Source organism: Imperialibacter sp. EC-SDR9, assembly GCF_902498805.1.
In the GTDB taxonomy this organism is placed as follows: domain Bacteria; phylum Bacteroidota; class Bacteroidia; order Cytophagales; family Cyclobacteriaceae; genus Imperialibacter.
In genome coordinates, this window is sequence record NZ_LR701588.1 from 57,672 (window position 1) to 115,342 (window position 57,671).

Here is a 57,671-nt window from a genome sequence, read left to right on the forward strand (position 1 = left end):
TTTGTCTCTCGTCCTCAGCAGGTATTGCGCACCATGGTAAAACGTGCCCGGTTCATGCTTCGACCAAATAATGGGTGCGTTCCAGTCGTAAAGGTATTTCATGTCCCTGGCTGCCATACTCAAATACTGTATCGGTGCGGCCATCACGCCAGTTCCCGCTTTGGACTTCATATCGAGAATCTCAATGGTGCCGAGGTAGCTGCCTCCCATTACGTAGCGTGGGTCGTCAGGGTCAAAGGCCAGGAAGGCACTTTCGCCGCCAGCCGATCTTGTCCAGTCTCTTTCGCCAATGCTGTAAGAACCTAAAGACATGCTGGCAATTTTCACAGAGCTGTTATCCTGCTGGCCAGCGTAAATATTGTAAGGAAACTCGTTGTCAACATTGATGCGGTAAAACTGGGCCGTTGGCATATTATCAAGTGTCGTCCAGCTTTCCGCCCGGTTGAATGTAATGGCAGCTCCTCCATCGTCCGCCAACACCATGTTTTTCGAATTGGTCGGATTGATCCACAAATCATGGTGGTCACCGTGCGATGAAGGAAGTGTTTCCCAGGTTTTACCACCATCAATGGAGCGCAAAGCGGGGGCACTCAGCACATATACCGTGTTCTCATCCTGCGGGTCTGTAAACACTTCGATGTAATACCATGCTCTTTGTATCAGCCGGTGGTCACCGCTTACCTTGTTCCAATTTTTGCCCGCATCGTCAGAAACAAACAAACCTCCCAAATCCTTATCAGAATCGCTTTCCATCAGCAGAAATACCTTATCGGGATTAGCCCGGCTCACCGAGATCGCCATCTTGCCCATTTCTTTGGGCAAGCCTTTATGAATTTTTTCCCAGGTCACACCCCCGTCGTTGGATTTATAGACGCCACTACCCGGGCCCCCGCTCACCACCTGCCACGGCATGCGCTGATGGTGCCACATGGTAGCGTAAAGCACCTGCGGATTGCTCATATCCATTGAAAGCTCGGAGCAGCCCGTGAGGTCATTCACGTACAATACCTTTGTCCATGTCACTCCGCCGTCCGTGGTTTTGTAAATTCCCCTGTCTTGTGTTGGCCCGTGCAGGGCGCCCTGAGCGGCCACATAAACGATATCGGGATTCTTTGGGTGAATGACAACCCTGGCAATGTGCTGCGTTTTTTCCAGCCCTATTTTCTTCCAGGTCTTGCCTGCGTCGGTCGACTTATACATGCCGTCGCCGTAAGACGTCATCACCCCTCTTGGCGCATGCTCACCCATGCCAACATAAACAACATTGGGATCACTTTCCGAAACAGAGACAGCTCCTACTGAACCCATTTCAAAAAAACCGTCAGATATATTTTTCCAGTAGGCACCGGCATCTTCGGTTTTCCAAACCCCTCCACCAGTGGTACCCATGTAATAGGTGAGCGGGTCGCCAACTACGCCACTGGCGGTTACTGAACGACCTCCACGGAAAGGCCCAATATTTCGGAATTTTAAAGTTTGAAAGACGCTGTCAAGGTTTTGTCCGTACGACATAGATGCCGAAACCAACAGCAGCACGAGTAGCCTGAGATGCTTCATTTTTAGATTGATTGTTGTTAAGCGCTCAATATAGCAACAATTCGTCATGTTGGATAAGTCTATTTTATTAACCGCATGAAGGGATAAAACTGATTTTTGTCAGTTTTTTTTCAACAATATTCTGTCCTCAAAATCAGCACCCGGAGTGTCTGCAATCAGCTGAAAATGAATTTGGTAAGTCTCTAAAACCCGATACTACAATTGGCTACCTAAAGCAGCACCCTGCTCCAATGTGACATTTGTTACTGAAGGCGCTCCAAGCCGCCGGTAGTTTTGTCCCTGTGTGAAACGGCCAAGTGTTAAGAAACCCGTCGATGTGGGTGCGGTAAGCATTTGGCTCTTCACGAACATAAAAAACATCATTTAAAACAGGGAGCATATGGAATTAATTGGATTTTCGGCCTCAGTCATCATGGGACTATCGCTGGGGCTTATTGGCGGGGGAGGCTCCATTCTAACAGTGCCAATCCTTGTTTATCTCTTTGGAGTAGATCCGGTGGCTTCAACAGCCTACTCGCTCTTCGTCGTGGGACTAACAAGTTTGGTTGGATCAGTCAGTCACTTCAAAAAAGGTAATGTGGATTTAAAAACCGCATTCATCTTTGGGCTGCCGGCCATCATTTCTGTTTACAGCGTACGCAAGTTTCTGGTACCGGCCATTCCGGATACCATCATGACGATTGGGTCAGTTACCGTGACAAAATCACTATTTGTGATGGTGTTATTCGCAACCCTCATGCTGTTGGCGTCCATCTCAATGATCAGAAAGCCAAAAAAGAAGGAAGAAGGGGAAGAAACGGAAATGAAATACAAGTACCTCATCATTCTTGCCGAAGGGCTATTGGTGGGAGGTATAACGGGACTCGTAGGAGCCGGAGGTGGCTTCCTGATCATTCCTGCGTTGGTTTTGATGGCAGGGCTTCCGATGAAAAAAGCAGTAGGAACATCACTGCTGATCATAGCCATGAAGTCGTTGATCGGATTCACAGGCGACCTAAGTGGAGCACTTATCATCGACTACAAATTCATGCTGATATTCTCGGCTTTTGCTATCGTGGGAATATTTACAGGTAGTTACCTGACCAAGTTTATCCCCAATGAAAAACTAAAACCGGTCTTCGGATACTTCGTGTTGGTCATGGGTTTCTACATCCTCGGAAAGGAACTTCTCTTCTAATTCGAGAAGCACCCAAACCAGGCAGCTAGCTAGCCGGGAGGTTGCCTCATAGAACAGCAATATCGTCAGGGGCTCAGGAAGCTTTTCCTTGCCCACACATTTCTAAAACTATCATCTAAAGCATATTCTATCAATGAGTTTATTTGAAACCATTCTTCAACCATGGCCATGGTATATAGCGGGCGCCTTAATTGGCCTTACCGTGCCAACACTATTACTGCTTGGGAACAAGCACTTTGGCGTGTCTTCTTCTCTTCGTCACATTTGCGCAGCCTGTGCTCCTGCCAGCATTCCCTTTTTCCAATACAATTGGAAAAAAGAAAGCTGGAACCTCTTTTTTGTTGGCGGCGTGCTGCTCGGTGGTTTAGTGGCATCGGTCTGGCTTAGCAACCCTCAACCGATACAAGTAGCCCCAGCCACCATTGCCGATCTCCAGGCCCTCAACATCACAGTCGACAACAATTTGATGCCAGCCTCCATTTTCACCATCGATAACCTATTAACACTCAAAGGACTGTTCTTCTTTGTCATCGGCGGATTCATGGTAGGCTTCGGCACACGCTACGGTGGCGGCTGCACATCCGGACATGCCATCATGGGCCTTTCTAACCTGCAATGGCCATCGTTGGTAGCCACTTGCTGTTTCATGGTTGGTGGCTTTGCAATGGTTCACCTCGTCTTTCCATGGCTCTTTCAACTTATTGCTTAAACTCTCATTCCCATAAAACTCATGAAAAACTCAACTCAGGTCTCAGACACTCAAACCGTAACCATAGAGCATCCCATTGAATGCGAAGCACCCAATGACCAAATCGCAGACGACAACCACTTTACATCAAATATCAAGTACCTTATTGTCGGTCTGGCATTTGGCATCGTCTTCGTAAAGGCCGAAATCATCTCCTGGTATAGAATTCAGGAAATGTTCCGGTTGCACTCATTCCACATGTATGGCGTGATAGTAACTGCTGTAGTCGTAGGTATTCTCTCTGTTTGGGCTATAAAAAAATTCAAGATCAATACCCTACAGGGGGAAAAAGTAGTTTTTCACGACAAGAAATTTCACTGGGGCAACGTCATCGGTGCGTTGATATTTGGTCTTGGATGGGCCATTACCGGTGCCTGTCCTGGTCCGCTTTATGCCCAAATAGGAAGCGGTTTTTCTGTTGTGACAGTTACGCTTATTAGTGCAATAGCCGGCACATGGGTATATGGGCTGCTGCGTGACAAACTACCTCATTAATGGTAAATTACACTCCATGAACCAGCCATCATTTCACCCAAAACAAATAATCAGTTTACTCAATTTACTGATTGTCGCCGTGCTTTTGTTGCTGGTGGTATCAGGTGGCCTCATTGCCTCCCTGATGATCAAGCCAGGCAAGTTGCAGGCAGTAGCAGGCACTGCCACCACGCCTAACAAGACTATCCAACCCGCTAGCCCCAGGGCAAGCACTCTTTGGGAGGCGCCGCTTGAAAGTAGCCTTCCGGCAGGAAGCCAGGGGGAGATGATTCGCTATGGCAAAGAGCTGATTGCTCATACTTCTCTTTACCTGGGCCCGAAAGGAACAGTGGCACAAATCAGTAACGGTTTGAACTGTCAAAACTGTCATCTTCAGGCAGGCACCAAGCCTTTTGGCAATAACTATGGCGGTGTAGCCAGCACCTACCCTCAAGTGAGACCCCGCTCTGGCAGGGAAACAAGTATCGCCAGCAGGGTCAACGGTTGCTTTGAGCGAAGTCTCAACGGACGGCCTTTGAAAGAGGATAGCAAAGAGATGCAGGCCATTGTTGCCTATATCAAGTGGCTGGGACAGGATGTGGAAAAAGGCAAAAAGCCAGAGGGTGCGGGTTTGGTGACACTTGCGTACCTCGATGAGCCCGCCAATCCAGCCGCTGGCAAGCTCCTGTATGAGCAAAAGTGCGTCGTGTGTCATATGGAAAACGGTGCCGGGCTGGCCAATGGCGATGGCACGGAATACGTTTACCCTCCTCTTTGGGGTGCTCACAGTTACAATCAGGGAGCAGGCCTTTATCGGCTTTCAAAATTTGCTGGCTATATAAAAGCTAATATGCCTTTTGGAGCTACCTACGATAGCCCACAACTCTCTGATGAGGAAGCCTGGCACATTGCAGCCTATGTAAACAGCCTGCCCCGCCCTTCCAAAGATCTCAGCAAAGACTGGCCCGACATATCTAAAAAACCAATCGACCATCCATTTGGGCCCTACGCCGACGGCTTTGGAGAAGAGCATCATAAATATGGCCCATTTAAACCTATTGAAGAAAAAAGGCGAGCTCAGGCGGTCTCAAACTAGCAATCATGCATCGTATATTTTTACTTACCACATTTTTACTAACAACGCTATGGCCATCGTCAGCCCGTGCCCGGCAGGCCGATCCGGCCTGGCTTTCAAAAGAGCTCAGTTTCGAGAAAAAGCCAGCAGCCGATACCCTTAACACAAAGCTCCACTCCTATGGAACCTTTGAAGGGCACTTGAGAAGCTTTTCAATGGCCACAGTCAACCACGACGACTTCCCAGACTACTACGCCCAGGGCGCTGGCGCTGGCTTGGGCTACTATTCGCCAATTATTAAAAATTTTCAGGTAGCCGTGAGTGGCTTCTTTACCTACAACCTGGCATCCAGCACTTTGAGTAATCAGCCCCCGTTCAACAACCGTTACGAGGTAGGTTTATTTGATGTGTTAAAACCCGACAATCGGAGTGATCTTGGCCGGGTGGAGAACCTGTACCTGCGATACGTTCTGTCGGCAAAAAGCAAGTCTTACATTCAGGTTGGCAAGTTCGGACTAAAAACGCCAATGATGAATCCTCAGGATGGCAGAATGATGCCCAACCTTCAGGAGGGTGTTTGGACTGATATAAATGAGTGGAAGAAAATTAAGCTGAAGGGTGGCTGGCTGTGGGGCACCTCACCCCGAAGCACGGTTACTTGGCTCAGTATTGGTGAGTCGATAGGTGTTTACCCAGTGGGCAGGGCTGTTAACGGCGCTAAGGCTGAGTATGCCGGACGCCTCAGCTTGCCTGGAATAGCCATCGCAGGCATCACCTACCTGCCCGTTAAAACTTTCCAGGTCAATGCCTGGAACTATACAATTCCAAAACTATTCACGACCAGCTTGCTTAACGGAGAATGGGCAAAGGAGACAAATGCTTCGAAATGGTCCCTTGGAGGACAGTACCTTTTCCAGCAGTCACTTTACCAGGGCGATCTACCCGTTGAACAACAGTATATCAGCGAGGGTGAGCAGGCACATGCCTTCGGATTAAAAATAGGTTGGGCCAACCTTTCAACCAAAACGGGATGGAGCTTAAACTATACCCGAATTGCGGCTACAGGGCGCTTTCTGTTCCCCAGAGAATGGGGCATTGAACCCTTTTTCACGTTTATGAACAGGGAGAGGATGGAAGGCGCTGGAGACGTTCATACTGTTACGATCAAAAACACGCAATTTTTGGATGCAAACAAAAGGCTCTCCGTTCAAAGCATGGGTGGAATATTCAGAATGCCAGCTTTGGATGCCCCAGCCTTGAATAAGTACAATATGCCCAGTTTTTATCAATTAAATGTGAGGGCCAAATACAACTTCGGCGGGTTTCTTCGTGGCTTGCAAGCCGACCTTATGTATGTCTACAAAGGCGCTCTCGAAAAAGATTTACCGGAAACGCCCGTCAATTTTCACAACAAAGTAGACATGCACCACATTTCGCTGGTGTTTGACTACCATTTCTAAACGGCACAAAAAAAAACAGGAAAAAGGCCCTGTGTGACAAGAATCACTGAGAAAGACACTCTTCAATCCGACCTTTACAATAAATTAAAACTAAATAAACATGTATTTCCAGCACGTATACGACAAATCACTCGCCCAGGCCAGCTATTTCATTGGCTGCCAGAAAGAAGGGGTAGCTATTGTTATTGACCCCAAGAGGGACGTTGACACCTACATTGAGATTGCCCGGCAAAATAAGATGAAGATAACCCACGTAGCGGAAACGCACATACATGCCGACTTCCTTTCGGGATCAAGAGAGTTAGCCGCTCTTACTGGTGCCGAAATGTATCTTTCCGACGAAGGAGGAGAAGGCTGGCTGTATGAGTTTCCCCATGTCGGGTTAAAAGATGGTACTATTTTCAAAGTTGGCAACCTGAAGTTTGAAGTATTGCATACACCAGGCCATACACCAGAGAGCATCACCTTCCTGCTAACCGATGTGCCTGCCAGTAATAAGCCCGTAATGATGTTCACCGGCGACTTTGTATTTGTTGGCGATGTGGGAAGACCCGATTTGCTTGAAGAAGCTGCCGGTATCAAAGGAACCAAGGAGGTTGGTGCAAAGCAGATGTTCAAATCTGTTGAGCGTTTCCGTCAACTGGCGGAGTACATTCAGGTGTGGCCAGGACATGGCGCAGGTTCTGCATGTGGCAAAGCCCTCGGTGCCGTTCCTAGTACCACAGTAGGCTATGAAAAAGTAAGGAACTGGGCGCTTCAGCATGAAAATGATGAGCCTGGTTTTGTGAAATACCTGCTGGAAGATCAGCCGGAGCCCCCCAAGTACTTTGCGATGATGAAAAAGCTGAACAAGGTCGACAGAAAGCTGATGACTGAGGTGCCAGCACTGAAAAAGTTATCCAAAGCCGATTTCAAGGCGGCGATGGACAAAGGCATTAAGGTAATTGATACCCGAATGAAAACTGATTTTGCGAAGGGCTTCATCCCTGGCACTATCAATATTCAAGGCAACAATGCTTTTGCCACCTGGATGGGTTGGTTCCTTTCCTACGACGAGCCGTTTATTCTGATAGCCGATGAGGCTACCCACGATGACCTTACCCGTAAACTAATGCGCATTGGTCTCGATAATATTTATGGCTACGTTCCCGGTGTTGAAGTTTGGGAACAACTAGGCAACAAACTTGAAAAAGCCAGTGTGATCTCACTCGATGAGTTCAAAGACATCCTGAAAACAAACCACACCCAGGTGGTGGATTTGCGTGGAGCCGCTGAGTATAAAACAGGGCATATTAAAGGAACAGACAATGTGTTCATTGGGACCCTTGAAAAGAACCTTGACAAGATCAAAAAAGACCAGCAGGTAATTATTCATTGCCAGTCGGGTGATCGGTCTTCTATTGGTTACTCAATCCTGGCTAAAAACGGCTTCAAAAATGTGAAGAACTATTCAGGCGGCATGGGTGAATGGGCAAATGCCGGCGAGCCTGTTGTAACCGACAATTAAACAACAATAACTCAAATTTGCAGCTGCTTCGCAAAGGGTGATTCATCATCCCTTGCGAAGCAGCTTTTTGTTTAGATCAAGCAATATTTCCGGGGGATTGATTTTTGGCATGGGTATTTTGTGCTTGCATAAAAAAGCAAAAGGTCCAAGCCTGTCCGACTGGAGAAGCCCGGCCGGGCGAGACGCATTGCACCAGCTTTGCTTTTTTATCTAACCACAAACGAAACATTCAATCCCCAGAAATACAGATTGATCCCAGATTTTCCGCTTGATCCTGGAAAGTTCGAAAATAGCTGACAGCCCTTAGAACAAAAAAAAGCCCGCCGTCGCTGAAAAAGCTATGGTGGGCGGAATATTCGATTAACTAAATCAATCTCTTGTTCAGAAAAGCTCTGCCTGATCCCGTCTTAAGATACTTTTCAAATGCAAAAGCTTTGTGTTGTTCAGCGAAGGCAATATAGGTTAAAAGTGTAACAGGCAGCCGGGATTTCGTGGCGGGGACATAACCAGCATTGTGCCGGGCCAGACGCTCTTCTACATTGGCAGTGCATCCAGTATACAAATCTCCATCAGCACACCTCAAAATGTAAACGTATTGCATAAATACAAAATTGGATTGGTAACTAAGTCGGGCCTGCCCGACGGAGCCCGCTTGACTAAAGTTCGAACAAACTGGTAACCTTTAAAGCAAAAAAAAGCCCGCCGTCGCTGAAAAAGCTATGGCGGGCAGAATATTCGATTAACTAAATCAATCTCTTGTTCAGAAAAGCTCTGCCTGATCCCGTCTTGAGGTACTTCTCAAAAGCAAAGGCTTTGTGCTGTTCTGTGAAAGCGACATAGGTTAACAATGCGACTGGTAACCGTAATTTTGTCGCAGGCACGTAACCAGCATTGTGCCGGGTCAGACGCTCTTCTACATTGGTCGTGCATCCAGTATACAAATCTCCATCAGCACACCTCAGAATGTAAACGTATTGCATAAATACAAAATTGGATTGGCAACTAAGTCGGGCCTGCCCGACGAAGCCCGCTTGACTAAAGTTCGAACAAACTGGTAACCCTTAAAACAAAAAAAGCCCGCCGTCGCTGAAAAAGCTATGGCGGGCGGAGTCGGGATACCAGGATTCGAACCTGGGACCCTCTGGTCCCAAACCAGATGCGCTACCGGACTGCGCTACATCCCGTACTTCAATTAATCAGGTTCCGTGTGCCCTGATTCTCAAACGAGGCTGCAAAGATGCGGAATCTTACTTTTCCACACAATACTTTTTTCACTTTAATTCATCAATCATTATAACATCCTCAACCTGATTGACTTAATCTCCAGGCTGCTTCCCGAAAAACCGTTAACACTGACACTTAGTTCGCCACTTCCCTGGTTTACTTTCAGGTTGCCGGCAAATACCAATGGCCATTTTCTTTCATATACCTCGCCCCTGTCTTCACGATCGGGGCTTTCTAGTTGCGGAGCCGAAAGGCTTGCGGAAACTTCTTTTTGAACCACCTCACTTCCAAGCGAAATGCGAACATTAAAAGGGGTTGCTGCTTCACATGCCATTTCCACATACACTGCATAGGTGGCTGTGTCCACCGCCAGCAGATCCCAGCTAGCTTTTGACTCGTCGCTCACGCCGGTGAACCAGTCGTTGGCCCAACCAATGCCTCCCTTAAATGCTATCGCTTCTTTAGCAAACACATCTGGCGCAGGCAGCTCTATTTCGGGCACTTGGGTATGACCTACCTGAATGGGTTCTGGCGTTGTTCCGTTTTTGGTTACTTCAGCAAACCATTTTCGATAGTCGGCCTGCATACTTGCCGCCAGCTCTGGTAGCGAATCGATAATGTTCTTCTTTTGGTAAGGGTCGGCCAACAGGTTATACAGTGCAGTTTCGTTAGGTTTCATCGTCAATAAATATCGATCAGTGCGCACTGCCGACGGAATGGTATCCATTTCTCTAGCCACCTGATGGGTGTAAAACTTTCGATCAGGCCAGACCGATGCCGAATCAATCATTGGCAGCAAGCTCCTTCCATGAATACCCAGGCTATCAGGCAGCGCAATTCCAGTCAACTCAGCCAACGTGGGTAGCATATCAATATGCGCCGCCATCTTTTCAATTTTCTTCCCCTTGTCCCAGCCTAGTCTTGGGTACCGTATTAGAAACGGTACTCTTACTCCTCCTTCGTCCACATGGGCCTTGATGCCTTTGTAGCCGCCATTATAGCGCACACCATTCGGCCCATTGTCGGTCATAAAAATGACGATAGTTTCCTCTTCTTTTTGAATTGCATTTATGTGATCGAGCAGGCGCCCAATGATATCATCAATGTTCTCGACCATCCCGTAAACAGCTGCGTCTTTATTGTTAAAACCCATAGCCGCATACTTATCAAAATACTCGTCCGGCACCTGAAAAGGTCCGTGAGGGGTATTGAGCGTCAGCATACACAAAAATGGGCCTTCTTTCGCCATAAACTCCATGGCTTTGTCTGCCAGCACATTAGCCATGTATCCTTGTGTTTTTACCTCCTCAAAGTTATGGGTGAGCGTAGCATCGAAGTAGTTATTGAAGTGCCCTTCTTTGAAACCAAAGAACTCCTGAAAGCCCTGTCCTACCGGGTCGTGCGGGTACTGTTTGCCATTGTGCCACTTACCAAACAGCCCAGTTCGGTAGCCAGCAGCTTTCATCACCTCAGCTATTGTCACTTCTTCCTCACGCATAACTTCCATTCGGTGCGTTACCCATGAGGTTCCGGTGGCCAAATGGTAGCGTCCGGTGAGGATACTCGCCCTGGTGGGAGCGCAAACTGGAGAAACGTAGAACCTTGTAAACTCCGTGGCATGCTGTGCCAGCCAATCAAGGTGCGGTGTATCGATGCTGTCGTTACCGTGAAAAGCCAGATCGCCCCAGCCCTGATCGTCTGTAAGAACAAGAAGAATATTGGGGCGCTTCGGTGCCGGTTCCTCGCAACCTGAAAGACACCCAATAAAAGACGCGGCAATAAAAGACAATAGTAGATTTCTCATGAGCTAGAATTAAAAAAACCGGAAGAGGTTCAGGTTCTTCCGGTCGTAACTGTTAGTGTTTTCTCAGATCAAAACTTCAAAGTGTCGGGCAGGTATTTCGAAGCAAGGTCCTCGTAGAAAGGTCTCAGCTCCTTCACATTCGGAGGGGTGGCTGCCTTTGAGTATAAGTCGTACGGATTGAATTTATTCACCCATTCAAACAGCTTATGGTCATCCTTGTTCATCAGGTGCTCATAGGCATTCTCCCTATGCTGTGAGTAGAAACTATGATAGCGCAACATGGCTAACCCTTCTTGCGGAAGGTAGTCTTTCATAATTTGGTAGATGTATTCATCGTGGCCCCAGGAAAGATGAACATTATCCAGGCCGCAGTTTGGTTCGTAGACGCCGTATTTAGTATTGAAACGCTCGTCGTAGGTGTCGGCATTGTCTTTGAAAAACTCAGGATACACGATCTTGTCTGAGTGCTTGCAACCAACAGGGAAAGTATCGCCAACCACACACCACTGAGGCTCACCAAAAAGACAAAGCACTTTTCCCAGATCGTGAAGGAAACCCGTTAGCACAAACCAGTCAGGATGACCATCAGCACGAATGGCTTCAGAAGTTTGAAGGAGGTGTTGCGTTTGATCCAGATCAGTATCAGGGTCGGAATCGTCCACCAGGGTGTTTAGAAATTCCACCGCATCCCAGAGCTTCATTTCCCGCTTATCAAACTTGAGAAACTCCTTTTCCTTTGCCATCACAAAATCATAGGTCTGATGGATGTGGTTGACCCGGTAAAATTCCCTTACCGTGTCTCTGGCGGGGTCATCGTAGTTTCTGAATTCGTCTTTTGCTTTGGTAGGTTTTCCTTCTTCGGGATATCTTTCTAAAAGATCTTCTTCCCAAAGCTCTTCCATCTGATGCGGCGTAACGTCCTTCATGGGTGCATAAATTTTTACTAAGATAATAATTCAAACTGAGATTCTAAACCAATTCATTGTCCCAGCCAAATGTAAATAGCCACGGTAAGCACTACCAGAAGCAGCCCGAGATGTTTGGCATACTTCCACGGATGCATTTGTATCGACTCAATATCGGCGGGTTTAAACGTATTGGTATTAGGGTAAAAGTAGGACACGCCGAACATCACTACCATATTTAAAACGAACTCTATGCCCCACAAGTGTACGAAGTGAATGTCGACCTTAAACACGAAACTTGTGAGTATATAGAATGCAAGACCAATAAAAAGAGCGGCCTTTGCTCCCACAGCAGATATTCTGGGTATAAAAAGGCCTGCGATAAGAATGGAAGCGATGGGAATAAAGAAGATACCATTGAGCTGCTGCAGAAGCTGATACAATCCTTCTGGAGCTCCTGCCACCATAGGAGCGGCTATAATGGCGCAAACGGCAAGGATGATAGAAGTCAATTTCCCTATCCAAACCAACTGTTTCTCAGAAGCGTCTTTGTTCAGGTGCCGCTTGTAAATACCCAAACTAAAAATGGTCGCCGTACTATTGAGCACACTGTTAAACGTGCTTAATACCGCACCAAGCACCACTGCAGCGAAAAAGCCGGTGAGGCCTACCGGCAACACTTTTTTAATGAGCTCGGGATAGATCAAGTCCTGGTTATTGTAAAGAGAGTCGCCGAAATAGTAGAAGCCGATCACGCCTGGCAAAATGATGACCAACGGCACCAGCAGCTTCAGCACGCCTGTATACAAAAGACCCTTCTGCGCCTCCGCTAAACTCACCGCACCAAAAGCCCGTTGAATAATGGTCTGATTCATGCACCAGAAGTATAGCTGATTAATCATCAACCCGGTAAAGAGCGTTTCGAATGGCAGCACCGAATCCTTTGTCCCAATTACATTGAACTTCTCAGGAGCGGCCTTGTACACTTTGCTCAGACCTTCGATCATATTGCCATCACCGATGTCCCAAAGAGCAAACCCAAGCACCAGTAGCCCTCCTATAAACAACCCAAACCCATTGATGGTATCAGAAAAGGCTACAGCCTTCAAACCGCCGAAAATGGCATAAATGGAGCCTATCACTCCTATAATGATAACTGTCACCCACAGCCCCTGTCCCTGAGTGACACCTAGTGTTTCAGACACATTAAAGATGCTTTCGAGGTTAATAGCACCGGTATAAAGCACAATTGGCAACAGCGTTACAACGAAGGACACAATCAGGAAAAGAGCCACCAGCGTTCTGGTGATTCGATCAAAGCGGTACTCAAGGTATTGCGGGATTGTTGTCAATCCCATTTTGAGGAACGTCGGAATGAAGTAGAGAGCGCCAATGACCAGTGCTACCGCCGACGTCACCTCCCACGCAATGATGATGAAGCCATTTTTGTAAGCCGAGCCATTCATCCCTATCAGGTGCTCTGTAGAAATATTGGTCAACAACATGGAGCCCGCAATGACGACACCCGTCAAACTCCGGCCACCGAGAAAATAACCATCCTGTGTGTCCAGCTTGTCTTTGCGGAGTTTGTACCACGAAAAGAGGGCAACGAAACTGGTAAAAGCAAGAAAAGATAAAAAGGTAAGTAGCATGTAAGTAGGTGTAGTTATTAAGCGAAAGGGTAATATACACCAGAATGATATTTCTTCCTCATTCAATTATTCAAAGTGGCTTTCCCGTAATTTCGCTTGACTCGGTAGACACGAAATCCCCGCTTGGTACAAATCTTGAGGGTGTATCCGCAACAGCATTCAATAACTATGAAAAACACACCACTCTGGCTATTAATCATCTGCCTTTCCGCTTGCACGGGGCCTCGCATTATTCCGGTTGACTCAGCATCACGGGTCCTTCCAGAGCCGTTAGTCATTCGCCCTGCTTTCGACAGGTACAGCTTGCGGGCCGACTTAATCAGACAAAAAACTTATTCCTATATAAATGATCAATACCATGAGCAGCCTGTGGGCTACCACCCCCTTGGCTTCGATCTGGGCAATGGTCTTTTTTTCGACCTTAACAGCAATTTGTGCCTCGATCTGGGTTATCTCCTGAGGTTGGATAAAAGCAGAGACTTTACCCTGAAGACTACAAACTACAGCATAGATGGCCAACCCAAAAAAAGACAGCATTTTGTAGTGCAAGCAGGGAACCAGTTGTGCACGGGTAGCGGAAGAGACGTCGATGAAGCTGCAACCATCTGCCGCACCCTGGAACAGGAAGGTGAGCAAACTAAAGTAACCAAAAACAACAAGGAAGACTTCACTTTTTCATTGGGCGAAAGCGGGGCAACGTTTGCCAGAAAGGGCAAAGTGAGGGCAGAAATTGTGAAAACATCGAACTCGACTTTCAGAGCAGAAACCAATCGGCCTTTTGAAGTTTCTATGATTGAGGATCAGCTAACATTAGGAAAGGAGTACTACGTTCAGGCAGACGACGAGAAAAAAGAGGTCAGTATTTTCCAGAGAAGAAAAAGGCACCACAAACTCCTTTATACAATCACCGAGACACCTACCACCCGGATTGTTAACAGTCTGAATAGCAACCGGTATGTGGTTGCTCTAGACAAAAATGCACTTACACTTTCCTGCGGCGCACGACCAATACTTCAAATTCAAGTGGATTATGTGAATCAGGCAAGGTAAAAACCAGAGCTCATCATATTGAATCGCCGCTTTCCCGCTTCACTCTTCGATCGAAATTTGGAGTCGCTAGCCTGATGTTTGCGCACACATCTCCTATTTATCAAACAATAAGAGTTTTAACTCTCGCTTTTTTTTCTCAAATTGAGGCTGTCCGTCATATTACTCTTGTACTCAATCATACAACGCTAAACTGACTCTTATCATGGAAAAACTAGAACGCAGATCAACCTTGAAAAAACTCTTTGCCGGTATAGCTGGCTTCGCAGGTTTTGGAGCCGTTTCATCAGCCAACGCATCACCCGCAGCACTTGAAAAGAAAGCCAATAACATCACCACCTTTCAGGACATGCCGCTGTTTTCAGGCTCCACAAAAATGGGCAATCTGGTGTTTATCGCCGGAAAAGGGGCACATTTCGAAGGCGATATCAAAGCACACACCGATCATGTGCTAAAGGAACTGGAAAAAGAACTGATCAATGCCGGTTCTTCTATGGAAAAAGTATTGAAGGTGAGCGTATTCCTGGCCGATTTGAACGACTACAAAGCCATGAACGAAGTCTACAAAGGCAGGTTCGGTGCCAAACCTCCTGTAAGAACTACAGTAGCTACCTATGGCGGCGTACCCGGTGATTCGTTGGTAGAAATTGACTGTATCGCTTACGTTTAAAATACTATTAACGATCCTGCTTTCTAATGAAGCAGGGTCAATTTCCCCTTTCACACCCTTAACTCAATACAATGAGACGCTTTTTATTGATTGCCTGCCTATCGCTTCTTGTGAGCTCCGTTATAGCACAACCCTACCAAATCGTTATCAAAGGCGGTCATGTCATTGACCCTAAAAACAACATCAATGAGCTGATGGATGTTGCCATCCACGATGGAAAGATTGCCAGGGTAGCCAAGACCATCGATGCTACCAGTGCCAGGCAGGTGGTAGATGCGAAAGGCATGTACATTACTCCGGGGCTGATCGACATACATGGACATGTATTCTTCGGCACGCAACCTGATCATTACCTGAGCGACGGGTTGACGGCTATTATGCCGGACGGATTCACCTTTCGTGTAGGTGTGACTACCATTGTGGACGCAGGGGGAGCCGGTTGGAAGTCGTTCCCTACATTCAAAGAGAACATCATTGATAACTCTCAAACCAGGGTACTGTCGTTTCTCAACATTGTAGGTGAAGGCATGAGGGGCGGCGTGTACGAGCAGAACCTGAATGACATGGATCCCCGCATGGCTGCTGCTGTGGCACGGTCAAACAGGGAACATATTGTAGGCTTCAAAGTGGCTCATTTCAACGGCCCGGAATGGACGCCGGTAGACAATGCCGTAGAAGCAGGTAACCTTGCAAAAATGCCTGTGATAGTTGATTTTGGTGGAAACACCCCTCCTTTGTCGATCGAGGAGCTATTTATGAAGCACCTCAGGCCAGGCGACATTTTCACCCATGCCTTCGGGGAACTGGATACGAGAGAACCCATTGTCGATCCGGCCACCAAAAAATTGAAGCCCTTTGTTTGGGATGCGCAAAAAAGAGGAATCGTGTTTGATGTAGGCTATGGTGGGATCAGCTTTTCTTATTCACAGGCCATCCCTGCCATCAAAGCGGGTTTCTATCCTACCACCATCAGCACCGACATCCACGCTGGCAGCTTCAACAACGCCATGAAAGATCAGCTCAGCGTGATGTCGAAATTCCTTCAGATGGGAATGGATTTGGAGCTGGTCATCAATGCCTCCACCTGGAAGCCTGCGCAGGTTATCCAGCGAACGGAGCTCGGGCACCTTACCGAGGGGGCTATTGCCGACGTGGCTATTCTAAATATGCGGAAAGGCAACTTTGGCTTCTTCGACTACCGGGGGCATAAAGAAACCGGCACACAAAAATTTGAATGCGAAATGACGATCAAGGGAGGAAGAATCGTCTACGACTTGAATGGCATTGCTAATCCGGTGGTGCTGCCAAGGTAACTACATGTAAGGCGGGTGTGGACATACCATGTCGTATGGTGTGTCTTCACACCCGCCCCTTAACCCGCTGCTGCCTTTTCGAGGCCCTCACGGATTCGGTCCGCAACAATTCTTTCCTGTCCGGGGCGCATCATCCAGGTGGTGATGCTGACGGAGTTTTCGCCACCACCAGCAACCTCTATCGACGGGTGGCCGCTTCGAAGCACATCTTTAAGGCCGTTGCCTGATATCTTTACCTTTTTGGTATCCCACGAGAGATCCAGGGTAGGAATATGATTGGCAATGGGAGGCACATGAATTTTGATGGTCAGTCCATCGATACCCTTTACGGCGTCGGCAATGAGGTTGATCTGGCCTTCCCACAATTTCCATTCTTTTTCATGGTCTCCATTTACAAAGGCCTCCAACGCCGCCCACATGCCGAGCACCTCTTCCTTGTTCACTTTCATTCCCCTGCCGACAGTATTCCCTCTTGGTGGAGCGCTTAACCGGGCTGCAGCTATCAGTTCTTTTTTACCGAGCAGTAAGCCTGCGCTCTGGGGGCCTCGCAGGCCTTTGCCTCCTGAAAAACATACCAGGTCATAGCCCATTTGGGTGAACTTCCACAGATTCTCCACTGGTGGCACATCAGCCGCACAGTCGTTCATGCAGGGGATATTATTCTCCTTGCCCGTCTTCAGCCATTCTTCTGCATTGATCTGTCCATTAGGCTCATAGGCATTGATAAAAAGCATCAAAGCCGTGTTTTTGTTGATGGCCTTTTTCAACTGTTCTTTTGTCTCCACCTCAATCACTTTCACTCCGCAATTGCGCACAGCATGAGCATAACCAATATTGTGAGACTTCTGAATGATCGCCTCTGTTTTCATCCCTGTGCCTTCCAGGTGTGGAATTTGCTCTGCTTTTTTGGGATCCATGCCGGTGAGCACGCCTGCCATCCCGAAAGTCATTGCTGAAAAGGCTCCGGAAGTGACCGTGGCTGCCTCACATTTAAGCAACTTTGCAATTCTCTCGCCTACTTTATCCTGCAACTCGTCGAGCATTACATAATGCTCCGAGGCGTAGTTGTAAGCGTCTTTCATTTCATCTCTTAGCAAAGAGCCAGTCATAGCGGTGTAAGTGCCCGCCGCATTAATGAAGGTGCGCACGCCCAACTCGGCAAAGTAATCACGGTAAGGGGCTGCAGGTGCAGCGGCAATGGCTGCAAGAGGCACTCCACCACCGATGATCCCTCCAATGAAGGGCACAGCTGATAAGCGTTTAATGAGTTTTCTTCTACTTAGCATAGCTTTGTCGTTTAAATAGGTCTTAACTAAAAACAGGTCGGCTCCGGCATTATTACACTGCGGCCTGAAGCACTTCTTTGATTCGCCTGGCAACAATTGGCACCTGGTCGGGTAACAAAGTAACCACGGTGATGCGAAGAGCATCGTCTCCGGCAGACGTCTCAATCCTGGGCTCACCAGCTCGCAGCTCTTCTACCACGTCCTTTGGCTTAATCTTTACCTTGCTCTGGTCCCACTTCACCAGCAGACCAGGGAATACATTGGCCCGGCCTTTTGGCATGTGCATCTCTCCTTTCACGCCTGGCACGGTTTCTACTGTTTTGGTGATATCGGCTACACGTCCCTCCCACTCCTTCCATTCTTTTTCATGATCCTTTTCAAGATAGAGTTTCAAAGCGGCGTACATACCAAAAATTTCTTCCTTGTTAACTTTCATCGAACGACCGATAGGGCTCTCATGTGGTGAGAAGTTCAGCTTGGCTGCCTCAATCAAGTCTTTGCGGCCAAATAGCAGTCCCGCACTTTGTGGCCCACGGATCATTTTGCCTCCGGAAAAAGTGACAAGGTCAAATCCCATCTTTTGGTACTTAAAAAGGTTCTCAACCGGCGGCACATCAGCTGCCGCATCTATAAAAGAAGGTATATTATTGCGTTTGGAGATAGCCACAAAATCCTCGTGGTTGATACTGTCTTCAATGCCATACCAATCGACAGCCCCATTGAAGAAAAGTGTCATGACTGTCCGTTCATTGAAGGCGGCTTCCATTTCCTTCGCATTCTCCACCTCTATCAGCTTCACCCCTGCACTGCGCACCGCCTGATCAAACACATAGCGATGCTTCTTTTGAATGATCACCTCAGGCTGCGGGCCGGGCAGGTTGGGGATTTGTTTGATCTTGTCCATATCCATGCCGGTGATGGCAGCAGCTGTTCCTATCGTTAGGGCACAAGCAGCGCCGGAAGTAACCATAGCCGCTTCACATTCCAGCATCTCTGCAATTCGGTCACCCACTTTATCGGTCAGTTCATGCATGTTGGCGAAGTCGTGTGCAGTTGCGTTAATCGCCGCCATCACCTCAGGCTCCATCAAAGAACCTGACAGGAAGGTCATGGTGCCACGGGCATTGATCAATGGGCGTATCCCCAGCTCTTTGAATAAGTTTTGCGCAGGTTTCGCTACTGGCGCTACAGCTGCAACAGATTGAATAGGAATACCACTGCCCACAAACCCTCCTATCAAAGGAAGACTGGCTAAGCGTTTTACAAGTTTTCTTCTGCTTAACATGTTCTGATAGTTTATAATGTCCGTCGTATTTTTTCTACATCTTCCGTGGAAACCGCACTGGCCTCATTTCCAAAGCTTTGCCGGATATAGGTAAGCACCCCGGCCACCTCATCATCACTCAAAAAGCTGTGCTGAGGCATCACGTTGTTATACTCTTCCCCATTTACCGTAATGCTTCCTTCCATGCCATTGAGCACAATACTAATAAGCAAGCCTTTGTCGCCTACTACCCAGGGCGCTCCAGCCAATGGCGGAAACCGGCCCGAAGCACCCTTGCCATTATTCTGATGGCAAGAGCCGCAGTAGGTCAGGTAGGTCTTCTCCCCTGCCACTTTCACTCCTTTTTCCAGGTTGTCTTCTATCTTATCAGGTGTGCGGATATTGGAGGCGTTCTTGCGCTCCTCCATTTTAGCCAGTTGTTCGGTGCCAAAGCTGCCCTTATCTCCCTTGTACATTACCCGCCAGATTTTCCCTTTTTCGGTATCAGAAAAATAAAGTGAGCCATCGGGGCCCATGGCTATGCCCATAGGTCTATAAATGGCATCGCTTACATTAACAACGGGGTCTACGCCAGCAAAGCCATCCGCAAACACTTCCCAATCGCCTGAGGGCTGCCCGTTCCTGAAGGGCACAAAGCCAATGAAATAGCCCGCCTGCGGATAGGGTGCCCGGTTGGTGGAGCCATGAAAAGCGATAAAGGCACCGTTTTTATAATGCTCGGGAAATTGATCGCCCGTGTAGAAGAAAAGATCGTTGGGCGCCCAATGTCCTGGGAAACCCATCAAAGGATCTACAAAATCAGCACAGCGTCCGATGCTGTCGCCATCGCCACCATATTCGGGAGCGAGTATCTTCTGGCCTTTTATCTGATCGTAGTAGCAGTAGGGCCAACCTGCGTTGGTGCCTTCGGTCACCCGCAGGAATTCCTCAGCTGGCAGCATGGCACTTTCCCAGGGACTGTACTTCTGCGCCCAAAGCCTGAGCAGGTCGTCCCGACCGTGCATGACTACGTACAGATTATTGTCTTCAGTATTCCAATCCATGGCCACAATGCTGCGCAATCCCGTTGCGAACTTGGTGCCATCTTTCTGCGTTTGGTTTTGCTTATTAGCATCAAACTTCCAGACTCCCCCATGATCTTCCAGTTGGGGACATGGATCCATTCCTGGCATATTGGGTGTCCGTTTTACAGGCATGCAGGCATTCGAAGGCGTGCCAAACGGGACATACATATTTCCCTTATCATCAAAAGAGACCACTTTTGCGATATGCTCATGGCTGCCATGCTCGTGGTCATCTGTTAAAATCGTTTCTATTTCAGTATCCGGAACCAGTTTGCCAGGCACCAGCTTCTGCCGATACACCGCCAGCTGGGAGCCGTAGTATAAATAGCCATTATAGATTCTCATGGCTGCCCCGTAGCTACCGTCGTTTTTGTAGTTACCAAATACCTGCAGCTCGTCGGCCTTGCCATCGCCGTCGTTATCCCGAAGCCCCATATTGCCCCCTTCCTCTTGTGGAAATCGGAGCTTTACGTAGATGTCGCCATTGTCGTTCACCGCCATGTGGCGGGTTTTGCCCTTCAGGCTGTCGACCACCACCAATGCCTCAAAGCCACCGGGAAGAAAAAGGCCGCCATCGTCAGGATCGCCGGGTGGGAACTGCGGGCCGCTGCTGCACGACACCATGACAACAAACCCTGCAGCCAACGCCGACCGGCAGATAAAAGTGATCAATGGATGAAACCATACCTGTTTAGGTAAGAAGCGCCGTCTTGCCATGTTAATTCATATAGAGTGTTTGTTCAATATATAAAAAAACATTCTAAAATGATCTTGTGTGCGGACACAATTACTGGAACGGCTCTGAAAGTGTTTTGTGAGGGCAAGCTTTCACCGGTCTAATCAAAGAAGGTGACGCACCCCACTGTAAAAAAATGTCCGGCAGGTATCTTAAAACGACAGAGAGTTATTCATATCAACAGCAAAATACCCAAACAAACAAATGGACTCTCTATTAGCCGGTTCTTTTATGACGTGAGGTAATATTGTCACTATTAACTAATTAAGGGTTGTGTCAACAAAAATTATCAATCAGAAAATATACAATTGGTTGTTTTTAAATTTTGAATACTTATATTGTTTACTTCTTTTTTCAACCTATTTGTAACAACCTATGGAAACTTCATTTTTCCGGGCAGCCTGCCTGGGATTTAGCCTAGTTTTTTCTTTTTCGCTTAGGGCTCAACTTTATACAGATGAGGTGCAGATAATTGGTGGACTGGGAGGCAAGGTTGGAGTTGGCACCACCGCTCCAGAACCAAAACTCACAGTAGACGGTACCGTATCCGCCGAAGAAGTAAAAGTAGACCTCAACGTGCCCGGCCCAGACTATGTCTTCGAAGCCGACTACCCCCTCCCCTCTCTCGAAGACACCAAAGCCTACATAGAGCAAAACAAACACCTGCCAGGCATTCCCTCTTCCGACAAAATGCAACAAAACGGGGTAAATCTGCTGGAAATGAACATGAAGCTGCTGGAGAAGGTGGAAGAGCTAACGCTGCATTTGATTGACCAAAACAAGCAATTAGCTGCGCAAAAGGCCAGAATGGATGGAATGGAAAAAGAACTAAAATCAATCAAAAAATGAAACTAAAAAACACTTATTCACTATTACTCCTAACTATTGTATTTGGAGTTGTTGAACTGAAAGCCCAAATCTACACAGATGAAGTGAATGTAGTGGAAGGCACAAATGGTAATGTGGGCATTGGAACCACTGCGCCTGAAGAAAAGCTGGACGTCTCCGGAGGGGTTTATATACATAATAGCATCGGGGGCATAAAGCTGGACGCCGTCGTTAACTCAGTAAATAACGGATATGTAAGATCGTCTTTTTTATCATCTCGAAATGGGGATTTAATATGGGATGAACCAAGCCTAAAATGGAAAATTGGAAATAGTGGAAGCAATGACTTCACCGGATTAATACATCGAAGCAATGGGGAACTTGGCTTCATAGCTGGAGCCTCAGGCTCAAGCCCTTTTGAATGGACAAATGTTGATTTTGAAAACACTTTCCAGAGAATGACGATTCATAGCTCTGGAAATATTTCCATTGGGAAAATGAGCGCATCAGAAAGGTTGGATGTGGCAGGCAACATCAAGTCGTCGGGCAAACTTATGGCCGACGGCGAAGTCAATAGCGCTTCTTTTGACAGCAACGGGGGGGCTATTATCATCAAACCTCAAGGCGGCCCATCGGAAGGAGGCGAGCTTGTTTTAAAGGGTGCCCCAACTAAAAATGACTGGCTATTCGACAACTTCCTAGGTACGGCCAGGTTTCACCACGACAACGTGGAATACCTAACAATTACTTCAGACGGAAAGGTTGGGATTGGTGATCCATTACCAACTGACAAGCTCAAAGTGGTAGGTGCCGTCCGTGCCGACACTTATTACTCCAGCACTACCACCTACGCCGACTTTGTTTTTCAAGACTCTTATAAACTCACGCCCCTCTCTGATGTGGAAACCTTTATCAAACGAAACAGGCATCTGCCGGAAATACCCACCGAGGCCGAGGTAATGAAAGATGGCTTAAACTTGACTGAAATGAACGTCAAATTACTGCAAAAGGTGGAGGAGTTGACGCTTTATCTAATTGAACAGAACAAGCAGATAGCTGAGCAAAAAGCCAGAATGGATGGCATGGAAAAAGAACTAAAATCGATCAAAAAATGAAACTAAAAAACACTTACGCACTACTCTTCACAATCGCATTGGGAGTGGTGGAATTGAAAGCTCAAATCTACACTGACGAAGTTAATGTGGTGGAAGGAGATGGTAAAGTTGGGATTGGCACCTCTGAATTGACCTCGAAGTTGAATGTATTGGGACAAAACGCTCAGTTCTTTAGCGGAACATCAGCAAACAGCCTATGGATAGGTAGGAATACTTATGAGACGTTCCAATTTAGGGTTACCGATAGTCATGGCTACCTCGACCTTATTCAGGATGAAACTGGTGACAACCCCCATATCATGTTTTTGCGAAACCTGTCTCCAAGCGTCTCCGCTGACAATGATATCCGACTACAAACATCTGGAGCCAATCGACTGGTGATTAAGGGAGGGGGCAACGTTGGCATTGGCACGTCAAGTCCAGGCGAAAAACTGGATGTAAGTGGCAACATCAAATCTACAGGCGATCTCATCGCCGGAGGGGCAGTTACAGCTACTGGAAACATCACTAGCTCAGCCACCGTTGTAGGCGGAGGGATACAATCAAATGGTGCCCTTTACTTTGGAGGGAATAGTAAGATTGTCAGACTGTATCCGACTACGTCAACCATTGTCACCACCAGTGACATACCTCTTGAATCAAATAGTTATCCATTTTGGGCCGAGATTACTATTATCGGTAACACTACTCACTCAGGGAACAAGGAATTTCTCTGGCACGGAGCGCTTGCCTGGGATAGCGACTACCAGCAATATTCTCTTACCACGATAAGTGCGGTAAACTTCTCAGCAGCTGTGATCAACAGTGGAGGAATTGTAACAATACAGGTTACAAATACGGGTGGTACATCCTGTTGGGTAAATGGTTTTGCTGTAATCATCAGGTAATTTTGCTATGAGTAAAAGTCAACAAGAACTGTCAGAAATTTTTAGTCGACCTTCAGTCGCCCTATGCGGTCTTTTGACTATCCTCAAATCTCTTGAGCTCCAGCCAAAAGACTCCCAACTGGATAGAGCTATCGGAGGCTTGAACGAAGGCGGTCAAATCATTTTAAGAATCACCAACACACTGGGCTCAACCCACTACCCAAGGGTAAAGGGATCCGCCATTATTGTTAAATAAATCAGCTAGTCTATATGAAAAATGTAATAGCTATGAATAGATTGATAAAAACAGTTACGCTACTCTTTCTGCTGCTCTTTACAGCTGGAGCAGCTCAACTTACCAAAGCACAATCAATGGGGCCCCTGAGCGGTGCCGAGCCTAAGTCGTTCAGCCTCTCGCCCGACAACGCTGGTTTTCTGGAAAACAGCGTGAATCTTTTTAATGGACAAGTGCAGTTTCCTTTTCCATTGATGAGTTTATCGGGGAGAGGTGGTTCTTTGTCCTACAGCGCTTCCATATTTTACAATTCAGCTAATGCAAAAGAGTTAGCCAATGTCAGAAATCTGGAATCTCCTACTGGGCCTTTCGGTTTGGGGTGGTCTATAGACAGGCCCAGAATTATTGCAGACCATAAAGGAACCGGCTCCCGGGATGATGATGATTTTTATCTTCAGGAAGGTGGGACTTCCTACGAGCTGATCCCAAATGGATCCGAGGGCACAAATAATTCAATTTGGGTTTACAAGACAAAACAATACCAACCCTGGAAGATCACCTATGACGTTGTGAGTGAAGTATGGCAGATTACCAGGGAGAATGGCATGAAATACAGGTATGGGAATGTGGGATTCGGACAGAATGCCGTTCAGACTATGGTTCGCTGGGGTAATTGGATTGGCCACAGTGCAATTCAGGGAGGGCAAGAAGAAATGATATATATCTGGGACCTTGCCGAGATTGAAGATGCCTGGGGTGATAAGTTGCTTTTTAGTTATGAGCTCGAGGAAGAGCATGTAAGTGATGGAACAACGCCACTTACCATCACCAAGCATACAAAGGCTTCTTATTTAAAACAAATATCAAATTTGGCCGGGAGAAAAATCGTTTTTACGCTTGAAAACAAGGACCCGCAGGAGTACACCGACCCACATACAGAAACCGTTGAGCCTGACCCATATCAGGAGAAGTTTGAAACCAAGTACGTATCAAAAGTAGGGCTATATAACGAACAAGATGTTTTGCTGAAGGAAATTGAGTTTGGCTATGGTTCACTTCAGTCATATTCTTCCGGCTATCCTTACAAGAGAACCTTAACTGCTATTACTCAAAAAGACGGACAAGGTGTTATTCTGTCTGGTGCCGATTACAATTTCGTATATGAACGAGCAGACGACCCTCTCGGCCCAGGGGCACTGTCTAAAATCGTACTACCTACAAATGGGGGTTCTGAGTTCTTTTTTTATGAGGTTGAAATAACTAATTCCAGCTTAAGTTACACACTCCCTGAAGAGAACAGTTACAAAGAACCTAAGATTTTCATTGGTGGTGACTATACCGTAGTCACCAGAAGAAACGTACCAGGAGGAGTTCACAGTGATGCCGGGCAGTCGGTTATTGTAGACGTACTAACCTGGGATGCGGGTAAGTGGAACACTCAGAGAGTGAATGAGCTTGTAAGTGTCAATCTTACAACCGCAACAGATGGAGTTAAGGATCAAAATTTCCAAATAGTGATCGGTAAGGATTTTTTTGCCACACTCAACAAACCTAGCAATTCCAGCAACCCCAGCGTCTACAATCTCCATTTATACAAGAGAGATCCCAATGGGTTTGCCAACTGGATTCCCACAAGCTACACTTTCACGGACAACATCAGCACTGGGTTAGGGGCTAGTCCACGTTTACTAGCCGGTGAAGATTTTGTACTAATTGGCGGCCTTGAAGGCAGACATATCAAGTACGAATGGATAGGAAGTGTCTGGGATGAACTTGCCGCAACCAAGCCTCCAGGAACATACTACTATGGAGCCATCAATAATTACTTCATAACTCACAATGTTTCTGGTGATGACGATATGCGATTGTATTATAAAAATGGGAGAGGAACTTGGAAGTACGGTACATTTTCCGAGACCGGAGTTAATGTGGATCCTACAGAAGGCCCATGTTACTGGCATTTATCTAATGGGTTTGCCTTGTTAATGGCGGCCGGCAAAACCGAATATATATACCGATGGAACCACGATTATGCAGATACACCAGACCCTCAAACTATTGATATTACAACTTACTCAACAGTGTACAGCGGGATTGATAGCAATCCTGTTGTTTGGACTAATAATTCAATGGTAGCAATATTGAAAAATACAGAAGGCGGAATTTTCAGGTTTGATGGAGAAAAATTTATTCCTACCACAGTCACATATCATCACAATTCATCACTGGATGAGAGATACAAATACTCATTTTCTGATGACATGGTATTACATCTCTCCACTTCGACGAAAGTGGGTAGAAAATTCTACGATCCTGTTACAGGCTATTGGATAACGGATGGCCCTTATACTACCTCACAGAATTTATATGAGCCGAGAAATATAATTGCTGGAAATGGGTTTATGGCTATAAAGGACAGAATCTACTTCAGAAATACCGATGGCTCCTATACTGTTGACCCGATCGTTATACCAAACGTCTCATCTGGTTTGGCACTTAGGCAAGGTCAGGGTGGTTTTGACTTTATCGTGGCCGGCTCCAACCCCAGCAACTTTCAAGACTACCAATTTAAAAATGGAAAAGTCCTGGGAGGGCTCACCGGATTTTCAGGATTTATGATTGACGCTAAGGGGGGGCAGAATCAAAGACCAAGCCCACAGGTTGGTTTCAATACGATTGTATCGTACCCCAATTCCTCGAATCATTATGATCAAGGCTCCATCACAATCTTTCGCAAACAAGACGAACAATTCGCAGGAACCATAAAGAAGTGGGTGGTATCGCAAAAAGGCGAAGACAAAAGCCTTGGGCAAGGCAGCACAGATTATGGGAGTAGTTTTGTATATACTCTTAACACAGCCAGTTTGGACCCTTCTGGCAGTATCCCTCAATTTAATGAAATAAAGACCTCTACTAAGGCGCGACCGCAAGGTGGGTATAACTTAATTGATTATGTTGGCCATACCATCAACTACTTTTTCAATGGCTTACCGCCCTCGGCGTTGGGAAATAATTTTCCTAGTCTTGGAGGAAATACAACTGCTAATTATCGAAAACTAAATGGCCTACCCTATAGAACTGAAGTTCACAGCACCGTTTACGTTTCTGGGGTTGGTAATACTTTCCCACTCGTTTCCGAGTCAGTACAAGATTATGTGATCGACGATGTATCTCCCTACGAATACAGAGTACGACCTCATGCCTCCTCGTCGACCACGAATGGCATTACCACCGGAACTACGTATACCTACAACGCTGCAGGGCAACTCGCCACAGAAACTACCACAGACATGTACGAAACAATCGTGGCCGCCAATACTTATTGGTGGGAAGTGTACGACCCTGCCAGAACTACAGGCCGTCTTACCCCAGTCGTTTCACAAACACGCACGATCAATGGTGAAGTTGTCGAAGCGTCAGCCACGAGGTGGAAGTATTGGAGCTTCGATGAAATAGCTGAGGATAGTACAAAGGTTGCTCCCTACAAGTCTTATACCTGGAAGAAAAATGGCTCATCAGCTTTCTCAGCCTGGGTCTCTGAGCCGAGTTCCAGCACTTGGCAGAAAGAAAATGAAATCCTAAGTTATGATCTGACTCGTGGTCTTCCGATTGATACCAAGGAAAGAAACGGCATGATCACCCACAGCATTTACGATCCTGACAGACCCTTGGTACTAGCAAGCTCTTCAGGCTATTTTTCAGAAGCTTCTGTTCAATATGAAGGTTTTGAAACTATCGGCAATAACACAACGGCGTTGGCCGGCAAAAAAAGCAACGATGGCACCTACACAATCAATGGAGTGACAGGAAGCCCAAAACTCACTTACTGGCAGAAAGTCGGGGCTGGCAATTGGGAATTCATAGAGACTACTGCCACCAACGGTACCATTGGCGGCACAGGAACTCTACTGGATGAAGTGCGAATTTTTCCTTCAGGGGGCTATATGACCACATATTCCTATGATGATTTTGGTAATATATTATCCTCAAACGACCTGAATAATATCCTCTCTCATTACGAATATGACAGTTTTGGGAGACTTAAACTGATAAGGGATCAAAAAAAGAACATTCTTAAGAGTTATATCTACAACTTCCAGAACTAAGCCTCATGAAAAATAACTTAATTCTACTGTTTGCTTTGCTTGGTCCACTTTGTGCCCTGGGGCAAACCGATTCTCTTAGCTTACCTTCCCAAATAATGGGCGCTTCTGATACCCTGGCCTCAGAACAATCGAGCACCTCTGTCGTTAATCAGACCACCGACAGTTCCTACGCTGCAACTGAGGTCGATACATTATCAACTGAAAGCTCTACAACATCTCAAGACTCGTTCTCTCTTGCCAACTCTGTTCTGGCAACAAATCAAGCGGACACTTTAACTTCGCTTGATTCTCTCTCTGGGTCGCCAAAAAATGTAGAATTAAACGATACAGCACAAAAAGCAGAGGCTATCGATCAGGTTTCCTTCAACACGAAAAAAATACATTGGAATAGCTCGCAAAACCGTTCTCTTCAATCTAATAGCACCCCCTCTACCCAAGGGTACAGTCTTGTGACGGACCGGGGAAAATCGATCACTTTAATTGGACCTACCAGGCAGTGGACTTTCGATATTGTATCAAAAGAGAGTGGTTCATTCGTCGATTCATCGATTGGTTGGGATGTGATCTTCAACATTAAATATAACGAAACCTATGGGAAATTTGAGGTCAAAAACAACGATGGGGTTTTAAGCTATATTCTGGATTTTAGAGAAACCAACCCAAACGGACTTTTTAGAGAATTCATCATCACTGAAACAAATATCGAACAGCAATGAGAAAGACACTTCGATCACTTCGCATAACTATTTGTATTGCGCTATCGTTTTTAAGTATTGGGCAAACTTTTGCTCAAGATGTGACAGGGGAATTAGAGGTCTCAGTTGGTGATTTGGAACCATATTCTTATTTCGATGACGAGATCATCGTAGATCCAAATTGGATCTTAAGTGGCGGTGGTTATGTCAGCAGCGAAAGCCAAAGTTCGCTGACTTATACGGCCAATGTGAAATGGAACACTGAGGGAGATTGGCTACTGAGTCTATATGACGATAATATTTTTATCCATTCTTGGGCTGTTAAAGTGATACCGGCGGTACCGCCAGCCCCACCCGCATCGACAATTGATGGAGAAAGATGTGGCGAAGGATCTGTTCAACTTTCGGCCACTCTGGGAAATGGGGCTACCGACATTCGGTGGTACGATGCTTCGAACGCCTATCTTGGAACGGGTTTGACGTACAATACTCCTTCGATCACAACTACTACTACTTTCTATGCAGCATCATACAACGCAAACTCAGAACTCAGTTCTACCAAAGTACAAGTCATCGCAACAATCAATCCTCCTTCGGTTGATCCTCCAGTCGTTACCGGAAATGCAAGATTTGGCCCTGGAACACTGTCATTGACTGCCGCAGGCGACCCCGGTACTTTTTCATGGTACCGTTCTTCTGGAACATTTCTAACCAATGGAGCAAGCTATTCTGACTATGAATACTCTAGTTCAACTCCCTATTATGTTATTCTTACACCCTCAGCAGGGTGCCCGAGTTTGCCCACTTGGGTGGATGTAATCATAGAGCCGATGCCCCAGTTAACAGCAAGTAGGAGTCATGTCGCCCTTGGCCCGGTTACCCTTACAACTGGCTCTGTTTACAGTTCTTATGAGTGGAAAAAGGATGGAATTACGATCAGCGGAACAACCAATACATTGGAGGTATCAGAGTCTGGTTCTTACATCGTTACAGTGACCAAAGCCAATACTGAAGGCAGTGGCAACTCGAGCCCGAAAGTTATCACAGATGGCCCATTTGAAAATCAGTTTGCCGGAGTCAATGGTAATTATATCGTAACCAATACCGTTTTAACAAGTGGTATCACTTCAGAAGCTCAGGTGGCCAATCTTCCCTACACTTCGAATGCGCAAACGGTAAAATACCTTGATGAACTTGGCATGCCAAAACAGTCTATTGCGACGATGGCATCACCCAACTTTAAAGATATTGTAGTCCAATATGAATATGACGTATATGGGCGACAACACCGAAACTACCTCCCATTTGCCCATGAAACTGAAAGCAATGGATTGTTGAAAACTGACCCCCTTCCAACCACAGACCGCCCATTTTCTGAGGCCGTATTTGAGGACTCTCCGCTGGGTCGTGTGAAGCAGAGTTTTGGCCCTGGGAACGACTGGTATAATGCTAGCAAGTCTATCCAACAAGAATACTCCTCCAACGATGATGGAATCGAAAGCATTATTGCATGGGAGTTAGATGGTTCGGGCATGCCTGTGAGGGCTTCGGGGCCCGTTGGCTACGTCAGCAACGGGTTCTATACCAACAACCAACTTGCCATAAGTATCTCAAAAGATGAACATGGCCGGGAAGTGAGGGCTTACACCAACAAAAAAGGGCAGTTGGTGTTAAAAAAGATACAATATGCAGAGTCTGCGAGCCTTTCCAATCCCAGCCACTGGCTTCAAAACTATTACATCTATGACAAATACGGCAATCTCCGTTACGAGTTAACCCCCACCCTTTCAGAAATACTAGCCAACTCTGGGCTAGACGCTAGTCAAGCGGAGCTTGACAAACTGGCCTTCAAGTATACCTACGATATCAGGGATAGGATGATTACTTCAAAGGCTCCAGCAACGGGCCCAGTGGTCATGGTGTACGACGACTGGGATAGGGTGGTTATGACACAGGATGCCAATCAAAAGGCCGCCTTCCAATGGAGCTATACCAAGTACGACTACCTGAGCCGTCCAGTGATTTCAGGTATTTACACCCATTCATCGGATATTGATCAGGCTACCATGACTGGCAATATCGTTACAGCCAATGAGGCCTATGACGGAACACCGGGCACTCATGGCTACACCAATACTGTGTTTCCCACAACAGGCGTCGAAGCGCTGGCTGTCACCTACTACGACAAATACGAGTTTCCTGCGGGAACGGGTATCCCAACGTATGAAAGTTTGGATCTCCCGGGCCAGCAGCCCGCCACAGCATTCGATCGGGTGGTAGGTCAGGTCGTGGGTTCTAAGGTAAAAGTACTTGGCACCGCCAATACGTATTTATGGGGTGTAACCTACTTTGATGACGAGCTCCGTCCGGTACAGACTGTGGCGCAAAATCACCTGGGAGGATACGACAGAATAACCACCGCTACCAACTTTGTCGGAGACGTGACTGAATCGAAGATAACGCACACGACCTCATCAGGCACCACAACAGTATCCAAACGATACAATTATGACCACGCTGGCCGCCTAAAGCAGCTCTACCACAAGGTGGGCACCGGCCCCGAAATATTACTGGCAGAATATATCTACAACGAAAAGGGAGAAATGGCAGAACGTAACCTGCATATACCCCGCCCAGTAGAAGGAGGAGGGTCATTTACCCATGACGGCGGCCGATATGCACATAGCATCACCTTGACCGAATACAGCGGTGAAAAAAAAATCGTCGCCTCTCAATCAATCACTCTCCTGCCTGGTGTTCATATTAAAGCCACCGGCAACAACAACGTCCATTTGTACCTTAATGACAACGAAGTGCAGACTGCAGCGCAACAGGCATCCAATGGCCTGCAATCTGTTGACTACGCCTACAATGTGAGAGGTTGGCTGCAAGGCATTAACGATAGCAGTTTACCGACCGATCCGGAAGAGGCTGACGATTTGTTTGGTTTATCAATTAACTACAACACGGAAGCGAGTTCAATGGCAAATCCCACACTTTTCAATGGCAACATCTCTGCCATCCGATGGAGTGCCAATCTGGGACTGGGTGCGACAAAAGAGCGAGGATATACCTTTTCTTACGACCCCGTCAATCGCTTAACGGCATCTTCCTACCAAGAGAAATCAAGCTCCTGGTCAGCCACCGGTTCGTTTGATGAAAATGGCATTGCCTACGACCCTAATGGGAATATTACGACACTACAACGCAGAGGCGGTTTAAACCCCGTAGACAACCTAACCTACACCTATCAGGACACCAACAGCGACAGGCTGGCCAAAGTAAGCGACAGCGCCGACGACGCCGAGGGCTTTATCGACGGCACCAATACCGGCGATGACTATGCTTACGACGCCAATGGCAACCTGCTGCAAGATTTGAACAAGAACATCCCAGCCAATGGCATTGAGTACAACCACCTCAACCTGCCTACAAAGATAACCATCACAGACCTGGGCTACTTTGTCTTTACTTACGATGCCACCGGGCGAAAGCTCCGCCAGGAGTTTTTTGACCCGTCCGACGTAAGCAAATGGCACATGGACTACGACGGAGCCTTTCTCTACAAAAATGATGTGCTACAGCAAATCGCTCATGAAGAAGGGCGATACCTACCCAACGGTGAGTACCAGTACGTGATTGCCGACCACTTGGGTAGCAGCCGGGTGGTATTTACCTCCGAGCCTGGTTATGAGACTGCTACGGCCAGCATGGAAACTTCCAACGTTTCGGAAGAGCAAGGGGAGTTCCTGTTTTACGACGAGGCAGTGAAGGTGAACTCTTCCATTTTTGACCATACCAACCAGGGAGGCACCTTTTATTCCAACCGCCTAACGGGCACCGCTCTGGAACGGACTGGCCTGGCCAAATCGCTGAGTGTAATGCCCGGCGACGTGATCAAAGCGGAAGTATACGCCAAATACCTCGACCCCAACTCTGGAAACTGGACAACGGCTCTTGCCAACCTAATCAACTCTATAGCCAACAGCACTGCTCCTGCAGGTACTTTTATTGACGGAGGCGCTGCCGGTAGCACGGGTGGTGTGGCCTTCCCTTTTGCAGATGACCTGGCCAAGGGCGGCGAAACAGGCACTGCTCCCAAAGCCTATCTCAATTACCTTATTTTTGACAGGAACTTCGATCCAATAGGAGATGGTTTTGTGCGGCTGACCACCGACGCCAGGGAATACGGGCAGGATGCTGCGCACGAAAGGCTGGCAGTAGAGTTCACCATTACGCAACCGGGCTATGTGTATGTATTCCTGAGCAACGACAATGTATTCCTGGGAGGCGACCCCATAGAAACCTACTGGGACGACTTCTCCGTAGAGCACATACAAAGCCCGGTGGTGCAAATGCAGGACTACTACCCCTTTGGGCTGGCTTACAATAGCTACCTGCGTGAAAACACCCGGCAAGACAAGTTCCTCTTCCAGGGCAAGGAGCGGATTGACACCCTGGGTATTTATGATTTCCACGCCAGACTTTACTCCGGTGAGCTGGGCAGGTTCCTGAGTGTAGACCCTAAAAACCAGTTTGCCAGCGGCTACACCGGCATGGGTAATAGCCCAATGATGGGCGTGGACCCTGATGGGGAGTTTGTGTGGTTTGCACCAATTATTATTGGCGCAGCAATAAATGTCGCAATCAATGCCAAGAAAGGAAACATAGACAACTTTTGGCAAGGACTGGGGTATGCTGTTGTTGGGGGTGCTGCCGGTGCGTTGAGTGCAGGGCTTGGTGCAGGTATCAGTGCTGGCCTAGCCGGTTCCGGTTTTGGCGCAGGTTTTGCAACCGCTTTCTCCGGTGCGGGAACCCTAGCACAAGCGGGAATTGCTGGAGCGTCCTCCGGATTCTTTTCAGGAGCAGCAATAGGGGCTGGTGCTGGTTTTGGTTCTGGTTTCATTAATAGTTTTGGAAACGCTTTAGTAGGAGGGGAACGATTTGGAAACTCACTTGGTATGGGGATAAGAGACGGCGTTGTTGGAGGTATCACTGGCGGAGCGGTTGGAGGGCTCTCGGGGGGGATAAGCGCCATCAAAGATGGGCGTAAGTTTTGGAGTGGGGCCACCAACGACCCAGAGTTCAATGCACTAATGAAAACTGCCTATGGCAAGCAAACGTTCGCCGACGTCGAACATGATACCTGGGTGCTGAATACCGAGCATGGGGCGGCGTTAACTGCTGATGGAAGACCTGTCAATGGTAAATTAGATGTTGGATGGGTTGATGAGATAGGTGACCGAATCGATCTGACGGGAAGGAGCATCGATACCCCCGCTCAAGTACATGGCCATCGCGGAATCGGAAAATTTAGTGGGAGGCCATCAGGTATGAACGGCGATTTTGGAGCTTTGCAAAATGTCCGTGCAGATATCAATCCAAACATCCAAAGCTACACTATTGGGGTCAGAGGTGGCGGAATTTATAGAGTAAATTCTAGTTTCATGTCTATGAAAGCAGGTCAACTAGTTATTAGCTTTGGTACATCTCTTGCGAAAAGAGGAACTTCATTGCTTTACGGCGCAGGATTAACCAACTATTATGGGCTTTTTGGAATGTTTTGATGCTATTCGAAAATGCAAACTGTGGGTTGTATTTTCCCTTTCGTTTTGCTGCGGACTTAGCTACGTACATGGTCAGCCCAATCCGTGCCTGCGCGACCTCCCTGTGGATTCTTCGTTATTTGATATTTGGTTGCTTAAGGAAGAAAAGAGACTTGCCAAAATTTGGGAATTAGATTTTGACGGTTGCGTGGTTCCTTTACCTAATAGGGAAAGCATAGATGACAACGAGGTTTATGCTATTATGAAAATGAAAGTTAGTTGCTATTATTTAGAGTTGCTGAAACTAAAAGCTCATGTAAACGACACATCTAGTTTTATTAGCATTACTGAGAATTCCGAGCATCTACCACCGAAACAGTACTTAATCTATCAAAAGGCGGATGATTTTTTTGTGGCAAAGTCCACCCTCAACACTTCAAAGTTTGGCAAGGAAGTTTGTACATCTAAGATCGATACACTTCAAGCCAGTGCGATCTTTTCAATGCTGGATCTTTTTTTTTGGAGCGAGCAATTTGACGAAGATACTAAGAATATAAGGGAAACCGGAATAGTAGCTTATCATTCAGCAACTGTCATAATTGAGGCGAGAAGTGGCAGTAACCACAATATCATTTTGCGAAATGCAATTGATGTCTACGAACCTCAGCTTAACCTATTGTATTATAGGGTTAAAATGCTAATTGAATAGGTTGACACTATCGTCACACCAGCTCCGACCAACCGAGGCTTACTCTCGCACCGAACAGTGGCGCAAGTCAAAGACTCACACCAATATTCACCAATCAGGAATGGTCAGCTTGCTGTTTCCTGATTTTAAAAGGTGGCCAGTGGCATTTGCCTGCCCTACGATTAGAATAACAAGTTAATGGGTCATGAGAGAAGACGATATGAGCAGGAAGCGCATTGGAGGACTACTCGGCAGGGTGGCTATAAACTCTAAGAAAGCAAAAGACACAAATCTCAAATAGGCACCTTGAAATGGGTCAGTTAATATGATATCAAACGAGTTACCCGCTCCTGTCTTCGTCGCACCGGTGGAAGATATGAATACTTCCTCTGCCTACAGCCAAAAAGCTCTGGCCATTACTGCATGCCTTTATATTGCTTTACTTTTGGTGAATATCAACCCTGTCATAGGTCAAACCACTTCCCTGCGGGTTGAAGCCAACATCGGCACTTTTGTTATGACTGACCCCAAAGAGTTTCAGGATGGGCTGCCCTCGGCTTTGCTGGGCAAGGATTATAAAAGCATCCCCTACAAGGTGTATGGCAACTTCAGCCCTACCCCGGGCTACGATGTAGTGCTCACCTTCCCTGTTGGCCCCACGGAATGGAACATTTTGGGTGGCTACAATTCCACAGGCTCCCGGCTCCATTATAGAGACTATTCTGGCGAAATCAAAGTAGATCAGGTGGTGAGTAATATGCACTTTGCTCTTGACTACTCAGTCGTAACCTTGCCGGGGCAGTATGGCATCGTGTTCAAGCCTTCCATTGCTGCTGGCATTGCCTTTTCTGATCATAAGCTGGAGAGTTTGTTTGTGTTACAAGGCCTGCCTACAGATACCTATAACGATCACCTGGCCTCAAAGCAGTGGTTTGCTCTCCCCTCTTGCAAAATGGAGTACCAGGTAAGTCGCTTTCTGCTGATGGCCAGGGTGGGTTACCATATCCAAATCAACTTCAACGACGATTTTCGGCCCAACTGGAGCGGTGTGAGGGCGGGAGCAGGTGTAGGTATTATCTTGAAAAAAGGCCAGGAAAAATCAACCAATCAGGGATGAAAAAAAGAATCCACCTACCTACGGGATACTTAGCGATGGCGCTCCTGGCGCTGTGCCATCTAACCTCCTGCGAGTTTCAACCAGAAGGAGACAACTTTGTGGAAATTGACCCGGTGCAAAAATCGGAACTGACCAGGTATGAAATCACCGACATAGAAGATGGCTTGCTTTTAACCGAACCAATAGAGCTGAGCTATTCGTTTGCCGTAACAGACGGAAAGTTCTATTTGTTCGAGGCTGTGCTCGACCGCACAGTCAGCCATCAGGAGATATTCAAATCAGAATACCCCAAAGGGGTTTTTACAGTCGACCCCGCCAAACTGTATCCCAACGACTCCTATGGGAGGTTCGACCTGGTTTTTACTGTGTACACCAACACCAACACGGGAAGCATGGCCGACGTGGTGGGTGCTGAGGTGGTTGCCTATCAGCTCAAAAAAGAAGTAGTAATTGACCGAAGACCACCAGCAGACATTCCATTTGAAGCCAGCCTCGGGGAAGAGGGCATAGTGGTGGAGTTTGGAGAGTACCCTTATGCCAACCTCGTCAGTACTACGGTGTATGCCTCTTACGATCCTGCGACTGTATACGCTGAGGACAACAAGGTCATCACATTGGCCCGTGGAGATTCGACAGCCAAAATCAATTCCTACGTAGGAGGAAAAATTTACATCGGGGCTATCGTGGAAAGCACCACCAGCACTGAGTGGAACAGTCCTCACATCGTCCCCATTCAATCCTATGACTTTCTGCCTGCTCCAAAGATCGTAAAAAAAGAAACCCTTAAAAATGGTCTATTCAAGGTGTATTGGTCGAAGCCGCCCATAGCAGCTTCATTTCGGAGTTATCAACTCCTGCACAACAATACCCTGCTAGCAGAGCTTTCTTCAATAAACGATACGGCGGCCGTCTTGAACGACCTTGTATTTGGAAGGCCCTATGAAATTGAACTGAAAACGACGGGAAGTTCAGGAATAGCAGTTTTTGATACCGACACACTAACGCTCGGCAATCCATTCCCCAGTTTCTACAGGCTGTACGTTGACAAAGAGGATGCAAATGAAAAGCTGATTTATACTGATTTAGATCATCGACTGTTCAAGGAAAGTTCTCCCGACGTTTTTTACGATGGTTATGTGGAGGAAGTGGCACTATCAAAAAAATATAACCTGGTGGCGGTTCTCTATAGTCGACGCCTCCTGCTTTTAGACTACAATACCCTGGCCGTACTTGATGAAATCACGCTGAATGACATCTTCTACCCGTCCAGCCCCTACAGTCAGCGATACCTTGGTCTATCCATCCTGAATGAGCGCTTTATTGGCTTTCTTGGCCCCGTACCCGTCATTTACGATTATATCGACAATGTTGGGTACAAGCTTGGCGTGCAATATTCTGCGGCCTACTATTTCAAAGACTCCAATACGCTATTCACACCGGGGGGTATTTTTTCCAGGTATACGCTGGAAGCCTCAGGCCCGGTTTACGATACAAACCTTTTCGAATTCTCGGATCTTCGCTACTCATTCACCTTCAATAATTACCTGCTACTTTCCGCAACCGACAATAATGAGATAAAGGTTTATTCAGCACCAAATCTAGATTTAGTAGGTAGCTATACCCTGGGGATAGACAAGGCAATCGCTGAAGTCGACCACTTCACATCGTGGGGACTCCAGCATGGGTTTACTGGTTCTACAACTACTGCCACTATTATAGACCTGTTGACTGGGGAGCGTCTTTTTGAAGTTGATTATTTCGGAGAGGTGAGGCTGATTAACGGCGTGCTTTACCACCAAAACGGATTGTCAATCGAGTTTGACCGATAAAAAAAGAGATTCAACCACATGATCCACTTTCACTATCATAAACCCAAAGGCAAATAGAAGAAATGAAACTAATCCTGTTCATCAAATGAAACACATTTACATAGTTATTTCCTGTGTGGGCCTCTTCTCTGGCAGCGCATATGCGCAAGATACGGCCTACCCGAAAGGTGCCTACTTGTCGTTTGACGAGATTGTCAAAAAGAGCCCATCGGCAACTGCGGACTTAGAAGTAGAAAAACGCACCCCAGGCGATATAAAAATGGCAGGTGGAAATGACTACAAGCTCAATAGCACCGACAAATCCGTAGCTAACAAAGTCTTGAAAAAGGAGTACTGGGGCTACTCCCTTGGAGATACCCTTTATCTGAATTGTTTTCAATACAAGCTGCAACCGTGGTATGCTGCTGTTATCAGCGACGGCAATTATCTGGTGTTCAGGGGAGGGATTTCTCAAAACCAGGAACTGTACAAGAAGCAGATGGCCATGGGCATGGCGTTTGGAGCAATTGGTGGTGCCATAGCCGGTGCCAAAATTGCCATGATGCGCTTCCTGTATGCAATAGACAAAGAAACGAACACAGTGATTGCTGTAGACTCAAAAAGTTTACAAGAACTACTATCTGCTACACCCGATCTGCTCAGGCAGTTTGAGCAAGAGCCAGACAAAGAAAGCGAAGAGGTTCTTCTTAAATATCTTATGCTTTTAAATACAAGTGAATAGCCTACGGTTACAGGTGCCTCTTGTTGTAAATAAATCAAATACAAAAAGATTTGAAATGCTTACCAAAGTCCTTCCTTTTCAGCTATATTAAATGATGTTATTCAGTCGGCAATTATTCGTCCTACTACTATTGCTTGCTCCTGTGGTTCTTCACGCACAGGAACAGGCTGAATCGCTCCCACCCGTAGAGCTCAAAACCGATACTTTAAAGGCGGTACAGGAGGCCGACTCCACCATTGCCGAGGTGAACAATTTGATCGACCACATCAACACTGCTGACACACTTATCAGCAATACTACGAGCAAAACAGATACTGTTTTCGAGGCTTCACACCAGGCGCTTAGTGAGTTGGAAAAAGCAGCCAACCTACCAAACTCCGCCATTGACGGAGCTGGCGATAGCCTGAAGTTCGTGAACAAAGTCTTTGAAAAAGAACAAAACGCCCTGGATAGTGTGAACCGAATACTCCGCACGCCTGCTGACAAAATTTCCAACATAGAGCAAAAGATCAATAACCCCACCGGAGGTCGGGTGAACGGGGTCACGTCAGAAGTAAACGAAGGACTTGACAATGTGGGCATTAACCATGGCATCGACCAGCAAGGAGGTGTTGGTGTATCAGGCGGCCTGCGGCCAGGTGGCCAAGGAGGGCTACTGCCTGGTGCACCCGACATACCAGGGCTGGATGCGACCACTGATGCGCTGGAAAAGCTGGGCGAAGCAGGCGAAGTACTCAACAAAGCCCAGGGCATAACAGACCAAACCAAGAACATAGGCCTGGAGGTAGGAAATGTGTCCCGAGGCGATTTTGAAAACACACAGATCATTTCGGGAATGGCTGAAGACCAGCTTCAAAATACCGAAGTGTTCCAGACGCTAGCGGAAGAGGCAGCCCCGTTTGACGGACTGATGTCACCATTTGCAAACCCGATGGAAGCCGGAGATATGCAAAGCATGGCGTTGGGAGTGGGCAAACAAATGGCCAAAAATCACTTCGAAGGCCACGAAGCAAAACTGGCTGCCGCCATGGGGGCAATGACAGAATTGAAAGGACGGTACACCGACTGGCATTTGCTGAATAAAGAGTCGAGAAACAAGTCACACTCACTGAAAGGCCACCCCTGGCAGCACCGAATTTATCCTTTGCTCAATTTCCAGGTAATCAATGGCGACAAAGTAACTGTCGACCTGATGCCAGGTGCCACTTTCAGGATCAACACACTGGTGTCAGTTACAGGCGGCGGCGTGTACCGAACCAACTTCTACAAAAGCAAAGACAACCCTGGCGTACTCTACCGTCTTGGCGGTGTGTATTTTATGCCTGAGCTTCTTTTTTTCAAGACTTTTTCGCTGCTCGCCGAGGTTGAGCGGCTCGATGTAGAAAGAACCATCACAGGCGTCTTTGGTAAAACCGAATTTATCGACTGGAACTACATGGTTGGCATCAGGAAGGACTATGACTTCACCAAGCATGTATTTGGCAATATGATGGCCATGTACAACTTCAGCTATAATGGACAGCTAAGCCCCTACCCTTCCAGGTTCCATGTGCGATTTGGCATGTATTACGTGTTCAAAACCAAGGAAGAAAGGGAGAAGAGAAAGAGATTTGGGAAGAACTAGCTAACCTCCACAACACCTGAAAAAGAACGTAAAATCTCCACATTTCAAAATCATAGCTATAATCCACTTCATTTATAGCTATAATTCACCTCAAACATAGCTATGTTTCGACCCAAAGAGGGCTATGTTTGGAATGAATGATAGCTATGTTCAGGGTAAAAGATAGCTATCTTTTTGAGGAAGCGTAAAATTCCTCCCGTGGCCCACTCCTCAGCACACCGTAAACTTCTCCCTGGTAAGTCCAATCCAGGGAGATGCAACATCCCTCCTACTCCTGACCTCTGGTACATGATTGCTCATCAAATCACCTCGCAAACACAAGGTCATTACAGGGGCAAAAGTGACAAAAATTTGCCTCCCATAAGACCTGTGTCATAGCAATAGTGAAAGAGAATGAGAACCTTTAGACAAGTAAAAAACTAATGACTAAAATCTAATATCATGAGTACCATCGCTAAAGATTCCGCAAAAGGCTCCACACAAAATACCGGTAAAGACTACTGGAGCGAGCAATATGTAATGGCTGAGCATTGGCAATCCGATTTGAAGTTCGATGAGGATGAGCTGCGGTTTCTCAAGAAACTGATAGACAAGTATTTCTTGTGGCTGATTGACGAAAAGCACCTGGAAAACACACGAAAAGTGGCCAACCGACTGTCCCATTTTGAGAAAGACAGGCTGGAGATAGATACGAGAGTAGGCAAGCACATGCATCATTTGGTAGCGCTTATCGAAAATTCCTCGCTCCCCAATGCGTCGGCCTGTGAAAGCGAACATAACACGCTCAGAAATGCTTTGGCTGACCTACAGATGGAACTACGGGCGGTAAAAAAGGAAATCTTTCAGCTGGCGGAGCATGTAATGGATTCTAACAAAGCCAGGCGACTCCTTGAGTCTGCTGGTTAAGCTTCAAAATGCCTATAGAAAATGATGGTAATAATAGCAGGCTTGCCCGGCTCGGGAAAAACTTATCTGGCAACACGGCTTGCGGCCAGGCTGGGTGCGGTACACATTAGTAGCGATCGGGTAAGAAAAACCATGGGGGCATTGGGAAAATATTCTCCAAAAGACAAGCTCAAAGTTTACAGTGAAATGATCAAGCTGACAGAAAAAGCGCTCCGCAAAGGAGAAACGGTGTTGGTGGACGCAACTTTTTATCAGCAGAAGGTGCGGGATTCGTTTGCAGAACTGGCGACTGAACTTGCTACCCCCATGGCCGTCATAGAGGTTTGGACAGCCGAAAAACTGGCGAGGCAACGAGTGAGCAAGCACCGTGACGACAGCGAGGCCGGTGTTGAAACTTATGAAAGGATGAAGGCGGAATTTGAAGAAATAGCCGGGCCGCACCTTCGGCTTGAATCGTTGGACGCAAATATCAACTCAATGCTCAGTAAATCAATAGAATACATAAACATCAGGAATGAAACAGGCTGAAATTCATGAGCTAGCAAAGCAGGGAATGTATCACGGCGAACCATTAAAGGGCAAAATAGAAGAAACTCACATCTCGTGGGTCATCCTTAGCAGGAAGCATGTATTCAAAATTAAAAAGCCTGTGAAGCTCTCTTTCCTTGATTTCTCTACCCTGACAAAAAGAAAACACTTCTGCGAAAGAGAAATCAAATTAAACGAGCAGTACACCGACATCTATTTGTCGACCCTACCCATCCGGTTTCAAAAAAACTCCTGGTACATAGGTGGGCGAAAGGGAAAGCTTATTGACTATGCGGTGCTGATGAAACGCATGGCCAGTGCCAAACGGATGGACAAGGTACTGCTGGGATCAGGTGCAACGGAGTACAACATCAGAGCATTGGCAAAAGTAATTGCCTCTTTCCATCAAAAAGCCAGAAAAATACGCAGCCCTTTCAGCCTGCCTGTGGCTATCGGGTTGTTCAACGAAATTGTCAAGACAAAACCGTTCGTCGTTCAGAAACTGGGACAGGAGCATACCAACACACTCACTAAGTCAATTGAATGGAGCAATGACTTTCTTGAGGCACACAAAAAGAGAATGCAGCAGCGTATCGACCATGGTTTTAAACGGGATGTGCACGGTGACCTGCACAGCGGCAACATTTTTCTCTACAAAAAGCCAGTGCTGTTCGACTGCATAGAATTCAACGATGCGTTCAGGCAAATTGATCTGCTGTATGAAATAGCTTTTCTCTGCATGGACCTTGAGTCCTTTGGAGAAAAGCGCTTTGCAGACAGCTTTCTCGCTGAATACAATCGCCTTCTCCCCTGCATTGAGATCAAGGAGGACGAGCATATTTTCAACTACTTCAAGTGCCTGAGAGCGAACGTCAGGGCCAAGGTGAACCTGATGAGTGCGACGCAAGCCGACGATGATCAGGAGCTGGCACATCACCTTGCCGACGCAGAAAAATACTTCAAGCTGATGAACCACTACATGGCTGCGGGGTCTTCGTGCCCCTAGCAAGGTCAGCAATTCAATGAGATAAATCTCATATTCTGTCGATGACATTGGTCATCGACTGGGATAAGTCTCAGGGGTATCTTAGGTGTGATTAATAAATCAACAAAATTATGACAACTGGAAAAGCACTTTTGGGCGTGGTGGCCGGGATGGCCGCTGGTGTCTTATTGGGAGTACTTTTTGCCCCCCAAAAAGGAGCAAGAACAAGGAGGGATATTGTTGAAAAGGGTGAAGACCTGGCCGAGGCTCTCAACGAAACTGTTGAGAAAAAATTCAATGAGCTGATGGGCTCGTTTACCGGCAAAATAATGAAGGGAAAGTTGGTGAACGATATGTCAAAGGCTGAAGCTGCAAACTAATGCAGGCTTATGCTTTTATCTGAAAAGCCAACAGACTTCAAAGCTCTGCTTGTTACGAGCAGTGCGTTTGATTCGGGCGGGGTCATCCCCGCACGGTTCACCTGCGATGGTGAGAACATTAACCCACCTCTCCAAATACAGGAGATACCCTGGGAAGCTAAAAGCCTGGTGCTGATGGTAGAAGACCCGGATGCACCAGGCAAAATGTGGCTCCAATGGTTGGTATGGAACATACCGATTACGCATCAAATTGAGGAAAACTCAGTGCCTGGCGTGGAGGGAGCCAACGACTTCAATAAAAGCACAGCTTATGGCGGGCCCTGTCCCCCTTCCGGAATGCATCGGTATTTTTTTAAGGTTTATGCATTGGACATCCTGCCCGACCTTGTTCACGGCGCATCCAAAATTCAGGTGGAGGAAGCTATGCAAGACCATATTATAGCCTATGGCGAGCTCATGGGGACTTACAAAAGAACCCCGCCCTAAGATCGGCTTTCATCTTTCCACGTACGACTAACTCCGGAGAAAGCTTTTGGCAGTCTTCCCCGGAGCTATTGTCGTCTTCTTCTATGGCTGCCCTCCGATAGGCCGCCTATTGAAACTCAACCACATCGGCCACCACCACGGCGGTCACTTTTGTGTAAAAGAATACATTCAACGACTCCGAGTCATACCTGACATTGACCAGGGCCAGTTTTCTGTTTGTTACCGGGCCGTTAACAGCTTCGAAGTTGTCCCAGAGCTGCTTCATGGCATTTTTATATAGCAGTCGGTCGTTACCCAAGGGTATCAGGGCAAGCTGGCTGGCAGCCATTCCAAACCCGTAACTCACGCCAAACACCCCTTTATTGGATGCCTCACCAGAAACATTTGTGGCTACTATTCGGAAGTTGGAGCTGCTTAACTCTACATTGGTGAGGTGGCCTGACGTGGTAACTCCGGTAGAAGCACATCCTCCCAGCATTAGCACAATGATCGTTGCCATTGCAAGAATTGAATTTGACTTTTTCATAGCTTTTCTGATTTCCGCCCAAGGAATTACTTTTCTGGAAAAGCTACCATGACGGTCGTCACCAACTTCTGATGATTCTTGTTACAATGACATTTCTCATTGCGAACTCCTGCTAAACGACATTACTACGACGGGTTTTCCTGCTTATCTTGGATTTCTTGAACTAACCGATTCACAATGAACAAAAGCCCAGTTATCCAATGGCTGATGGAGGGAGACGTAGCCATTCAATACCAGGTGAGTCGTGATCTGCTGGGTGCGAACACAAGGGCAGCTAATGCTCTTCAAAAACGCATTGAATCGGAGGGTTGGGGCGCTCGATTTCTTCAAAAACAGCTCGTTAACGGGCATTGGGGGCAGGCCTTTTACCAACCTAAGTGGGCCTCCACTCACTATACTTTACTGGACTTGAAAACCATAGGGTTGTGGCCCCTGCATGCGCAGGCACAGCGGGGCTGCGAACTGGCTTTGGGCATGCCCTCAGGGGAGAACGGAGGCCTGCGCTGCTCCGCCACGTCAAAAGTGAGCGATGTTTGTGTAAATGGAATGATCCTGAACTACGGCTCCTATTTTCTTCCAGGCCATCAGCGGTTGAAAGAGGTGGTTGACTATCTTCTTAAAGTGCAAATGGCCGACGGAGGCTGGAATTGTCGCTATCTGCACAAAGACACCACACACAGCTCTTTGCATTCCACCCTCAGCGTACTGGAGGGCTTGTTGGAGTTCAGAAAGCCGCCGGAAGATTACAGAACTCCTGAGATTATACAAGCCGAACAAAAGGCGGTCGAATTCTTGCTTCGCCACCACCTTTACCAATCGCACAGAACAGGTGAGATAATCGACCAGCGAATGCTGCGGTTATCATTCCCAGGTCGCTGGCGGTATGATATACTCAGGGCACTGGATCACCTCCGAAATGCTGCCGTGCCCTATGAGCCAAGAATGAAGAGCGCTTTGGACATTTTGAAAAGCAAGAGAAAAAAAGACGGAGCCTGGCGGCTTCAGGAGAAACACAAAGGCAACGTACACTTTGACATGGAAAAAACAGGCAGCCCAAGCCGTTGGAATACGCTCCGAGCCCTGCGGGTTTTGAATTGGTTCCAGCCAGGTTACGCTATGTAAGCTGGTTATCAAAATCAGATATGGGCTTTACAAAACCTGACATCAATTATCAATTCCCTTGATGCAAGTCACTCTTTGCTGAAGATATAGTGATCATATTGGACTGAAATAAAGCCCAAATGAAAGCACCCAACATTCTCAACAGCCAGTTTCTAACCGAAACTGGTAGCATTAGCCGCTTTACCGCCCGGTTTTTCAGAGAGCTATTCAAGCGGCGACAGGAATGGGAGGAGTTCCTGCGGCAATGCTACTGGGTGGGTTACAAATCGCTGCCCCTGGTAGCCATTACTGCTTTCATCATGGGGCTGGTGATGACCATCCAATCACGCCCAACGCTCGTTGAGTTTGGAGCGGAAGCCTTGCTGCCCGCAATGGTATCCGTTTCTTTGATTCGGGAAATATCCCCGGTGATTACTGCGCTGATATGTGCAGGCAAGATCGGCTCGGGCATGGGGGCTGAGCTGGGTTCTATGAAAGTAACAGAGCAGATCGATGCAATGGACGTTTCGGGTACCAACCCATTCAAATACCTGATTGTGACCCGGGTGCTGGCCACCACATTGATGCTTCCCGTGCTCTCCAGTCTCTCCAATGCCGTGTCGCTTTATGGGGCCTACCTGGGTGTAAACATACGTGGGCAGGTAAGCTGGCACCTCTACTGGACTCAGGTGTTCGATGCACTCAGCTTTGGAGATGTCGTCCCTGCCATCATCAAAACTTTCTTTTTCGGATTTGCCATTGGCATCATAGGATGCTACATGGGCTACAACTCAAAAAAGGGAACGGAGGGCGTGGGAAGATCCGCCAACTCGGCGGTGGTAGTTGCCTCCCTGCTGGTATTTATTCTTGACCTGATCGCAGTGCAAATCACCGATTTACTGGGTCTGACCTAAATAATTATGAGCGCTAAGCCAGTCATAGAAGTTGAAAATCTCTGCAAGTCGTTTGGCAACAACCATGTGTTGCAGAATTTTTCTATGGAATTGAATGAGGGAGAAAACCTGGTGATTCTTGGCAAGTCAGGCTCGGGCAAGTCAGTATTGATAAAATGCATTATCAACCTGATTCAGGCCGACAGCGGAAAAATCAAAGTGCTGGGTGAGGAAATAACTTCGTTGAACCAGGAAGAGCTCGACAGGCTAAGGGCGAGGGTAGGTTTTTTATTTCAAAGCAATGCGTTGTACGACTCAATGACCGTACGGGAAAACCTCGAATTTCCTTTGCGGCGGCATTGGGACAAAAAGCAGCGGGAAAAAGGCGCCGAAGTGGCGGTAATGAATGCACTGACTGACGTAGGACTGGCTCACACCGTCGATATGATGCCTGCTGAGCTGTCGGGTGGCATGCGAAAAAGAGTGGCATTGGCAAGAACGTTGATTCTCCAACCTGCCATCATTCTCTACGACGAACCCACCACCGGCCTCGACCCCATTACAGCCAGGGAAATCAATGAGCTGATCCTGAAAGTACAGAAAAAGTACAACACGTCGGCTGTGATCATCTCTCACGACATGAATTGCATAAGCACCACCTCCAACAAAGTGATTATGCTGATAAATGGCACATGTTACGCCAAAGATACTTATGCAAACCTCCTGAAATCCGACGATCCGGTGATTCGGGAATACTTTCACTAACTATGAAAAACAACACAATCCATAACGCCAAGGTCGGTCTGTTCGTCATTGCAGGGGTGGCCTTCCTTGTCATCATGTTGTACATGATAGGCCGTAACCGTAACCTGTTCGGCTCCACTTTTTCAGTAGTAGCCGTCGTTAGCAATGTCAGCGGTTTGTTACCCGGCAACAATGTTCGGTTTATGGGCATCGACGTGGGCACGGTAAAGTCGGTCACTATCGCCAACGACACCTCTATCTACGTAACAATGGTGATTGACAACGAGGTGAAACCCTATATTAAAAAGAATGCGGTTGCCTCTGTTGGCACCGATGGGCTCATGGGAAACAAGCTCATCAACATCACCTCCCAGTCGGCCTATGCTGAGGCAGTGGCAGAGGGTGACATTATTTCGTCGGAGGCACCTGTGGAAACCGACGCCATGCTGCGTACCCTGAACACCACCAATCAAAACATCGAAAAGATCACACAAAACCTGTACGAAATAAGCGAACGGCTTAACCGAAGCAACAGCCTATGGACTTTGCTTTCTGACACGCTTATTGCCATGGACTTCAAAAGGTCTGTTGGGGCACTCGAAAAGGCAACGGGCAATGCAGTTGAAATAACCAGAATTGGCAAAGAACTAGCTTTTTCACTTCAGCAGGGAGACGGCCTTGTTTCAACACTTTTTACTGACACCACAATGGTGCAGGATCTCAACAGTTCGCTTCGGAATATTGAAAACGTCAGCAACGAAACCCTCCTGATGATGGAAAACATCAGGCAGCTATCGGATCAAATGAAGGAAGGAGAAGGGGCGGCTGGCCTGATACTGGCCGACTCAGCGTTCAGGGAGAAGTTGATGAACAGCGCACTCAGTCTTGAACAGGGAACCGACAGGTTCAATGAGAATATGGAAGCCCTGAAATCAAATTTCCTTTTTAGGAGGTATTTCAAAAAGCTTGAAAAGCAAAAGCAGCAAGAGATTGAAGGCAAAAAGGAGTAAGCACGGCTTGACAACTCTTGCCTTCTTGCTTGTTGATAAAAAATAAGCGATGAGTATTACTTCTCCTTCACGTTCAAATGCCCGACTGACATACTCTCCAGCCTCAATTCAGCTTGTTTTTCCCAGTCTACTATCTCGTCAATCAAATCAGCCACTACTTCCATTTCTAACTCCAAAGCAAACGTAGAAGCTATTTGATAACGGGCAATTTTATAATGAATAATGCTACGAAGACAGGCTATAATCACCACCTCCCTTATGTTGTCGCTTAGCGCCCTGCTTATCAATTGGTGGGTTTCATCCACCATTTTATCTATCACCTTATTGCTGTTTGCCGACGGTTCTTCCATAAGATAGTTAAACACTCTTTCCAGCTTCAGCACCTTGTCTTCTGCCAGACTGGTGTATTTTGTCAGCTCAGCTTTCATTTCCTTTGAAGCCACTTTACCAATACAGTCCGTCAATTCCTTTTTTAGTTGCTTCTCAGCTATGTAGAGCTGATTCACCTGATATGACAGTGCATCTTTCAGGTCGGCAATTCCGTGGGTTTTCATCGTAGTACAATTTTAGTTTATGTGCTGCTTGTGAGCAGCTTTCTTCTCATCGGCCCAAGTCTTCAGGTATTCAATCACGTCTTCAATACAAGGGCTGTAGCCGTTCTGTATGAAGGCTCCTGAAGCAGCAGTGCCCAATAATGCGCATTGGCGTCGGTTCATACCCTCTAGCAGCCCGAGACAATAACCAGCATTAAAATTATCGCCACCACCCATCAGCACCTTTGGGGTCTCCACCTTGCTTCCGCTCACCTCAATTATTCCTTCATCATAAGCCACAAAAGTGGTCTCCCGGCTACGAACAATCACAGCGTCAATATCAAAAACCCTGAAAATAAATCTCGCCATCTCGCTCATTGCGGGTATTTTCACCTTTGTCTGGTCTTGCGTCGGTTCATAGCCATTGAGTACTAACCAGAGTTTACTTGCCTCCTGCTGATTCAAGCTAACAGTGACCTTGCCAAAAGCGGCAAACTCATCAATCAACTCAACCATCTGCCCTATCTTCTTGCGGGGTATCTTGTACGGATCTCCGATATGGAAGAAAAATAGCGCATCTTTTTTACCAGTCGCCTTGATCATATCCTCCAAAAATCCTCTCCAGATAGAGGAAGCAAAAGGTAGCCTGGCCCAGTCCACCAGCGCAAAAAGCTCTGCTTTTTTCACCACTCTTTTCAACTGGTCGAATACTTCAGTATGAGTTTTTATATACTCCCAGTCGTAGTTGTTGAACATGGCCTGGTCAGACAAAACTATCTTTGCATCGTTGAACTCCAGGATCTGGTTCTCTCCAGGATCCATCACTGATGTTATCTCGCACAACTTGTGCATTTTCATAAACACAGGATGCAGCGCCGGATGTCCCATGGCTCCGAGGCAATGTGTTTGAATGCCGAGGCTTCCGAGCGTATTGGATAAAATGGGTGCATCGCCGCCAATCCGAATCTTAGTAGTGGAGGTTTCTATATCCCCCCCACCGACTCGCATTGATCCCAAGTGGTCAGTAAACTCACCCAAGCTGTCGAAATAGGTAGCATTATTGCCCTTCTTTTTAGCGACTACTCGTTGTATTTTGTCCACAAAGCCATCGAACCCGGTAAAAGCGAGATGGCTGTCCTCCTCATAGTTGCGCAGCGGAATCAGCTTGCGCCAGAGGCTGTCGAGGTCTTTTTTGCTGGTTTCCATGGCTTGTCTTTTTTAGGTTTAATAGTCCCTCTCTCAAATTGCTTTCATTAAGATACTCCCCATACAAACAAGAATGAATGACCCGCAACGGTCATTCAAGTGACATTGGTCATTAGTGCGGAAGATGAGCAGCCACTGTTCACACTGGCATCTTCTTTACTTGAAATAATAACCCGCAAAAATCTATAGCACCTAAACTGGCACCAACTCAATTGGTCGCCGCCTGCTACACCAGGCTAATCAAAGATCAGCCTGTACCAGAGGTATTTCCCTTTCTGCCACCATAATGTTCTCTATTCCTTTGATCAGCGCATCCGGATTAAAGGAAATTGAGTCAATGCCAGACGAAACCAGGAACCTGGCAAAGTCAGGATAGTCGCTCGGTGCCTGTCCGCACAAGCCAACTTTCACGCCCTTTCTGTGAGCTGCAACGATCAGCTGCCTGATCAAAAAAGTGACTGCTTCATTTCTTTCGTTGAACAGATCACTGATAATGGCTGAGTCACGGTCGATACCAAGTGTGAGTTGGGTGAGATCGTTCGAACCAATCGAAAAGCCGTCAAACAGGTCTGCAAACTGATCGGCAAGAAGGATGTTGCTAGGGATCTCCGCCATTACATACACCTCCAGGCCATTTTTGCTGCTTTCCAGTCCAAACTCTCTCATTACTTCCAGCACCTGCTTACCTTCCTCCACGGTTCGGCAAAATGGGATCATTACCCTCACATTGGTTAGCCCCATTTGGTCACGCACTTTTTTAATGGCTTGACACTCCAATCCAAAACCTTCCCGATAACGCTCGTTGTAATATCGGCTGGCCCCTCTGAAGCCAAGCATTGGGTTTTCCTCGTCGGGCTCAAACTGTCGACCTCCAAGCAGTTTGGCGTATTCATTGGTCTTGAAGTCACTCATCCGTACGATTACCTCTCTGGGGTAAAACGCCGCTGCCACCATGCCAATGGATTCGGCCAGTTGCTCCACAAAAAACTTCTTCTTGTCAGTGTAGTGCCTCGTGACAGCTTCAATCTGTTTCTTTTCGGCAGACGATGGCAGCTCATCAAACTTCACCAGCGCCATAGGATGCACTTGTAGGGTATTGCTGATGATAAACTCCATCCGTAGCAAGCCGACACCGTCGTTAGGGTAAGAGGCGTAAAGCAGGGCTTTCTCAGGATCCGCCAGAATGAGCATTCGCTTGGTTTTTGTCTCCTTGATCTTTTCCATCGGAATCACCTTCTCCTGCCAGTCAAGCTTGCCGTCGTATACTTTCCCGACATCTCCCCCGGCACACGACACCGTAATCGTTTGACCATCGGACAGCTTTTCTGTAGCTAACAACGTGCCCACCACGGCAGGAATACCAAGCTCCCTGGCGATGATGCTGGCATGGCTTGTGCGGCCTCCCTTGTTAGTAACAATGCACACAGCTTTGCGCAGCAGCGCATTCCAGTCGGGGTTGGTAATGTCTGCCACAAGAATGTCTCCCTCCTGAACTTTGCCGGCATCTGCCAGAGAGCGAACTACACAAGCTCTGCCACTGACAACAGAATGCCCCACCGCTTTGCCCATTAGCAGCGGCTCTTCCGCTGCTTTTATCGAATATTCCTTTAGTTCAATTTGCTTGTTTTGCCCATGTATTGTCTCCGGCCTGGCCTGTATGATATACAACTGGTCGTTCAATCCGTCTTTTGCCCATTCGATGTCCATAGGTAGCTTGTAGTGCTTTTCGATGGCGTGGCACCACTTACCCAACTGCGTCACCTCCTCATCCGACAGCACGTACTGATCCCTCAGCCGCTGAGGCGTTTCCTTCCAAATCGTGTTGTCGCCTTTTGTTCCATACACCATCATTTGCTGTTTGCCCCCCATTCGCCTGAACACAATACTGTCCATTCCTTTTTCTATGGCTGGTTTAAACAGATAAAACTCATCGGTATTTACCGCTCCCTGCACCACGCTCTCGCCCAGTCCCCAGGCGCCCGTCACGTATATGAGGTTTTTATTTCCGCTCTCAGGTTCTATGGTAAAGGCCACGCCAGCACTGCTCTTGTCGGATCGCACCATCACCTGCACCCCCACCGACAGGCCCACCTGCATGTGATCAAATCCGTTGTCAATCCTGTATTTGATAGCCCTGTCGTTGAAAAGAGAGCGGTAACACTTTTTCACAGCCTCCAAAAGGTCGCCTTCGGAATGCACGTTAAGAAACGACTCATGCTGTCCGGCAAAACTGGCCGTTGGAGAATCCTCGGCAGTTGCACTGCTACGTACCGCAACCGAAAGATTACCACCGTGAGTGGCCGCCAGTGCCTGATAGGCTTTTGATATGGAAGCTTGCAATTCTCCCGGCAATGTAGCCCCGGCTACGAGCGACCTGCATTTGCTCCCTACGTCGGGCAGGTTGTCGAGCGTTTTCACATCAACGGATTCACAAAGTGCCTGCAATTTGCTGGTCAGTTGATTGGCGTGGAGAAATTCGTTCCAGCCAGCAACAGTAATAGCAAACCCATCGGGCACGCTGATACCTTGCTCTGCCAACTGGCTAATCATTTCGCCAAGTGACGCATTTTTACCACCCACTTTGGCCAGGTCAGCCATGGAGATGCGTTGAAACGGTAGAATGAAATTTTTCATAAGCTGATTTTCGCAGTATTGATCAGCTAAACCTACCTCAGAAAAACCGCCGCTGCCATGACAGGCATCAACACCGGGACTGACAATGGTCACGAGTTTGCCAATGGCGAAAAAAAGTTACTCAACTGACTTGATTGAAAATGATGACAAAAATCCTGAGGGCACAATGACCAGCGTCAGTGGTTTTTGCCATTTCATTGAACATATTATTTATGAATAAGTGGAACTCTAAAAACACTACCAGCCATGAATTATAGCAAAAATACACTTACCCCAATTGCCGATGCAGCACGCTTCTTCCATGAAATAAAAGGCAGGATCCGTTATGAAGAAAGGAGGCTGGTGGCAAGAGGGCGAGAGTTGCTCCCCAAGCGAATGGCACCGGGCGACAAAAATCGGGCGGGCGACCGCATGATAAAAATGGAATACTTGTAACCTTTTTTAATAATGCGGGCAGCTTCAGTAGCACCTTGTGCAACCAGCCGCTACTCAACTGGTTTTTTTTCTTACCGGATGACATAGAGTGGTGATTCCTGGCTGCCTCCTACTAATCCACTCAGCCGCATTTTTTACAAAAACTCTGGTTGCATATTGAGTCACATTGTTGCTGTCGGCCTCAAGGCTTGACCTGCTCATTTCGTCAATGGCTACAGATGCACCTAACCAATCATTTTATTCGCTCCCTGTCGCCGTTTGAGTGATTTCTCTCTCAAACTGCCTTGATCCAAATCATATTTCCCGTTGAGAAAAAGCCCTAACATTACTTGCAACGACATCGCAAGCGAACCAACATGAACAGCCAAACCACAACCACTAACGATAGTGCTTCGGCCACAACAACAGACGCCAGTGCCGGACACACTGATTTTTCGCAACTCACTGCAGAAGAATCTCTTGCTGCACTAGGTGCTACCAGAAAGGGGTTGGATCAGGATGAGGTTGCCAAACGTCTGATTGCATTTGGGCCAAACGAAATTCAGGAGAAAAAGAGGCAGCCGCTGCTGTTCCTTTTTCTCAAGCAGTTTAAAAGCCTTCTGATAGCTGTCTTGTTTATGGCGGCTATCCTGTCATACATAACAGGAAACATTGCTGACGTCTATATCATCATTATCGTAGTGATTGTAGATGCCTGTATCGGTTTTTTTATGGAACTGAAAGCGGAGAGCGCCGTATCCTCCCTTAAAAAAATCCTAAATCCACTGGCGAAGGTGGTCAGAGCCAACCAAACAATGACTATTGCCGCCCGGGAGCTGGTACCTGGCGACATTATTATTGTGGAGGAAGGCGATAGCATTCCAGCGGACAGCCGCCTCCTTGAAGGAAAAAACGTTCGAACACAGGAGTCATCGCTCACGGGAGAGTCGTTGCCGGAATCCAAAACAACAGACGTTTTGTCCGGCCCCACCGTAATGGCGGATCAAAAAAACATGCTATGGAAAGGCACTTTCGTAGTAGGAGGCTACGGCACTGCGTTGGTAGTGCACACAGGAGTGAGAACGGAAATTGGAAAAGTAGCCGAAGCTCTTTATGAGATAAAACCCTCGATATCACATTTTCAAAAGAAAATAAACAAGCTAGCCTCTCAGATGGGTGCAGCGAGCATTTTCTTCGCCCTGGTACTTTTCATAATTAGCTATTTCACCTTGAACGTACCTGTCCGTGAGCTCCTGCTGATCTCAGTGGCCGCCATGGTCTCGATAATACCGGAAGGACTTCCATCTATCATAGCTATTGTGCTGGCCATTGGTGCTCGCAGAATGGCTAAAAGAAATGCCATTGTCAGGGAATTCACTTCTACAGAAACGCTTGGCGCTGTTTCTACTATTATCACCGACAAAACAGGCACCCTAACTAAAAATGCACTGACGGTACGCAAACTTTTTATTCCAGATGAGTTGGAGGCGGGTGCCGATTTCGAGGTAACGGGTGAAGGCTGGTCTCCTGAAGGCACTATCATTCGAAAGAACGCAATAGCCGATACTAACAATGATGTGGCCCTGCAACGACTGCTTCAAATTGCCGCCTACTGCAACAACGCATCTATCAGAAAGACCGCCAAACCCAATAATTATGAGTTGACCGGAGACCCAACCGAAGGTGCTTTAGCAGTGCTGGCCCAAAAAGGAGGAACCGCTGTTGACGACAAAAAGAAAGTGGACGACCTGCCCTTCAATTCAACCATGAAACTGCGAGCCACCATTGTCAGGGAAGATGATGGCGAAACAAACCTGCTTGTTGTGGGTGCACCTGAGAAGATCTTGGCTCTCTCTACAAAAATACTGCACTCAAACGGTTTGAGGACAATGAACCCGCAATCAGCCAACTTGCTGGCAAACAAAATTGATGATTGGAGTGCCCAAACCATGAGGGTTATCGGGCTTGCTTACAGACCATTTCAGAAGCAAAAATTGAAAGAAGATGATATAAACGAATTGATTTTCGTCGGTCTTGTTGGCATGATAGACCCACCCCGCCTGGAAGTGCCAAAGGCCATTCAGAACTGCAAGAGAGCCGGCATACGGGTAATTATGGCAACCGGAGATCATATCAGCACAGCTGTAGCCATTGCCAGGTCAGTTGGCATCATTGGAGTACATGACAATGACGAACGGCTGGCTTTGACCGAAGAGCAACTGCTTAGCTTGTCTCCGTCAGCGTTTGATGAGGCCATTCGCACTGTGAATGTGTTTGCCAGATTAACACCTAAAACCAAACTCAAACTTGTGGGGAGACTTCAGGAAATGGGTGAACTGGTGGCCATGACCGGCGATGGGGTAAACGACGCCCCTGCACTAAAAAGAGCCGATGTGGGTATTGCTATGGGAATTATGGGTACCGATGTGGCTCGTGATGCCGCCAAAGTAGTATTGGCAGATGACAACTTTGCGTCCATTGTCAATGCCATTGAAGAGGGGCGCATCGTCTTCGCCAACGCCCGGCAGGCCAGCTTTTTCCTTATCACAACCAACTTTGCAGAGATAGCCACGCTGATCATGGCTGTCGCACTCGGTTTGCCAATTCCCCTGACTGCCATCCAAATTCTGTGGCTCAATTTGGTAACCGATGGCATTGGCGACATGGCACTCGCCGTCGAAAAAGGACACGACGATGCATTGGATGCACAACCGATAAGAAAAGACGAAGGAATCTTAAATAAAAGCATTGTGCCATTTCTCATCGTAAACGTCTTCGTGATGGCCGGTCTTACCCTCGCCGCCTATCTTTATTTTATCCCGCAAGGCATCGACACTGCAAGAAGTGCAGCTTTTGTGGTTATGTCTTTCACACAGCTTTTTAATCTCTACAATATGCGCTCCTTAAAAAAATCAGTTTTTGAAATCGGCATTTTAACCAATGGCTACATTAGCCTCACCATGGTGTCGTCTTTGGTAATTACTGCTGTGATTTTGTTTGTCCCCTACTTTCAGGAAATCTTTGGATTTGGGCCATTGAAGGTGATAACCTTTTTCACCCTGGCAGCATTATCTTCTGTCGTTCTTTGGAGTATTGAACTATTAAAATATGCCAAAAACATAGCGGGACGCCAAACTGGCACCTGACTGAATTCGGCTACAAGTTCGCCCTGTGTTATTAATATTCAGGTACTGGAAAACTATCGGTTAGTCAAAATAACAAATTGCGATGGCTGTAGCTTAACCTTGATAAAATTGCGATCGTTGTCTTCGCTTTTCAGCATATGAACCTCCCCTTTGCCGCCGTATAAATAATGAAAAGAGCAACCTTCCCGGTTGAAGTATTTATCCACCGTTACATATTGTTCTACCTCATGCTCAAGTGAGTGATTATAGGCCACTACGCATTCCTCGTCGTACAGCATTCTACTGAAGGCTATCAGACTATCGGCGTACACAGGCAAGTGGAAGTCTTTCCCATCCCTGGAAAGCTTTCTTATATACATCCGTCCAAACTTTAACACCGAACTTTTCTTTCGGATAGCGGCAATTTTGGCTATTTCCTGATAAATACCATTCTCCTTGTTCAGCGCATTGGTGGTGTTGTCGCTCAAGTCAAACATTGCTTCCCGGATATTCCAGTCGCCTTCTCCGGCACCGTCGAAACCCTGCTCAGTACCATAGTAGATGCACGGTGTGCCAAGCGCACAAAGTAGGAATCCCACTCCTGCAATGATTTGGCCATCGGTAGCATCTTTACCAAAACGCCTTTTAATCCCCTGTCCCACCTGATCGTGGTTGTCAAGAAACGTAACCAAAAACTCCCCAAACTCCCCACGTGCCATGGCATTTCTTCTCAGCGACTCATATCGCTCAATGAGCTTCTCAGGAGTAGCATGCCCTTTGATAACATTGGCCAACACATAATACAGAGGAAAGTCCAGCACCGAATTGAGTCCATAGTAAATCGCCTTGTCCTCGACCTCTATGGAGGTTTTGGGCCCAATATACTTGTTGTACAACTCCTCCGAACCTACCAACTCTCCGAAAAGAAAAAAGTTCTTTTTGCCTAGCCTGTAAGCATATTCACGCAGGAGAGAGCAAAACTGCCCGATGTTTTTCTCTCCCATGTGTTTGACTGCATCGAGCCGAAAGCCGTCGATATCAGTTTCTCTTATCCAGTAGCAATGTATTTTTGTGAGGATGTCCTGCACATACTTTGCTTCGGGTGATTCGTCATTTTTAAACGACTTTAATCCAAAAAAATCACCCTCCCGTGTTTCGGGATAGGTATCAAAGTTCCTAATACGCCCTTTTTTCCAATAAACTTCCGTGTCCCTAAGCTCTACAGGCAGAGGACGATCTTCAAACCGCCAGCCTCCAAAGGGATATACATTGCCGTTGTAATAGCCAGGCTCCATATCATCCTTGTAGAACCAGTTATCCCCGGAATGATGCAGCACGATATCGAGAAACACCCTCATGTTCATCGCATGTGCCTTATCTACCAATTCAGCCAGGTCCTCTTTGGTTCCGAAGCGTTTGTCTACCTCAAGGTAATTTTGAATGGCATATCCATGATAGGCAGCTTCGTTGTTTTCAAAAAGCGGGCTGAGCCAAAGTGCCGTACATCCCAGGTCGTGTATGTAGTCGAGGTGTTTGGTAATGCCCCTGATGGTGCCTCCGCAAAACGTCTGTAGTTGGTCGGCGTTTCCAAATCCGCTCCGTTTTTTTGCATGAGGGGAGGGCGTCCGTGCATGATCATCATGAAACCTGTCAATCAGTAGAAAGTAGATGAATTCTTCTCTCCATTCACGGTCACAATTGGCCCAATACGTTTTGTTGGGCTTTGGCGACAAGTCAATGTCTTGTATTGATCTCAGCATCATTTAAATAGTAAAAAGGCCTCCTGATCCACAGGCTTTGTATCGATCACCAATTAACGATCATCTGCCAAATTCGCTTATGACAG

General features: G+C 47.1%; 45 protein-coding genes and 1 tRNA gene (1 of these 46 only partly in view). 31 read left to right on the forward strand and 15 right to left on the reverse strand.

Annotation, left to right across the window (positions count from 1 at the left end; genetic code table 11):
* Positions 1 to 1,557, reverse strand: partial view of a glycosyl hydrolase gene (locus GC130_RS15960; protein WP_151999335.1) — the start only. 1,587 nt of this gene lie to the left of the window's left edge; only the first 1,557 of its 3,144 coding nucleotides appear in the window; it begins with the start codon at positions 1,555 to 1,557; its stop codon lies off the left edge, out of view.
* Between the two features lie 379 nt (positions 1,558 to 1,936).
* Here GC130_RS15960 and GC130_RS15965 point away from each other — a divergent pair, with 379 nt between their 5' ends.
* The 6 genes from GC130_RS15965 (at position 1,937) to GC130_RS15990 (ending at position 7,998) form a co-directional block, all read left to right on the forward strand.
* Positions 1,937 to 2,734: a sulfite exporter TauE/SafE family protein gene (locus GC130_RS15965; protein ID WP_151999336.1), complete on the forward strand. Its 798-nt coding sequence runs from the start codon at positions 1,937 to 1,939 to the stop codon at positions 2,732 to 2,734.
* A 133-nt stretch (positions 2,735 to 2,867) separates the two neighbouring features.
* Positions 2,868 to 3,443 carry a YeeE/YedE family protein gene (locus tag GC130_RS15970; RefSeq protein WP_151999337.1) on the forward strand — a complete coding sequence of 192 codons (576 nt, stop codon included), beginning with the start codon at positions 2,868 to 2,870 and terminating at the stop codon, positions 3,441 to 3,443.
* A gap of 21 nt (positions 3,444 to 3,464) precedes the next feature.
* The gene (locus GC130_RS15975) at positions 3,465 to 3,977 is read left to right on the forward strand and encodes a DUF6691 family protein (protein ID WP_151999338.1); all 513 of its coding nucleotides are present in this window, start codon (positions 3,465 to 3,467) and stop codon (positions 3,975 to 3,977) included.
* 16 nt (positions 3,978 to 3,993) lie between these two features.
* A complete protein-coding gene (locus GC130_RS15980; protein ID WP_151999339.1) occupies positions 3,994 to 5,052 on the forward strand; it encodes a c-type cytochrome in 1,059 nt (352 codons plus the stop codon).
* 5 nt (positions 5,053 to 5,057) lie between these two features.
* Positions 5,058 to 6,491, forward strand: a complete 1,434-nt coding sequence (locus GC130_RS15985) for an OprD family outer membrane porin (protein WP_151999340.1) — start codon at positions 5,058 to 5,060, stop codon at positions 6,489 to 6,491.
* Positions 6,492 to 6,591: 100 nt separating this feature from the next.
* Complete coding sequence (locus GC130_RS15990; protein ID WP_151999341.1) at positions 6,592 to 7,998, forward strand: MBL fold metallo-hydrolase; 1,407 nt, start codon at positions 6,592 to 6,594, stop codon at positions 7,996 to 7,998.
* Between the two features lie 364 nt (positions 7,999 to 8,362).
* On the opposite strand, the gene GC130_RS29265 is transcribed toward GC130_RS15990, so the two are convergent.
* The 6 genes from GC130_RS29265 to GC130_RS16020 form a co-directional block, all read right to left on the reverse strand.
* Positions 8,363 to 8,599 (reverse strand): GIY-YIG nuclease family protein, encoded by a 237-nt coding sequence (locus GC130_RS29265; protein WP_151999342.1) that lies wholly within the window; start codon positions 8,597 to 8,599, stop codon positions 8,363 to 8,365.
* 142 nt (positions 8,600 to 8,741) lie between these two features.
* The gene (locus GC130_RS29270) at positions 8,742 to 8,978 is read right to left on the reverse strand and encodes a GIY-YIG nuclease family protein (RefSeq protein WP_151999343.1); all 237 of its coding nucleotides are present in this window, start codon (positions 8,976 to 8,978) and stop codon (positions 8,742 to 8,744) included.
* Between the two features lie 130 nt (positions 8,979 to 9,108).
* A tRNA-Pro gene (locus GC130_RS16005) sits at positions 9,109 to 9,182 on the reverse strand.
* Positions 9,183 to 9,289: 107 nt separating this feature from the next.
* The gene (locus GC130_RS16010; protein WP_151999344.1) at positions 9,290 to 11,026 is read right to left on the reverse strand and encodes an arylsulfatase; all 1,737 of its coding nucleotides are present in this window, start codon (positions 11,024 to 11,026) and stop codon (positions 9,290 to 9,292) included.
* Positions 11,027 to 11,094: 68 nt separating this feature from the next.
* Entirely contained in the window at positions 11,095 to 11,952 is an 858-nt protein-coding gene (locus GC130_RS16015; RefSeq protein WP_151999345.1) for an inositol oxygenase family protein, read from the reverse strand.
* Positions 11,953 to 12,005: 53 nt separating this feature from the next.
* Complete coding sequence (locus GC130_RS16020; RefSeq protein WP_151999346.1) at positions 12,006 to 13,583, reverse strand: solute:sodium symporter family transporter; 1,578 nt, start codon at positions 13,581 to 13,583, stop codon at positions 12,006 to 12,008.
* A gap of 168 nt (positions 13,584 to 13,751) precedes the next feature.
* Here GC130_RS16020 and GC130_RS16025 point away from each other — a divergent pair, with 168 nt between their 5' ends.
* The 3 genes from GC130_RS16025 (at position 13,752) to GC130_RS16035 (ending at position 16,613) form a co-directional block, all read left to right on the forward strand.
* Entirely contained in the window at positions 13,752 to 14,633 is an 882-nt protein-coding gene (locus GC130_RS16025) for a hypothetical protein (protein ID WP_151999347.1), read from the forward strand.
* A 202-nt stretch (positions 14,634 to 14,835) separates the two neighbouring features.
* Positions 14,836 to 15,300 (forward strand): RidA family protein, encoded by a 465-nt coding sequence (locus GC130_RS16030; RefSeq protein ID WP_151999348.1) that lies wholly within the window; start codon positions 14,836 to 14,838, stop codon positions 15,298 to 15,300.
* A 71-nt stretch (positions 15,301 to 15,371) separates the two neighbouring features.
* Positions 15,372 to 16,613: an amidohydrolase/deacetylase family metallohydrolase gene (locus GC130_RS16035; RefSeq protein ID WP_151999349.1), complete on the forward strand. Its 1,242-nt coding sequence runs from the start codon at positions 15,372 to 15,374 to the stop codon at positions 16,611 to 16,613.
* Positions 16,614 to 16,672: 59 nt separating this feature from the next.
* On the opposite strand, the gene GC130_RS16040 is transcribed toward GC130_RS16035, so the two are convergent.
* From GC130_RS16040 to GC130_RS16050, 3 genes are read right to left on the reverse strand one after another with little or no spacing between them, the layout of a single operon-like run.
* A complete protein-coding gene (locus GC130_RS16040; RefSeq protein WP_151999350.1) occupies positions 16,673 to 17,899 on the reverse strand; it encodes a selenocysteine synthase in 1,227 nt (408 codons plus the stop codon).
* 52 nt (positions 17,900 to 17,951) lie between these two features.
* Entirely contained in the window at positions 17,952 to 19,184 is a 1,233-nt protein-coding gene (locus GC130_RS16045) for an aminotransferase class V-fold PLP-dependent enzyme (protein ID WP_151999351.1), read from the reverse strand.
* A gap of 11 nt (positions 19,185 to 19,195) precedes the next feature.
* The gene (locus GC130_RS16050; protein ID WP_370455789.1) at positions 19,196 to 20,965 is read right to left on the reverse strand and encodes a c-type cytochrome; all 1,770 of its coding nucleotides are present in this window, start codon (positions 20,963 to 20,965) and stop codon (positions 19,196 to 19,198) included.
* Positions 20,966 to 21,359: 394 nt separating this feature from the next.
* Between GC130_RS16050 and GC130_RS16055 the strand changes: the two genes are divergently transcribed.
* From GC130_RS16055 to GC130_RS16130, 16 genes are all read left to right on the forward strand, one after another.
* Entirely contained in the window at positions 21,360 to 21,833 is a 474-nt protein-coding gene (locus GC130_RS16055) for a hypothetical protein (protein WP_151999352.1), read from the forward strand.
* Complete coding sequence (locus tag GC130_RS16060) at positions 21,830 to 22,927, forward strand: hypothetical protein (protein WP_151999353.1); 1,098 nt, start codon at positions 21,830 to 21,832, stop codon at positions 22,925 to 22,927. Before GC130_RS16055 ends, GC130_RS16060 begins: the two co-directional genes overlap by 4 nt.
* A complete protein-coding gene (locus GC130_RS16065; RefSeq protein ID WP_151999354.1) occupies positions 22,924 to 23,814 on the forward strand; it encodes a hypothetical protein in 891 nt (296 codons plus the stop codon). The genes GC130_RS16060 and GC130_RS16065 overlap by 4 nt, the downstream gene beginning before the upstream one ends.
* 267 nt (positions 23,815 to 24,081) lie before the next feature.
* The gene (locus GC130_RS16070; protein ID WP_193217882.1) at positions 24,082 to 28,134 is read left to right on the forward strand and encodes a SpvB/TcaC N-terminal domain-containing protein; all 4,053 of its coding nucleotides are present in this window, start codon (positions 24,082 to 24,084) and stop codon (positions 28,132 to 28,134) included.
* 5 nt (positions 28,135 to 28,139) lie between these two features.
* Entirely contained in the window at positions 28,140 to 28,850 is a 711-nt protein-coding gene (locus GC130_RS16075; protein ID WP_151999356.1) for a hypothetical protein, read from the forward strand.
* Complete coding sequence (locus tag GC130_RS16080) at positions 28,847 to 34,396, forward strand: DUF6443 domain-containing protein (RefSeq protein ID WP_151999357.1); 5,550 nt, start codon at positions 28,847 to 28,849, stop codon at positions 34,394 to 34,396. Before GC130_RS16075 ends, GC130_RS16080 begins: the two co-directional genes overlap by 4 nt.
* The gene (locus tag GC130_RS16085; protein ID WP_151999358.1) at positions 34,374 to 35,084 is read left to right on the forward strand and encodes a hypothetical protein; all 711 of its coding nucleotides are present in this window, start codon (positions 34,374 to 34,376) and stop codon (positions 35,082 to 35,084) included. Before GC130_RS16080 ends, GC130_RS16085 begins: the two co-directional genes overlap by 23 nt.
* A gap of 304 nt (positions 35,085 to 35,388) precedes the next feature.
* Positions 35,389 to 36,180, forward strand: coding sequence for a hypothetical protein (locus GC130_RS16090; RefSeq protein ID WP_151999359.1), 792 nt, complete (start codon positions 35,389 to 35,391; stop codon positions 36,178 to 36,180).
* Positions 36,177 to 38,009, forward strand: a complete 1,833-nt coding sequence (locus GC130_RS16095; RefSeq protein ID WP_151999360.1) for a hypothetical protein — start codon at positions 36,177 to 36,179, stop codon at positions 38,007 to 38,009. Before GC130_RS16090 ends, GC130_RS16095 begins: the two co-directional genes overlap by 4 nt.
* 85 nt (positions 38,010 to 38,094) lie before the next feature.
* Complete coding sequence (locus GC130_RS16100) at positions 38,095 to 38,730, forward strand: DUF6563 family protein (protein WP_151999361.1); 636 nt, start codon at positions 38,095 to 38,097, stop codon at positions 38,728 to 38,730.
* Positions 38,731 to 38,821: 91 nt separating this feature from the next.
* Entirely contained in the window at positions 38,822 to 40,354 is a 1,533-nt protein-coding gene (locus tag GC130_RS16105; RefSeq protein ID WP_151999362.1) for a hypothetical protein, read from the forward strand.
* A 441-nt stretch (positions 40,355 to 40,795) separates the two neighbouring features.
* Positions 40,796 to 41,260 (forward strand): hypothetical protein, encoded by a 465-nt coding sequence (locus tag GC130_RS16110; protein WP_151999363.1) that lies wholly within the window; start codon positions 40,796 to 40,798, stop codon positions 41,258 to 41,260.
* A 21-nt stretch (positions 41,261 to 41,281) separates the two neighbouring features.
* Positions 41,282 to 41,788 carry an ATP-binding protein gene (locus GC130_RS16115; RefSeq protein ID WP_151999364.1) on the forward strand — a complete coding sequence of 169 codons (507 nt, stop codon included), beginning with the start codon at positions 41,282 to 41,284 and terminating at the stop codon, positions 41,786 to 41,788.
* Entirely contained in the window at positions 41,775 to 42,794 is a 1,020-nt protein-coding gene (locus GC130_RS16120) for a hypothetical protein (protein ID WP_151999365.1), read from the forward strand. Before GC130_RS16115 ends, GC130_RS16120 begins: the two co-directional genes overlap by 14 nt.
* A 110-nt stretch (positions 42,795 to 42,904) precedes the next feature.
* A complete protein-coding gene (locus tag GC130_RS16125; RefSeq protein WP_151999366.1) occupies positions 42,905 to 43,153 on the forward strand; it encodes a YtxH domain-containing protein in 249 nt (82 codons plus the stop codon).
* Between the two features lie 9 nt (positions 43,154 to 43,162).
* Positions 43,163 to 43,639 carry a YbhB/YbcL family Raf kinase inhibitor-like protein gene (locus tag GC130_RS16130; protein WP_151999367.1) on the forward strand — a complete coding sequence of 159 codons (477 nt, stop codon included), beginning with the start codon at positions 43,163 to 43,165 and terminating at the stop codon, positions 43,637 to 43,639.
* Between the two features lie 106 nt (positions 43,640 to 43,745).
* Here GC130_RS16130 and GC130_RS16135 read toward each other — a convergent pair whose 3' ends face one another.
* Positions 43,746 to 44,165: a DUF6567 family protein gene (locus GC130_RS16135; protein WP_226940520.1), complete on the reverse strand. Its 420-nt coding sequence runs from the start codon at positions 44,163 to 44,165 to the stop codon at positions 43,746 to 43,748.
* 177 nt (positions 44,166 to 44,342) lie between these two features.
* On the opposite strand from GC130_RS16135, the gene GC130_RS16140 reads away from it, so the two are divergent.
* The 4 genes from GC130_RS16140 (at position 44,343) to GC130_RS16155 (ending at position 47,913) form a co-directional block, all read left to right on the forward strand.
* Positions 44,343 to 45,287, forward strand: coding sequence for a prenyltransferase/squalene oxidase repeat-containing protein (locus GC130_RS16140; RefSeq protein WP_151999368.1), 945 nt, complete (start codon positions 44,343 to 44,345; stop codon positions 45,285 to 45,287).
* Positions 45,288 to 45,406: 119 nt separating this feature from the next.
* Positions 45,407 to 46,180: an ABC transporter permease gene (locus GC130_RS16145; RefSeq protein ID WP_151999369.1), complete on the forward strand. Its 774-nt coding sequence runs from the start codon at positions 45,407 to 45,409 to the stop codon at positions 46,178 to 46,180.
* Positions 46,181 to 46,186: 6 nt separating this feature from the next.
* Complete coding sequence (locus tag GC130_RS16150) at positions 46,187 to 46,924, forward strand: ABC transporter ATP-binding protein (RefSeq protein WP_151999370.1); 738 nt, start codon at positions 46,187 to 46,189, stop codon at positions 46,922 to 46,924.
* A gap of 2 nt (positions 46,925 to 46,926) precedes the next feature.
* The gene (locus GC130_RS16155) at positions 46,927 to 47,913 is read left to right on the forward strand and encodes an MlaD family protein (RefSeq protein ID WP_151999371.1); all 987 of its coding nucleotides are present in this window, start codon (positions 46,927 to 46,929) and stop codon (positions 47,911 to 47,913) included.
* A 56-nt stretch (positions 47,914 to 47,969) separates the two neighbouring features.
* On the opposite strand, the gene GC130_RS16160 is transcribed toward GC130_RS16155, so the two are convergent.
* The 3 genes from GC130_RS16160 to ppsA form a co-directional block, all read right to left on the reverse strand.
* A complete protein-coding gene (locus GC130_RS16160) occupies positions 47,970 to 48,467 on the reverse strand; it encodes a ferritin-like domain-containing protein (RefSeq protein ID WP_151999372.1) in 498 nt (165 codons plus the stop codon).
* Positions 48,468 to 48,479: 12 nt separating this feature from the next.
* Positions 48,480 to 49,652: a hypothetical protein gene (locus GC130_RS16165; RefSeq protein WP_151999373.1), complete on the reverse strand. Its 1,173-nt coding sequence runs from the start codon at positions 49,650 to 49,652 to the stop codon at positions 48,480 to 48,482.
* A 240-nt stretch (positions 49,653 to 49,892) separates the two neighbouring features.
* The gene (gene ppsA, locus GC130_RS16170; protein ID WP_151999374.1) at positions 49,893 to 52,286 is read right to left on the reverse strand and encodes a phosphoenolpyruvate synthase; all 2,394 of its coding nucleotides are present in this window, start codon (positions 52,284 to 52,286) and stop codon (positions 49,893 to 49,895) included.
* 246 nt (positions 52,287 to 52,532) lie between these two features.
* Here ppsA and GC130_RS16175 point away from each other — a divergent pair, with 246 nt between their 5' ends.
* The gene (locus GC130_RS16175; RefSeq protein WP_151999375.1) at positions 52,533 to 52,721 is read left to right on the forward strand and encodes a hypothetical protein; all 189 of its coding nucleotides are present in this window, start codon (positions 52,533 to 52,535) and stop codon (positions 52,719 to 52,721) included.
* Positions 52,722 to 53,077: 356 nt separating this feature from the next.
* Entirely contained in the window at positions 53,078 to 55,846 is a 2,769-nt protein-coding gene (locus GC130_RS16180; protein ID WP_151999376.1) for a cation-transporting P-type ATPase, read from the forward strand.
* Positions 55,847 to 55,899: 53 nt separating this feature from the next.
* On the opposite strand, the gene GC130_RS16185 is transcribed toward GC130_RS16180, so the two are convergent.
* Positions 55,900 to 57,588: an alpha-amylase family glycosyl hydrolase gene (locus GC130_RS16185; protein WP_226940521.1), complete on the reverse strand. Its 1,689-nt coding sequence runs from the start codon at positions 57,586 to 57,588 to the stop codon at positions 55,900 to 55,902.
* Positions 57,589 to 57,671: the final 83 nt, after the last annotated feature.

Excerpts from the sequence above, each read along its gene's own strand:
- GC130_RS15965 (WP_151999336.1), top strand. The coding sequence starts at position 1,937 with ATGGAATTAATTGGATTTTCGGCCTCAGTCATCATGGGACTATCGCTG.
- GC130_RS15970 (WP_151999337.1), top strand. The coding sequence starts at position 2,868 with ATGAGTTTATTTGAAACCATTCTTCAACCATGGCCATGGTATATAGCG.
- GC130_RS15975 (WP_151999338.1), top strand. The coding sequence starts at position 3,465 with ATGAAAAACTCAACTCAGGTCTCAGACACTCAAACCGTAACCATAGAG.
- GC130_RS15980 (WP_151999339.1), top strand. The coding sequence starts at position 3,994 with ATGAACCAGCCATCATTTCACCCAAAACAAATAATCAGTTTACTCAAT.
- GC130_RS15985 (WP_151999340.1), top strand. The coding sequence starts at position 5,058 with ATGCATCGTATATTTTTACTTACCACATTTTTACTAACAACGCTATGG.
- GC130_RS15990 (WP_151999341.1), top strand. The coding sequence starts at position 6,592 with ATGTATTTCCAGCACGTATACGACAAATCACTCGCCCAGGCCAGCTAT.
- GC130_RS29265 (WP_151999342.1), bottom strand. The coding sequence starts at position 8,599 with ATGCAATACGTTTACATTTTGAGGTGTGCTGATGGAGATTTGTATACT.
- GC130_RS29270 (WP_151999343.1), bottom strand. The coding sequence starts at position 8,978 with ATGCAATACGTTTACATTCTGAGGTGTGCTGATGGAGATTTGTATACT.
- GC130_RS16010 (WP_151999344.1), bottom strand. The coding sequence starts at position 11,026 with ATGAGAAATCTACTATTGTCTTTTATTGCCGCGTCTTTTATTGGGTGT.
- GC130_RS16015 (WP_151999345.1), bottom strand. The coding sequence starts at position 11,952 with ATGAAGGACGTTACGCCGCATCAGATGGAAGAGCTTTGGGAAGAAGAT.
- GC130_RS16020 (WP_151999346.1), bottom strand. The coding sequence starts at position 13,583 with ATGCTACTTACCTTTTTATCTTTTCTTGCTTTTACCAGTTTCGTTGCC.
- GC130_RS16025 (WP_151999347.1), top strand. The coding sequence starts at position 13,752 with ATGAAAAACACACCACTCTGGCTATTAATCATCTGCCTTTCCGCTTGC.
- GC130_RS16030 (WP_151999348.1), top strand. The coding sequence starts at position 14,836 with ATGGAAAAACTAGAACGCAGATCAACCTTGAAAAAACTCTTTGCCGGT.
- GC130_RS16035 (WP_151999349.1), top strand. The coding sequence starts at position 15,372 with ATGAGACGCTTTTTATTGATTGCCTGCCTATCGCTTCTTGTGAGCTCC.
- GC130_RS16040 (WP_151999350.1), bottom strand. The coding sequence starts at position 17,899 with ATGCTAAGTAGAAGAAAACTCATTAAACGCTTATCAGCTGTGCCCTTC.
- GC130_RS16045 (WP_151999351.1), bottom strand. The coding sequence starts at position 19,184 with ATGTTAAGCAGAAGAAAACTTGTAAAACGCTTAGCCAGTCTTCCTTTG.
- GC130_RS16050 (WP_370455789.1), bottom strand. The coding sequence starts at position 20,965 with ATGGCAAGACGGCGCTTCTTACCTAAACAGGTATGGTTTCATCCATTG.
- GC130_RS16055 (WP_151999352.1), top strand. The coding sequence starts at position 21,360 with ATGGAAACTTCATTTTTCCGGGCAGCCTGCCTGGGATTTAGCCTAGTT.
- GC130_RS16060 (WP_151999353.1), top strand. The coding sequence starts at position 21,830 with ATGAAACTAAAAAACACTTATTCACTATTACTCCTAACTATTGTATTT.
- GC130_RS16065 (WP_151999354.1), top strand. The coding sequence starts at position 22,924 with ATGAAACTAAAAAACACTTACGCACTACTCTTCACAATCGCATTGGGA.
- GC130_RS16070 (WP_193217882.1), top strand. The coding sequence starts at position 24,082 with ATGAATAGATTGATAAAAACAGTTACGCTACTCTTTCTGCTGCTCTTT.
- GC130_RS16075 (WP_151999356.1), top strand. The coding sequence starts at position 28,140 with ATGAAAAATAACTTAATTCTACTGTTTGCTTTGCTTGGTCCACTTTGT.
- GC130_RS16080 (WP_151999357.1), top strand. The coding sequence starts at position 28,847 with ATGAGAAAGACACTTCGATCACTTCGCATAACTATTTGTATTGCGCTA.
- GC130_RS16085 (WP_151999358.1), top strand. The coding sequence starts at position 34,374 with ATGGGCTTTTTGGAATGTTTTGATGCTATTCGAAAATGCAAACTGTGG.
- GC130_RS16090 (WP_151999359.1), top strand. The coding sequence starts at position 35,389 with ATGATATCAAACGAGTTACCCGCTCCTGTCTTCGTCGCACCGGTGGAA.
- GC130_RS16095 (WP_151999360.1), top strand. The coding sequence starts at position 36,177 with ATGAAAAAAAGAATCCACCTACCTACGGGATACTTAGCGATGGCGCTC.
- GC130_RS16100 (WP_151999361.1), top strand. The coding sequence starts at position 38,095 with ATGAAACACATTTACATAGTTATTTCCTGTGTGGGCCTCTTCTCTGGC.
- GC130_RS16105 (WP_151999362.1), top strand. The coding sequence starts at position 38,822 with ATGATGTTATTCAGTCGGCAATTATTCGTCCTACTACTATTGCTTGCT.
- GC130_RS16110 (WP_151999363.1), top strand. The coding sequence starts at position 40,796 with ATGAGTACCATCGCTAAAGATTCCGCAAAAGGCTCCACACAAAATACC.
- GC130_RS16115 (WP_151999364.1), top strand. The coding sequence starts at position 41,282 with ATGATGGTAATAATAGCAGGCTTGCCCGGCTCGGGAAAAACTTATCTG.
- GC130_RS16120 (WP_151999365.1), top strand. The coding sequence starts at position 41,775 with ATGAAACAGGCTGAAATTCATGAGCTAGCAAAGCAGGGAATGTATCAC.
- GC130_RS16125 (WP_151999366.1), top strand. The coding sequence starts at position 42,905 with ATGACAACTGGAAAAGCACTTTTGGGCGTGGTGGCCGGGATGGCCGCT.
- GC130_RS16130 (WP_151999367.1), top strand. The coding sequence starts at position 43,163 with ATGCTTTTATCTGAAAAGCCAACAGACTTCAAAGCTCTGCTTGTTACG.
- GC130_RS16135 (WP_226940520.1), bottom strand. The coding sequence starts at position 44,165 with ATGAAAAAGTCAAATTCAATTCTTGCAATGGCAACGATCATTGTGCTA.
- GC130_RS16140 (WP_151999368.1), top strand. The coding sequence starts at position 44,343 with ATGAACAAAAGCCCAGTTATCCAATGGCTGATGGAGGGAGACGTAGCC.
- GC130_RS16145 (WP_151999369.1), top strand. The coding sequence starts at position 45,407 with ATGAAAGCACCCAACATTCTCAACAGCCAGTTTCTAACCGAAACTGGT.
- GC130_RS16150 (WP_151999370.1), top strand. The coding sequence starts at position 46,187 with ATGAGCGCTAAGCCAGTCATAGAAGTTGAAAATCTCTGCAAGTCGTTT.
- GC130_RS16155 (WP_151999371.1), top strand. The coding sequence starts at position 46,927 with ATGAAAAACAACACAATCCATAACGCCAAGGTCGGTCTGTTCGTCATT.
- GC130_RS16160 (WP_151999372.1), bottom strand. The coding sequence starts at position 48,467 with ATGAAAACCCACGGAATTGCCGACCTGAAAGATGCACTGTCATATCAG.
- GC130_RS16165 (WP_151999373.1), bottom strand. The coding sequence starts at position 49,652 with ATGGAAACCAGCAAAAAAGACCTCGACAGCCTCTGGCGCAAGCTGATT.
- ppsA (WP_151999374.1), bottom strand. The coding sequence starts at position 52,286 with ATGAAAAATTTCATTCTACCGTTTCAACGCATCTCCATGGCTGACCTG.
- GC130_RS16175 (WP_151999375.1), top strand. The coding sequence starts at position 52,533 with ATGAATTATAGCAAAAATACACTTACCCCAATTGCCGATGCAGCACGC.
- GC130_RS16180 (WP_151999376.1), top strand. The coding sequence starts at position 53,078 with ATGAACAGCCAAACCACAACCACTAACGATAGTGCTTCGGCCACAACA.
- GC130_RS16185 (WP_226940521.1), bottom strand. The coding sequence starts at position 57,588 with ATGATGCTGAGATCAATACAAGACATTGACTTGTCGCCAAAGCCCAAC.